Annotated in this window: 62 protein-coding genes, 2 tRNA genes and 1 riboswitch (1 of these 65 only partly in view); of the genes, 44 read left to right on the top strand and 20 right to left on the bottom strand. The window is 67.5% G+C overall.

The genetic code is table 11. The features are described 5' to 3' along the window. The 3 genes in view from FHS00_RS09375 to FHS00_RS09365 are tightly spaced (each overlapping or abutting the next) and all read left to right on the top strand, a layout consistent with a single transcriptional unit that may run on beyond the window. Positions 1-411: the 3' end of an NAD-dependent epimerase/dehydratase family protein gene (locus FHS00_RS09375; RefSeq protein ID WP_183472173.1), read on the top strand. Its footprint begins 810 nt before the window's first position; only the last 411 of its 1,221 coding nucleotides appear in the window; its start codon lies beyond the left edge, outside the window; the stop codon is at positions 409-411. Next, a complete protein-coding gene (locus tag FHS00_RS09370) occupies positions 408-1,241 on the top strand; it encodes a glycosyltransferase (protein ID WP_183472172.1) in 834 nt (277 codons plus the stop codon). Before FHS00_RS09375 ends, FHS00_RS09370 begins: the two co-directional genes overlap by 4 nt. Beyond that, positions 1,238-2,095, top strand: a complete 858-nt coding sequence (locus FHS00_RS09365; RefSeq protein ID WP_183472171.1) for an NAD-dependent epimerase/dehydratase family protein — start codon at positions 1,238-1,240, stop codon at positions 2,093-2,095. Before FHS00_RS09370 ends, FHS00_RS09365 begins: the two co-directional genes overlap by 4 nt. Here FHS00_RS09365 and FHS00_RS09360 read toward each other — a convergent pair. The 3 genes from FHS00_RS09360 to FHS00_RS09350 all read right to left on the bottom strand — a co-directional run bounded on the left by FHS00_RS09360 (position 2,092) and on the right by FHS00_RS09350 (position 3,925). Further along, entirely contained in the window at positions 2,092-3,165 is a 1,074-nt protein-coding gene (locus tag FHS00_RS09360; protein ID WP_183472169.1) for a 5-(carboxyamino)imidazole ribonucleotide synthase, read from the bottom strand. The two genes, FHS00_RS09365 and FHS00_RS09360, sit on opposite strands and share 4 nt — an antisense overlap. Beyond that, positions 3,158-3,643, bottom strand: coding sequence for a 5-(carboxyamino)imidazole ribonucleotide mutase (gene purE / locus FHS00_RS09355; protein WP_183472167.1), 486 nt, complete (start codon positions 3,641-3,643; stop codon positions 3,158-3,160). Before purE ends, FHS00_RS09360 begins: the two co-directional genes overlap by 8 nt. Positions 3,644-3,706: 63 nt before the next feature. Then, on the bottom strand, positions 3,707-3,925 hold the full coding sequence (locus tag FHS00_RS09350; RefSeq protein WP_183472165.1) for a YdcH family protein: 219 nt from the start codon (positions 3,923-3,925) through the stop codon (positions 3,707-3,709). Between the two features lie 162 nt (positions 3,926-4,087). Here FHS00_RS09350 and FHS00_RS09345 point away from each other — a divergent pair, with 162 nt between their 5' ends. Together FHS00_RS09345 and FHS00_RS09340 are read left to right on the top strand one after the other, a co-directional pair. Beyond that, positions 4,088-4,507, top strand: coding sequence for an Hsp20 family protein (locus FHS00_RS09345; RefSeq protein ID WP_183472163.1), 420 nt, complete (start codon positions 4,088-4,090; stop codon positions 4,505-4,507). Continuing rightward, positions 4,504-4,737, top strand: a complete 234-nt coding sequence (locus tag FHS00_RS09340; protein WP_183472161.1) for a DUF1150 family protein — start codon at positions 4,504-4,506, stop codon at positions 4,735-4,737. The genes FHS00_RS09345 and FHS00_RS09340 overlap by 4 nt, the downstream gene beginning before the upstream one ends. A 72-nt stretch (positions 4,738-4,809) precedes the next feature. Here the strand turns inward: FHS00_RS09340 and FHS00_RS09335 are convergent, their stop codons facing one another. The 3 genes from FHS00_RS09335 to trxB all read right to left on the bottom strand — a co-directional run bounded on the left by FHS00_RS09335 (position 4,810) and on the right by trxB (position 8,200). After that, entirely contained in the window at positions 4,810-6,513 is a 1,704-nt protein-coding gene (locus FHS00_RS09335) for a bifunctional sulfate adenylyltransferase/adenylylsulfate kinase (protein WP_183472159.1), read from the bottom strand. 164 nt (positions 6,514-6,677) lie between these two features. Next, positions 6,678-7,181, bottom strand: a complete 504-nt coding sequence (locus tag FHS00_RS09330) for an RES family NAD+ phosphorylase (RefSeq protein ID WP_183472157.1) — start codon at positions 7,179-7,181, stop codon at positions 6,678-6,680. Continuing rightward, the gene (trxB, locus tag FHS00_RS09325) at positions 7,178-8,200 is read right to left on the bottom strand and encodes a thioredoxin-disulfide reductase (protein ID WP_183472155.1); all 1,023 of its coding nucleotides are present in this window, start codon (positions 8,198-8,200) and stop codon (positions 7,178-7,180) included. The genes FHS00_RS09330 and trxB overlap by 4 nt, the downstream gene beginning before the upstream one ends. 196 nt (positions 8,201-8,396) lie before the next feature. On the opposite strand from trxB, the gene FHS00_RS09320 reads away from it, so the two are divergent. Then, positions 8,397-8,897: an Lrp/AsnC family transcriptional regulator gene (locus FHS00_RS09320; protein WP_183472153.1), complete on the top strand. Its 501-nt coding sequence runs from the start codon at positions 8,397-8,399 to the stop codon at positions 8,895-8,897. 11 nt (positions 8,898-8,908) lie between these two features. Here the strand turns inward: FHS00_RS09320 and FHS00_RS09315 are convergent, their stop codons facing one another. The 4 genes from FHS00_RS09315 to lgt form a co-directional block, all read right to left on the bottom strand. Further along, complete coding sequence (locus FHS00_RS09315) at positions 8,909-9,691, bottom strand: Hint domain-containing protein (protein ID WP_246391218.1); 783 nt, start codon at positions 9,689-9,691, stop codon at positions 8,909-8,911. A gap of 133 nt (positions 9,692-9,824) precedes the next feature. Further along, on the bottom strand, positions 9,825-10,592 hold the full coding sequence (gene pgeF, locus FHS00_RS09310) for a peptidoglycan editing factor PgeF (RefSeq protein ID WP_183472151.1): 768 nt from the start codon (positions 10,590-10,592) through the stop codon (positions 9,825-9,827). Continuing rightward, positions 10,589-11,650 (bottom strand): class I SAM-dependent methyltransferase, encoded by a 1,062-nt coding sequence (locus FHS00_RS09305; protein ID WP_183472128.1) that lies wholly within the window; start codon positions 11,648-11,650, stop codon positions 10,589-10,591. Before FHS00_RS09305 ends, pgeF begins: the two co-directional genes overlap by 4 nt. Beyond that, positions 11,647-12,540: a prolipoprotein diacylglyceryl transferase gene (gene lgt, locus FHS00_RS09300; RefSeq protein ID WP_183472126.1), complete on the bottom strand. Its 894-nt coding sequence runs from the start codon at positions 12,538-12,540 to the stop codon at positions 11,647-11,649. Before lgt ends, FHS00_RS09305 begins: the two co-directional genes overlap by 4 nt. Before the next feature lie 169 nt (positions 12,541-12,709). Between lgt and FHS00_RS09295 the strand changes: the two genes are divergently transcribed. Then, positions 12,710-12,958, top strand: a complete 249-nt coding sequence (locus FHS00_RS09295; RefSeq protein ID WP_085897110.1) for an accessory factor UbiK family protein — start codon at positions 12,710-12,712, stop codon at positions 12,956-12,958. A gap of 60 nt (positions 12,959-13,018) precedes the next feature. Here FHS00_RS09295 and FHS00_RS09290 read toward each other — a convergent pair whose 3' ends face one another. Both FHS00_RS09290 and FHS00_RS09285 read right to left on the bottom strand, forming a co-directional pair. Then, complete coding sequence (locus FHS00_RS09290; RefSeq protein ID WP_183472123.1) at positions 13,019-13,705, bottom strand: nucleotidyltransferase domain-containing protein; 687 nt, start codon at positions 13,703-13,705, stop codon at positions 13,019-13,021. An 84-nt stretch (positions 13,706-13,789) separates the two neighbouring features. After that, entirely contained in the window at positions 13,790-14,827 is a 1,038-nt protein-coding gene (locus FHS00_RS09285) for a M42 family metallopeptidase (RefSeq protein WP_183472121.1), read from the bottom strand. A gap of 281 nt (positions 14,828-15,108) precedes the next feature. On the opposite strand from FHS00_RS09285, the gene FHS00_RS09280 reads away from it, so the two are divergent. Beyond that, positions 15,109-15,609 carry a type III secretion system chaperone family protein gene (locus FHS00_RS09280; RefSeq protein WP_183472119.1) on the top strand — a complete coding sequence of 167 codons (501 nt, stop codon included), beginning with the start codon at positions 15,109-15,111 and terminating at the stop codon, positions 15,607-15,609. A 13-nt stretch (positions 15,610-15,622) separates the two neighbouring features. On the opposite strand, the gene FHS00_RS09275 is transcribed toward FHS00_RS09280, so the two are convergent. Continuing rightward, complete coding sequence (locus FHS00_RS09275; protein ID WP_183472117.1) at positions 15,623-16,486, bottom strand: hypothetical protein; 864 nt, start codon at positions 16,484-16,486, stop codon at positions 15,623-15,625. Between the two features lie 107 nt (positions 16,487-16,593). Between FHS00_RS09275 and miaB the strand changes: the two genes are divergently transcribed. The 11 genes from miaB (at position 16,594) to FHS00_RS09220 (ending at position 27,371) form a co-directional block, all read left to right on the top strand. After that, positions 16,594-17,922 carry a tRNA (N6-isopentenyl adenosine(37)-C2)-methylthiotransferase MiaB gene (gene miaB, locus FHS00_RS09270; RefSeq protein WP_183472115.1) on the top strand — a complete coding sequence of 443 codons (1,329 nt, stop codon included), beginning with the start codon at positions 16,594-16,596 and terminating at the stop codon, positions 17,920-17,922. Positions 17,923-18,200: 278 nt separating this feature from the next. After that, positions 18,201-18,764 (top strand): OmpA family protein, encoded by a 564-nt coding sequence (locus FHS00_RS09265; protein WP_183472113.1) that lies wholly within the window; start codon positions 18,201-18,203, stop codon positions 18,762-18,764. An 11-nt stretch (positions 18,765-18,775) separates the two neighbouring features. Then, positions 18,776-19,075 (top strand): hypothetical protein, encoded by a 300-nt coding sequence (locus FHS00_RS09260; RefSeq protein WP_183472111.1) that lies wholly within the window; start codon positions 18,776-18,778, stop codon positions 19,073-19,075. Between the two features lie 192 nt (positions 19,076-19,267). Then, on the top strand, positions 19,268-20,248 hold the full coding sequence (locus FHS00_RS09255) for a PhoH family protein (protein ID WP_183472576.1): 981 nt from the start codon (positions 19,268-19,270) through the stop codon (positions 20,246-20,248). Next, a complete protein-coding gene (ybeY, locus tag FHS00_RS09250; RefSeq protein WP_183472109.1) occupies positions 20,235-20,804 on the top strand; it encodes an rRNA maturation RNase YbeY in 570 nt (189 codons plus the stop codon). Before FHS00_RS09255 ends, ybeY begins: the two co-directional genes overlap by 14 nt. Then, positions 20,788-21,705, top strand: a complete 918-nt coding sequence (locus tag FHS00_RS09245; protein ID WP_183472107.1) for a CBS domain-containing protein — start codon at positions 20,788-20,790, stop codon at positions 21,703-21,705. The genes ybeY and FHS00_RS09245 overlap by 17 nt, the downstream gene beginning before the upstream one ends. Positions 21,706-21,709: 4 nt before the next feature. Continuing rightward, entirely contained in the window at positions 21,710-23,233 is a 1,524-nt protein-coding gene (gene lnt, locus FHS00_RS09240) for an apolipoprotein N-acyltransferase (protein WP_183472105.1), read from the top strand. Between the two features lie 10 nt (positions 23,234-23,243). Next, a riboswitch (SAM-SAH riboswitch) is annotated at positions 23,244-23,292 on the top strand. Positions 23,293-23,299: 7 nt separating this feature from the next. After that, a complete protein-coding gene (metK, locus tag FHS00_RS09235; RefSeq protein WP_183472103.1) occupies positions 23,300-24,481 on the top strand; it encodes a methionine adenosyltransferase in 1,182 nt (393 codons plus the stop codon). A 158-nt stretch (positions 24,482-24,639) separates the two neighbouring features. After that, the gene (gene trmB / locus FHS00_RS09230; RefSeq protein ID WP_183472101.1) at positions 24,640-25,344 is read left to right on the top strand and encodes a tRNA (guanine(46)-N(7))-methyltransferase TrmB; all 705 of its coding nucleotides are present in this window, start codon (positions 24,640-24,642) and stop codon (positions 25,342-25,344) included. A 72-nt stretch (positions 25,345-25,416) separates the two neighbouring features. Next, positions 25,417-26,763 carry a 3-phosphoshikimate 1-carboxyvinyltransferase gene (gene aroA, locus FHS00_RS09225; RefSeq protein ID WP_183472098.1) on the top strand — a complete coding sequence of 449 codons (1,347 nt, stop codon included), beginning with the start codon at positions 25,417-25,419 and terminating at the stop codon, positions 26,761-26,763. Next, positions 26,760-27,371 carry a (d)CMP kinase gene (locus FHS00_RS09220; RefSeq protein ID WP_183472097.1) on the top strand — a complete coding sequence of 204 codons (612 nt, stop codon included), beginning with the start codon at positions 26,760-26,762 and terminating at the stop codon, positions 27,369-27,371. Before aroA ends, FHS00_RS09220 begins: the two co-directional genes overlap by 4 nt. Here the strand turns inward: FHS00_RS09220 and FHS00_RS09215 are convergent. Continuing rightward, the gene (locus FHS00_RS09215) at positions 27,368-28,057 is read right to left on the bottom strand and encodes a phosphatase PAP2 family protein (RefSeq protein ID WP_183472095.1); all 690 of its coding nucleotides are present in this window, start codon (positions 28,055-28,057) and stop codon (positions 27,368-27,370) included. The two genes, FHS00_RS09220 and FHS00_RS09215, sit on opposite strands and share 4 nt — an antisense overlap. A 289-nt stretch (positions 28,058-28,346) precedes the next feature. On the opposite strand from FHS00_RS09215, the gene rpsA reads away from it, so the two are divergent. The 8 genes from rpsA to FHS00_RS09175 all read left to right on the top strand — a co-directional run bounded on the left by rpsA (position 28,347) and on the right by FHS00_RS09175 (position 34,512). Continuing rightward, the gene (gene rpsA, locus FHS00_RS09210; RefSeq protein WP_281372297.1) at positions 28,347-30,026 is read left to right on the top strand and encodes a 30S ribosomal protein S1; all 1,680 of its coding nucleotides are present in this window, start codon (positions 28,347-28,349) and stop codon (positions 30,024-30,026) included. Between the two features lie 208 nt (positions 30,027-30,234). Next, positions 30,235-30,516: an integration host factor subunit beta gene (gene ihfB / locus FHS00_RS09205; RefSeq protein ID WP_085897095.1), complete on the top strand. Its 282-nt coding sequence runs from the start codon at positions 30,235-30,237 to the stop codon at positions 30,514-30,516. 9 nt (positions 30,517-30,525) lie between these two features. Beyond that, entirely contained in the window at positions 30,526-30,891 is a 366-nt protein-coding gene (locus FHS00_RS09200; protein WP_183472091.1) for a lipopolysaccharide assembly protein LapA domain-containing protein, read from the top strand. Then, positions 30,892-31,530: a phosphoribosylanthranilate isomerase gene (locus tag FHS00_RS09195; protein WP_183472089.1), complete on the top strand. Its 639-nt coding sequence runs from the start codon at positions 30,892-30,894 to the stop codon at positions 31,528-31,530. 44 nt (positions 31,531-31,574) lie between these two features. Next, on the top strand, positions 31,575-31,901 hold the full coding sequence (locus FHS00_RS09190) for a YgaP family membrane protein (RefSeq protein WP_183472087.1): 327 nt from the start codon (positions 31,575-31,577) through the stop codon (positions 31,899-31,901). 68 nt (positions 31,902-31,969) lie between these two features. After that, the gene (trpB, locus tag FHS00_RS09185; RefSeq protein ID WP_183472085.1) at positions 31,970-33,196 is read left to right on the top strand and encodes a tryptophan synthase subunit beta; all 1,227 of its coding nucleotides are present in this window, start codon (positions 31,970-31,972) and stop codon (positions 33,194-33,196) included. A gap of 89 nt (positions 33,197-33,285) precedes the next feature. Further along, complete coding sequence (locus FHS00_RS09180; protein WP_183472083.1) at positions 33,286-33,693, top strand: EF-hand domain-containing protein; 408 nt, start codon at positions 33,286-33,288, stop codon at positions 33,691-33,693. A gap of 207 nt (positions 33,694-33,900) precedes the next feature. Then, positions 33,901-34,512 carry a DUF7282 domain-containing protein gene (locus FHS00_RS09175; RefSeq protein WP_183472081.1) on the top strand — a complete coding sequence of 204 codons (612 nt, stop codon included), beginning with the start codon at positions 33,901-33,903 and terminating at the stop codon, positions 34,510-34,512. A 57-nt stretch (positions 34,513-34,569) separates the two neighbouring features. Here FHS00_RS09175 and FHS00_RS09170 read toward each other — a convergent pair whose 3' ends face one another. The 3 genes from FHS00_RS09170 to FHS00_RS09160 form a co-directional block, all read right to left on the bottom strand. Next, entirely contained in the window at positions 34,570-34,941 is a 372-nt protein-coding gene (locus FHS00_RS09170) for a DUF2237 family protein (RefSeq protein WP_183472079.1), read from the bottom strand. Between the two features lie 49 nt (positions 34,942-34,990). Continuing rightward, positions 34,991-35,701, bottom strand: a complete 711-nt coding sequence (gene pth / locus FHS00_RS09165) for an aminoacyl-tRNA hydrolase (protein ID WP_183472077.1) — start codon at positions 35,699-35,701, stop codon at positions 34,991-34,993. 97 nt (positions 35,702-35,798) lie between these two features. Beyond that, positions 35,799-36,437, bottom strand: a complete 639-nt coding sequence (locus FHS00_RS09160; protein WP_183472075.1) for a 50S ribosomal protein L25/general stress protein Ctc — start codon at positions 36,435-36,437, stop codon at positions 35,799-35,801. A gap of 236 nt (positions 36,438-36,673) precedes the next feature. Here FHS00_RS09160 and FHS00_RS09155 point away from each other — a divergent pair, with 236 nt between their 5' ends. Beyond that, positions 36,674-38,470: an ABC transporter transmembrane domain-containing protein gene (locus tag FHS00_RS09155; RefSeq protein ID WP_183472073.1), complete on the top strand. Its 1,797-nt coding sequence runs from the start codon at positions 36,674-36,676 to the stop codon at positions 38,468-38,470. A gap of 141 nt (positions 38,471-38,611) precedes the next feature. Beyond that, positions 38,612-40,507, top strand: a complete 1,896-nt coding sequence (locus FHS00_RS09150) for an acyl-CoA synthetase (protein ID WP_183472071.1) — start codon at positions 38,612-38,614, stop codon at positions 40,505-40,507. A 27-nt stretch (positions 40,508-40,534) separates the two neighbouring features. Here FHS00_RS09150 and FHS00_RS09145 read toward each other — a convergent pair whose 3' ends face one another. Both FHS00_RS09145 and FHS00_RS09140 read right to left on the bottom strand, forming a co-directional pair. Continuing rightward, positions 40,535-40,705, bottom strand: a complete 171-nt coding sequence (locus FHS00_RS09145; RefSeq protein WP_183472069.1) for a hypothetical protein — start codon at positions 40,703-40,705, stop codon at positions 40,535-40,537. Positions 40,706-40,954: 249 nt separating this feature from the next. Continuing rightward, positions 40,955-41,029: transfer RNA gene (locus FHS00_RS09140), tRNA-Thr, on the bottom strand. 151 nt (positions 41,030-41,180) lie between these two features. On the opposite strand from FHS00_RS09140, the gene FHS00_RS09135 reads away from it, so the two are divergent. Genes FHS00_RS09135 through FHS00_RS09105 form a run of 7 tightly spaced genes read left to right on the top strand, consistent with a single transcriptional unit; the run spans position 41,181 to position 45,852 of the window. Next, positions 41,181-41,330: a hypothetical protein gene (locus FHS00_RS09135; protein WP_183472067.1), complete on the top strand. Its 150-nt coding sequence runs from the start codon at positions 41,181-41,183 to the stop codon at positions 41,328-41,330. Between the two features lie 5 nt (positions 41,331-41,335). Beyond that, entirely contained in the window at positions 41,336-42,601 is a 1,266-nt protein-coding gene (gene murA, locus FHS00_RS09130; protein WP_183472065.1) for a UDP-N-acetylglucosamine 1-carboxyvinyltransferase, read from the top strand. Then, the gene (locus FHS00_RS09125) at positions 42,598-43,074 is read left to right on the top strand and encodes a DUF2948 family protein (protein ID WP_183472063.1); all 477 of its coding nucleotides are present in this window, start codon (positions 42,598-42,600) and stop codon (positions 43,072-43,074) included. Before murA ends, FHS00_RS09125 begins: the two co-directional genes overlap by 4 nt. Next, a complete protein-coding gene (locus FHS00_RS09120) occupies positions 43,071-43,565 on the top strand; it encodes a GNAT family N-acetyltransferase (protein WP_183472061.1) in 495 nt (164 codons plus the stop codon). The genes FHS00_RS09125 and FHS00_RS09120 overlap by 4 nt, the downstream gene beginning before the upstream one ends. 46 nt (positions 43,566-43,611) lie before the next feature. Then, positions 43,612-44,922, top strand: coding sequence for a histidinol dehydrogenase (gene hisD / locus FHS00_RS09115; protein ID WP_183472059.1), 1,311 nt, complete (start codon positions 43,612-43,614; stop codon positions 44,920-44,922). Next, positions 44,919-45,380 carry a UPF0262 family protein gene (locus FHS00_RS09110; RefSeq protein WP_183472057.1) on the top strand — a complete coding sequence of 154 codons (462 nt, stop codon included), beginning with the start codon at positions 44,919-44,921 and terminating at the stop codon, positions 45,378-45,380. Before hisD ends, FHS00_RS09110 begins: the two co-directional genes overlap by 4 nt. 1 nt (position 45,381) lies before the next feature. Beyond that, positions 45,382-45,852 carry an arsenate-mycothiol transferase ArsC gene (locus FHS00_RS09105; RefSeq protein WP_183472055.1) on the top strand — a complete coding sequence of 157 codons (471 nt, stop codon included), beginning with the start codon at positions 45,382-45,384 and terminating at the stop codon, positions 45,850-45,852. Positions 45,853-46,062: 210 nt separating this feature from the next. Here FHS00_RS09105 and FHS00_RS09100 read toward each other — a convergent pair whose 3' ends face one another. Beyond that, entirely contained in the window at positions 46,063-47,667 is a 1,605-nt protein-coding gene (locus FHS00_RS09100; RefSeq protein WP_183472053.1) for a PRC-barrel domain-containing protein, read from the bottom strand. 234 nt (positions 47,668-47,901) lie between these two features. Between FHS00_RS09100 and infA the strand changes: the two genes are divergently transcribed. The 8 genes from infA (at position 47,902) to FHS00_RS09060 (ending at position 52,873) form a co-directional block, all read left to right on the top strand. Continuing rightward, positions 47,902-48,120, top strand: coding sequence for a translation initiation factor IF-1 (infA, locus tag FHS00_RS09095; RefSeq protein ID WP_013384801.1), 219 nt, complete (start codon positions 47,902-47,904; stop codon positions 48,118-48,120). A 7-nt stretch (positions 48,121-48,127) separates the two neighbouring features. Then, positions 48,128-48,733: a Maf family protein gene (locus tag FHS00_RS09090; protein WP_183472051.1), complete on the top strand. Its 606-nt coding sequence runs from the start codon at positions 48,128-48,130 to the stop codon at positions 48,731-48,733. Beyond that, positions 48,730-49,767 (top strand): ribonuclease E/G, encoded by a 1,038-nt coding sequence (locus FHS00_RS09085; RefSeq protein WP_183472049.1) that lies wholly within the window; start codon positions 48,730-48,732, stop codon positions 49,765-49,767. Before FHS00_RS09090 ends, FHS00_RS09085 begins: the two co-directional genes overlap by 4 nt. After that, a complete protein-coding gene (locus FHS00_RS09080; RefSeq protein ID WP_183472048.1) occupies positions 49,767-49,961 on the top strand; it encodes a DNA gyrase inhibitor YacG in 195 nt (64 codons plus the stop codon). Before FHS00_RS09085 ends, FHS00_RS09080 begins: the two co-directional genes overlap by 1 nt. A 96-nt stretch (positions 49,962-50,057) precedes the next feature. Continuing rightward, a tRNA-Phe gene (locus FHS00_RS09075) sits at positions 50,058-50,132 on the top strand. 365 nt (positions 50,133-50,497) lie between these two features. Further along, the gene (locus tag FHS00_RS09070; protein ID WP_183472046.1) at positions 50,498-50,830 is read left to right on the top strand and encodes a hypothetical protein; all 333 of its coding nucleotides are present in this window, start codon (positions 50,498-50,500) and stop codon (positions 50,828-50,830) included. A 296-nt stretch (positions 50,831-51,126) separates the two neighbouring features. Continuing rightward, entirely contained in the window at positions 51,127-51,531 is a 405-nt protein-coding gene (locus FHS00_RS09065; RefSeq protein ID WP_183472044.1) for a TadE/TadG family type IV pilus assembly protein, read from the top strand. Positions 51,532-51,535: 4 nt separating this feature from the next. Next, on the top strand, positions 51,536-52,873 hold the full coding sequence (locus FHS00_RS09060) for a Tad domain-containing protein (RefSeq protein ID WP_183472042.1): 1,338 nt from the start codon (positions 51,536-51,538) through the stop codon (positions 52,871-52,873). The last annotated feature ends 377 nt before the right edge of the window (positions 52,874-53,250 follow it).

Below are 53,250 nucleotides of genomic sequence, written 5' to 3'. Positions count from 1 at the left end.
GCCTTCATCCATATCCAGGATTCGGTGCGCTGCATCGAACTGGCGCTGGGCGACGCGCCGAAATCGGGCGAGCGGGTGCGCATCTTCAACCAGATGACCGAAACCCACCGGGTCCGCGATCTGGCCGAGATGGTGGCGAAGAAAACGGGTGCGCGGGTCTCTTATCTGCCCAACCCGCGCAAGGAGGCCGAGGAGAACGATCTCGTCGTGAAGAACGACAAGTTCCTCGCGCTGGGCCTCGATCCGATCACCCTGCAGGAGGGGCTTCTGGACGAGGTGGTCGAGGTGGCGCGGAAATACGCGCATCGCATCGACCGTAGCCGCGTGCCCGCCGTTTCCGCCTGGACCCGAGATCTGGGCGCGCGGGTCGAGCGCGACCCCGAGGGCCGGGCGCTGCGCACCGTCTCATGAGCGATGGATTGCGCCCCGAAGGCCCGGCGACCGATCGCCGGGCCTTCGTCACCCTGGTCACCAATGCAGATTTCGCACGGGGCGCGAAGGCGCTGCTGCGCTCCCTCCGGCTGACCGGGACGACGGCCGATCTTGTCGTGCTGCACACCGGCGGGGTGGGGGCGGACGATCTCGCGCCGCTCAGGGCGCGTGGTGCCCGGCTGGTGCAGACGGAGCTGCTGCCGACCTCACGGGACTTCAACGCCGCCCATGCGCGCGAGGCGCTGCACGGCGCGGCCCCATTCACCAAGGGCGAGAAGCCGGCCTTTCACACGCCGCTCGACAACTTCGCCAAGCTCAGGCTGTGGCAGCTCGACTACGAGCGCGTCGTGTTCCTCGACGCTGACACGCTGGCGCTGCGCAATATCGATGCGCTGTTCGACTACCCCGAATTCTGCGCGGCGCCGAACGTATATGAGAGCCTCGCAGACTTTCATCGGATGAATTCGGGCGTGTTCACCGCTCGGCCCGATCCGGCCACGTTTGATGCGATGCTGGCGCGGCTCGACTCGCCCGGCGCCTTCTGGCGGCGCACCGACCAGACCTTCCTGCAGGACTTTTTTCCCGACTGGCACGGCCTGCCGGTGACCTGCAACACGCTGCAATATGTCTGGTTCAACCTGCCCGAGCTGTGGAGCTGGGAGCAGATCAAGGTGCTGCATTTCCAGTACGAGAAGCCGTGGCAGGACCATGCCAAGGCCGAGCGGCTGCGGGTGCTGATCGATTTGTGGCGTGCCTATGAGGGCGACGGGCCAGTGCCCGATCTTGCGCATCTGCCGAACCCGTCATGAAGGTCGCGCTGACCGGGGCGACCGGGTTGGTCGGGCGGTTCCTGCTGCACGGTCTCGCGGCACGGGGGCACGAGGTGGTGACGCTCGGCCGGCAGACGGTCGCAGGCAATGAACACCGGCGCTGGGCGCTGGGCGAGGCGGCGCCGCTCGCGGGCTGCGACGCGCTGGTGCATGCGGCCTTTCTCCATGTGCCCGGGCGCTACCGCGGCGGCGAGGGGAGCGATCCCGAAGGCTTTGTCGCGGCGAACCGCGACGGTTCGCTGCGGCTCTTTCGCGAGGCGCGGGAGGCGGGGCTCACCCGTGCGCTCTTCCTGTCGAGCCGCGCGGTCTATGGCGACTACCTGCCCGGCACCGCGCTGACCGAGGATCTCGCGCCGCGCCCGGACACCCTCTATGGCGAGGTGAAATGGGCGGCGGAGCAGGGGCTCTCTGCGCTGGCCCGGCCCGGCTTTGCCACCGCAGCCATCCGCGCCACGGGGATCTATGGGCCCTCTGGCGTTTCCGGCCCGGATCACAAGTGGCGCGGGCTGTTCGAGGCCTTCCTTGCGGGCGACACCGTCGCGCCGCGCGTGGCGACCGAACTGCATGGCGAAGATCTGGCGGCAGCGGTGGCATTGCTGCTGGAAGCGCCCGAGGCAGCGCTGGCCCCCCGCAGCTTCAACGCGTCGGACATCACGCTCGACCGGCGCGACCTGCTGGAGCGTGTGGCGCGGATCACTGGGCGGGGCGGGCCGCTGCCCGATCGCGCCGACGCGTCGCGCGTCAGCGCCATGCGCTGTGACCGGCTTTGGCAGCTGGGCTGGCGGCCGCGCGGCATGGAAGGTCTCGATGCCGCGCTGCGCGAGATGCTCTAGCGCACCGGGCCGGTGATCCGGTTGACGTGGCCCATCTTGCGGCCGGGCCGGGCCTCGGCCTTGCCATAAAGGTGGATGGCCGACTGGGTGGCTGCGATCTGCGGGATGCGGTCGACATCGTCGCCGATCAGGTTCTCCATCACCACGTCCGAATGCCGCGCACCGTCGCCCAACGGCCAGCCCGCGACCGCGCGGATATGCTGCTCGAACTGGTCGATCAGGCAGCCATCTTGGGTCCAGTGGCCGGAATTGTGCACCCGCGGCGCGATCTCGTTGATCACGAGGCCCTGCGGCGTGACGAAGAGCTCCACACCCATGACGCCGACATAGTCGAGCTCGGTCAGGATCTTCGCTGCCAAGAGCACCGCGTCGGTGCGCTGCGAGGCCGTGAGCCGGGCGGGCACGGTGGTCTCGCGCAGGATGCCGTCCTCGTGACGGTTCTCACCGGGATCGAAGCAGGCGACCGCACCGTCGAGCCCGCGCGCGCCGATCACGCTGACCTCGTGCGAGAACTCAACGAAGCCTTCGAGGATCGAGGGCGCGCCGTTCATCTCCGCCAGCGCCGCGGCGGCGGCATCCGCCGACATGATCCGTGCCTGTCCCTTGCCGTCATAGCCGAAGCGGCGGGTCTTGAGGATCGCCGGCGCGCCGATCTCGGCCAGCGCCGCGTCGAGCGAGCCGGCGTCGTCCACGGCGGCATAGGGCGCGGTGGCGAGGCCGAGGGAGCGTAGGAAGTCCTTTTCGTCGATCCGGTCCTGGCTGACCGCGAGAGCGCGCCGATTGGGGCGGATCGGAACGATGGACTCGATCAGGTCGAGCGAGGCCGTGGGCACGTTCTCGAACTCGTAGGTCACCACGTCGACCGAGCCGGCAAAGGCCCTGAGCGCCGCCTCGTCATCCCAGGCGGCGGTGGTGGCATGGGCCGCGACTTCGGCCGCCGGGACGTCGGAGCCGGGATCGTAGACATGGCATTTCAGGCCCAGCCGGGACGCCGCGACCGCGAGCATCCGGCCTAGCTGACCGCCGCCCAAGATCCCGATGGTCGAGCCGGGGCGCAGCGCGTCACTCATCGCGGGGCTCCTCGGGGATCGAGGCCGACAGCGCCTCGCGCCAGTTGTCGAGCCGCTGCGCCAGCGCCGGATCGCCCAGCGCCAGGATACCCGCGGCCATCAGCCCGGCATTCGCCGCCCCCGCCGATCCGATTGCCATGGTAGCGACGGGAAAGCCGCGCGGCATCTGCAGGATGGAGTAGAGCGAGTCGACGCCCGACAGCGCGCGGGTCTGCACCGGCACGCCGATCACCGGCAGGCGGGTCTTCGACGCCATCATGCCGGGCAGATGCGCGGCACCGCCGGCCCCCGCGATGATCACCTCGAGGCCGCGGGCGACGGCGGTCTTGCCGTAATCCCACAGCCGGTCCGGGGTGCGGTGCGCCGAGACGATCCGGGTTTCGTATTCCACGCCCAGCTCGTCGAGCATCTGCGCCGCTTCGCGCATCGTCGCCCAGTCCGACTGGCTGCCCATGATGATGCCGACCTTCACGCCCATGCCGATCCCTTCCTTGCAGTTGAGGGCGGGACTACACCGGTGCGGGACGCGACGGCAAGCAGATCAGGCGATGATGTCCGGCAATATCCGGTCCTCGATCCGGGTGATCCGGTCCTTGAGCTGCAGTTTCTGCTTCTTGAGCCGCCGTAGCCGCAGCATGTCGGCTCCGCCGCGCTCCTCGAGCGCGTGGATCGCCTCGTCGAGATCGCGATGCTCGCGCTTGAGCACCTCAAGCTCCACCCGGAGCACCTCGATCTCTTCCATCTTCGCCGACTTGTTCATGCTCGTCTGCCCTGCGTCTTTGGCCCTCATCATAGAAGCTGCGCCGCCAGCCGCCTAGCCCCGCACCTTGCAAGGCGGAATTTCGCCACCCATATTGGGGTTAAGGCGGCTGCCGATGCCGGGGCCGCTGACGGACGGTCGCTTGGGCAGAGGACGTGTCGCATGACGAAGCTGACATTGGGGACGCACCCCTTCCTTCTGGGGTTCGAACAGCTTGAAAGGCTGGTCGAACGAACCGCGAAGGCGTCGGGAGACGGATATCCGCCCTATAACATCGAGCAGACCTCGGAGCGGTCCTACCGGATCACGCTCGCCGTGGCCGGGTTCGCCGAATCCGACCTCTCGATCACGGTCGAGGACAACCAGCTCGTGGTGCGCGGACGCCAGTCCGACGCCGGCTCCGAGCGGGTGTTCCTGCATCGTGGCATCGCCGCACGCCAGTTCCAGCGCAGCTTCGTGCTGGCCGATGGCGTCGAGGTGGGCGAGGCGGTGATGGAGAACGGCCTGCTGCATATCGACCTCTCCCGTCAGCCCGCCGACAGCGTCGTGCAGACGATCCGCATTAAGAGGAGTGGAACATGAACACGCAATTCCGCCATCCCAAGCTGACCGAAGACGAAAGCAAGCTGGTCTACGTCAAGCCCGTGGCCGTCGCCGACCTTCCAGAAGAGGTGCAGGAACAGGCCGAGGGTCTGGAGGTGCTGTTCGCCGTGCATGACAGCGATGGCCAGCAACTCGCGCTCGTGGCCGACCGCCGGTTGGCCTTCACGTTGGCGCGGCAGCACGACATGCATCCGGTGACGCTGCACTGAGCCGCACGACATCGACGGAAACGAAAAAGGCGCGCCCCGAGGGGCGCGCCTTTCGCGTGTCTGGTGCGGCGATCACCCCGCGATCAGGCCCATCTGTTCGAGCTTCAGGATCACCTGATGCGCGCAGTTGTCGACATCGGTGCCCTCGGTCTCGACGCGGAGCTCCGGGCTCTCGGGGACGTCATAGGGATCCGAGATGCCGGTGAACTCCTTGATCTTGCCTTCGCGGGCGAGCTTGTAGAGCCCCTTGCGGTCGCGCCGCTCGCATTCCTCGATCGAGGTCGCGACATGCACCTCGATGAAGGCGCCGAAATTCTCGACATCCTCGCGCACGGCGCGGCGCGTCGCGGCATAGGGCGCGATCGGCGCGCAGATCGCGATGCCGCCATTCTTGGTGATCTCGCTCGCCACGTAGCCGATGCGGCGGATGTTGAGGTCGCGGTGCTCCTTTGAGAAGCCCAGCTCGGAGCTGAGATTCTTGCGCACGATGTCGCCGTCGAGCAGCGTCACCGGGCGACCGCCCATCTCCATCAGCTTGACCATCAGCGCGTTAGCGATGGTCGACTTGCCGGAGCCGGAGAAGCCGGTGAAGAACACCGTGAAGCCCTGCTTGGAGCGCTCGGGCGAGGTACGGCGCAGCTCGCGGACCACCTCGGGGAAGGAGAACCACTCGGGGATCTCAAGACCCTCGGCCAGGCGGCGGCGCAACTCGGTGCCCGAGATGTTGAGCACGGTCGAGCCTTCGGGCACCTCGTCGATCGGGTAGTACTGGGCCTTCTCCTGCACGTAGACCATGTGCTTGAAGTCGACCATCTCGATGCCGATTTCCTCCTGGTGCTGGCGCACCAGCTCCTGGGCGTCATAGGGGCCGTAGAAATCCTCGCCCTGGCTGTTCTTGCCCGGGCCGGCGTGGTCGCGGCCGACGATGAAATGTGTCAGGCCGTGGTTCTTGCGGATCAGCGCGTGCCACAGCGCCTCGCGCGGGCCGCCCATGCGCATCGCGAGGTTGAGCAGCGACAGATGCGTGGTGGAGGACGGGTACTTGTCGAGCACCGCCTCGTAGCAGCGCACGCGGGTGAAGTGGTCGACATCGCCCGGCTTGGTCATGCCCACCACCGGGTGGATCAGCAGGTTGGCCTGCGCCTCGCGGGCGGCGCGGAAGGTCAGTTCCTGGTGCGCGCGGTGCAGCGGGTTGCGGGTCTGGAAGGCGACGATGCGCTGCCAGCCCATCTTGCGGAAATAGGCGCGCAGCTCGTTGGGCGTGTCGCGCCGTGCCTTGAAGTCGTAATGCACCGGCTGCTGGATGCCGGTCACCGGGCCGCCGAGATAGACGTTGCCCGCGTGGTTGTGCAGGTAATTCACCGCCGGGTGCGCGCTGTCATCGGCGCCGAAGACCTTCTCGGCCTCGCGCGACTTGTTGGGCACCCATTTGTCGGTGACGGTCATGGTGGCGAGGATCACGCCTTCTTGGTCGCGCAGGGCGATGTCCTGGCCCAGCTCGACCGTCTCGGCGAACTTCTCGGAGACGTCGAGCGTGATCGGCATCGGCCACAGCGCACCGTCCTGGGTGCGCATGGTCTCGACGACGCTGTCGTAATCCGCCTCGGAGAGGAAACCCTTGAGCGGGTTGAAGCCGCCGTTCATTAGCAGCTCGAGGTCGCAGATCTGGCGCGGCGTCAGGTCGTGCGAGACGAGGGTCCCGGCCTCGACCTTCAGCTTCTGGGCAGACTCGTAGGAAACGTAGAGTTCGGGAATCGGGGCGAGGTTCGAGGCCATCAAAGCAGTTCTCCAGGGGCCGAAAATGGGGGGCTCTTGCCGCTCCTAGACCGCGTCTTTGCCGTGTCGCAAGGGGCGGGGCGTACAAAACGGACCGTTTTCCACGAGAGGCGGGCGCTGCGGAACGGAGAGGCAAAGAGGCAGGCGAAAGGCGAACACGCCGCCTAGCGATCGGGCAGCGGTTCGGGCCAGCGCCGCGAGGGGCCTGCCTGGTGCATCCCGGATGCGGAGAACAGCACCAGATGCGCGTGCTCGGGCGCCTTGCGCGAGCGATAGAGGAAACCCGTCGCACCGAGTGCGCGCAACCGGTCGGAGGCGCGCCAGCTGCGGGCGGGACGACCCGCGGCCCGGTCCTCTGCCCATCGCACCGTCAGGTCGTCGGGACATACGCCAAAGGCAACGCAGTTTTCGTCTTCACGCAGATCGGCGATGCGGGGCGCGGCCAGTTCCAGCGTCCAGAGCCGGCGGGGCGGGTCGTCCGGGCGCAGATAGGTGGCCAGTGCCACTGCCGCCCCTTCGGGGCTCAGCGAAGCGTAGATCGCGGGTTGGCCGTCATGGTGAAACCGGCCCTCGGGGTTGGCAACCAAGGCCAGCGGGTCGGCTCCGGCGGCGCAGATCCGCCATATCCGACCCGAAAAGGGGCGGAGAATCTCCGCCCCATCCATCATTTCACGGTCGCGGCTTCGGGCGCGCCGTAGCCCAGCGGCAGCGTCTCGTCCTTTTCATGGCCCGCCACTTCCGCGGCCTGACCGTGCTCGGCCAGGAAACGTTCGGCATCCAGCGCGGCCATGCAGCCCATGCCGGCCGAGGTCACGGCCTGACGATAGACATGGTCGGTCAAGTCGCCGGCGGCGAAGACGCCGGGGATCGAGGTGCGGGTCGTACCCGGCTCGACCTTCACATAGCCGCCGTGATGCGTCTCGAGCTGATCCTTGACCAGTTCGGAGGCAGGAGCGTGGCCGATCGCGATGAAGACGCCCTTGGCAGGAATCTCGGTGATCTCGCCGGTCCGCACGTCCTTGGCCCGGACCGCCGTCACGCCCTTCGGATTGTCCTCGCCCACCACCTCATCGAGCTGGTGATGCCACAGCGTCTCGACCTTCGGGTGCTCGAACAGGCGCTTTTGCAGCACCATCTCCGCGCGCAACTCGTCGCGACGGTGGATCAGCGTGACCTTGGAGGCGAAGTTGGTGAGGAACAGCGCCTCTTCTACGGCGGTGTTGCCGCCACCGACCACCACGATCTCCTGACCGCGATAGAAGAAGCCGTCGCAGGTCGCGCAGGCGGAGACGCCGAAACCCTTGAAGGCCTCTTCGGAGGGCAGACCGAGCCACTTGGCGCGGGCGCCGGTGGCGAGGATCACCGCTTCGGCCACATATTCGGTGCCGCTGTCGCCACGAGCCACGAAGGGCCGCTTCGACAGATCGAGATCGGTGATGATGTCGGTGATGATCTCGGCGCCCATTTCGCGGGCATGGGCCTCCATCCGCACCATCAGGTCAGGGCCCTGCACGGTGGTGTCACCGGGCCAGTTCTCGACATCGGTGGTGGTGGTGAGCTGGCCGCCCGGCTCTAGGCCCTGCACCAGGATCGGCTGCAGCATCGCCCGGCTGGCATAGACCGCGGCGGTGTAGCCCGCCGGGCCGGAACCGATGATGAGAACCCGAGTGTCGCGCCGCGTGGTCATGGGACGTCCCCTTGCAAGCCTGAAGTCGGCTGCATATAGCCACTGTCCCCGGCGCTGCAAACCCCGCCGCGCGGGAAGCGGTTCGACCTGCGGCCGCCGCGTCATCCTCAGGGTCACGATGTTGCGCACGCGTGCAATATTCTTGCGTCCGCACGCGGTCTGTCCTAGGTGATGCGCAAGATTCATGGAGAAGATGATGCCCGGGGCGAAACTCGACGAGATCGACAGGATGATCCTGGCCGAGCTGCAGGCCGATGGCCGGATGACGAATGTGGAGCTGGCCCGCCGCGTCGGCATTTCGGCGCCGCCCTGCCTGCGCCGGGTGCGCACGCTCGAGGAGCAGGGCTACATCCGCGGCTACCATGCCGATGTCGACGCCCGTGAACTGGGCTTCGACGTGTCGGTTTTCGCCATGGTCCGGCTGGTGAGCCAGTCCGAGGCGGAGCTGTCGGCCTTCGAGGCGCGGTGCAACGGCTGGCCGCTCGTGCGCGAGTGTCACATGCTCAACGGCGAGGTGGACTTCATCCTCAAATGCGTGGCGCCCGACCTGCGCAGCTTCCAGTCCTTTCTCACCGGTGAGCTGACCGCGGCGCCGAACGTCGCCAGCGTCAAGACCTCGCTGGTGATCCGCAACGCCAAGGCCGAGCCCGGCGTGCCCTTCGACGTGCTCGAGGAGCGGTTGTCGCGCAAGGCCTGAGGCGCGGGGCCTCAGGCGACCTGATCGAGTTCGGCCAGCCGCAGCCTCGGCAGGGCGGGCGGGCCGAAATCCTCGATCCGCTCGAGATGCGGAAAGCAGGACAGGAACAGCGCACGGTCCTCGGGCGAGAGGCGCGCCAGCCGGGCAGGGCCGGGGTGGTAGCTTTCGACCTCGACGCCGTTGGCGAGGATGCGTTCGTGCCGCTCGAAGCCCAGATGGAACACCTGCACCGCCGAGGGCGGGCGTAGCTCCACCACCCCCATCCCGTCGATCAGGTCGCGCGCCGGCAGGGCTGCGGCCCGGTGTCCGGTCAGCCGCTCGATCGCGGCGCCGTGGCGAACAAGATTGGCCATCGGCCCGAGCACGAGGTCGTGCATCGGCCGCGCGATCCCCAGAGCGTCGGCTGCGACCCGGGTGAGGCGGCCCATCTCGGGCGACTGGCCGGGCACGTCCGCGACCAGCGTCGTGCCGCCACGCCAAAGCAGGGTGCGAAAGCCGCGTCCCACCGTCTTGACCTTGTCGCCGGGCAGCAGGTCCTCGACCGCGACGAGGCCGCGTTCGGTCGGGATCTGGGCACCATGCGCAAAGGCCGCGACCGCTTCCTCGAAGATCGGGGCGGCGGGGACGGTGCGGCTGCACTCGACGATGTCGCCGGGGTGATCGCGACAGAGCGTCATGATCTCGATCCGCCGCATCAGCGTCGGCTGTGCGGGTAGCGAGGTGTCGTGACGGGACGCGGGGAGCGACGCCCCGGCGCGGGCCGGGACGCGAGAAACGGGCAGGGGTAGTGCCATGCGATCACCTTTCGGTCGTCACATCGGCTGTCGGCCCCCACCGACAACACCCGAAGCTGTTGGGTTCCCGGCGACAATGGGTCGGCGGAGCACGATTGTCAAAGATGTCGGGCGAAACGGATTGTTTCGGGCCTCAGAGCCGGATCGCAGCGATCAGCCGTCCGTAATCGGCCTCGCGCGCATGGGTGGCGCGGCGATAGCTGAAGAACCGCGCCGGATCGGAATAGGTGCAGTGCCGGGTCCATTCGGCCGAGGCGATGCCGGCGGCGCGCAGTCGGCGCAGGCCGAAGCCCGGCAGGTCGAAGAGCAGCCGGTCGCCCTGGCCTTGAGCGAAATGCCGCGCGGCCTCCGGGTCCTCGGCGAGAAAGGCGTCGAGCATTTCCGGGCCGACCTCGTAGCAGCGCTGGCTGATGGTCGGGCCGATCACCGCGCGGATCCGGTCGCGCCGCGCGCCGAGATCCACCATCGCGTCGATCGTGGCGTCGAGCACGCCCGCCAGCGCCCCCTTCCAGCCCGCATGGGCAGCCCCGATCACCTGCGCCTCGGCATCGGCGAAGAGCACAGGCTGGCAATCGGCGGTGAGAATAGTGAGCGCGAGGCCGGGGCGGTTGGTGACCAGTGCGTCGGCGCGGGCCGGCTCGCCCCCCGGCGCGGTGACCTTCACCACGTCGGCGGAGTGGATCTGGTAGAGGCCGATCAGCGCCTCGGGCGCCACCCCCATCTCCCGCGCCACGCGGGCGCGGTTGATGCGGACCGCCTCGTGCTGGTCGGAGCTGCCCGGACCACAGTTGAGACCGGCAAAGACGCCGGACGAGGCGCCGCCGGCACGGCCGAAGAAGCCATGGCGCAGCGGCGCGAGGCTGTCGGCGGTGATGATGTCGAGCGGCGTTGCGGCGTTCACGTCTCAAATCCGGGTGGCGGCGGGGCATCGCACGGATGAAGTGCGGCTACCTTGAACAGGTCGCCCATTTCTTCGGGGTGGGTCAAGCGGCGATGCGCGGCAACATGGCGGTCGAGCGCCGCACCTTCGAGCCGCGCGGCCAACGCCTGGGCACGCGCCGTGATTCCGAGACGTTCGAGAAAGACGCCTTGCGGCACCGGCCCGGCGCAGGCGGCCGGGGCGGCGGCGCGGGCCAGCGAGTCGAAATCGACATGCGCGGTCAGGTCGGCGGCACCAGGTGCATCGAGCGGATCGACCTTGTGGTGGTCCTGCACCGCCTGGAAGCTGTCGCCGGTCGTGCCGCGGCCGCCGTAATCGACGATCAGCGCCGCGCCGCCATTCTCGGCGATGCGGGCGCCGATTTCGCCGACCAGCGCGGGCAGGGCCGGGGAGATCTCGACCATGTCGCCATCGAGCGTGTTGGCCAGGCGGTGTTCGAGCTGCGTCAGCGGTGCCGGCGCGGTCAGGCCGAAGACCAGCCGGTCGCCGTCGCGCCCGATCACCCGCTCGCGCCAGCCGGACCCGTCGCGAATGAACTGGCGGATCGGCAGCGCGTCGAAGAACTCGTTGGCGACGAGGAAGAGCGGCAGGTCGTCGGGGATCTGGTCGAGCCGGTCGTGCCATGTCGCGTCGGGCAGCCGCTCGGCCTGCGCCGCGCGCAGCGTGGGCGAGGCCTCGACCAGATGCAGGCGGAGCGCGGCGTGAAAGCCCGGGACCCGGGCTGTGGCGCGCAGCATGTCGGCCATCAGCGTGCCGCGCCCCGGCCCCGGCTCGACCAGCGCGAACGGCGCGGGTGCGCCCTGTTCGAGCCAGGCTTGCGCCAGGGCGAGGCCGATCAGCTCGCCGAACATCTGGCTGATCTCGGGCGCGGTGGTGAAATCGCCGCTTGTGCCCAGCGGGTCGCGGGTCGTGTAATAGCCATGCACCGGGTGCAGCAGGCATTCGGTCATGTAATCGGCGATGCCGATCGGCCCGGTGGCGGCGATGCGCCGCAGCAGGATCTCGCGTAGCGCCGTCATGCCGTGGCGGGCGCGCGGCGCCGGGCATGGGCGATCACCGCGATCCCGGCGAGGATCATCGGCAAGGACAGGATCTGGCCCATCGTCAGGCCCCAGCCATCGACATGCAGCGCCAGACCGAGCGGGTTGCCGGGCGAGACGAACTGCGCGTCGGGCTGGCGCACGAATTCCACCAGAAAGCGCCCGATGCCGTAGACCAGGAAGAAGGTGCCCGACAGCATCCAGGGCCGCTTCAGCGCGCCCCAGCGAAACGCCATGAGAATGAACAGCACCAGCAGGAACAGCCCCTCGATGCCGGCCTCGTAGAGCTGCGATGGATGGCGCGCGCACAGGCCTTCGATGCCGGGGCAGTCCTGCGCCGCCGCGCCCGGGAAGATCACGCCCCAGGGAAGGTCGGTGGGCCGGCCCCAGAGCTCGGCGTTGACGAAGTTGGCAAGGCGGCCCAGCAGGATCGCGGGCGGGGTGGCCAGCGCGATGGTGTCGGCGACGCCGCCGAGCGGCAGGCGGTGGCGGCGCGCGAAGATCAGGATCGCGAGGATCACGCCGATGAAGCCGCCATGGAAGGACATGCCGCCCTGCCACAGGAAGGGGATCTCCCAGGGGTGGGTCAGGTAGTAGCCCGGCTGGTAGATCAGCACGTAGCCCAGCCGCCCGCCGCCGATGATCCCGAGGATGATCCAGCTCAGCAGGTTCTCGAGCTCGGGCGGGGTCATGGCCGGGCGGTCGCCGGGCCACAGGCCGGGGCGCTTGAGCGCCGCGACCGAAAGCCGCCAGCCCGCGAGGATGCCGACGATATAGGCCAGCGCATACCAGCGCAGCGCGAATTCGAACTCGCCAAGCGAGATCGTGAAGATCTCGGGCGAGATCTCGGGGAAGGGGATGCCATTCATGGCGCGATACCTGCGGCGGGGTGCCGGGGCTTGTCAATCCGGGCAACCGCGCCGGAAGGCGGGGCCTCCCCATGTCGTGAGCGGCCCACGTCGGCGCGCAGGTCGTCGCCTTGTCGCCGGGCTCCGCGCCGCCCATATAGAAGCCAGCCCGAAACAGCGGAGACCCGCCATGCAATCGAGAAACAAGATCTTCGACGATCTGTCGCAGCTGATGACCAACGCGATGGGCGTGGCGCAGGGCGCGAAGGACGAGGCCAACAACGCCATGAAGTCGATGCTCGACCGCTGGCTGGCCGACCGCGACCTCGTGACCCGCGAGGAGTTCGACGCGGTGCGCGCGATGGCGCAGAAGGCGCGCGAGGAGAACGAGGCGCTCAAGGCCCGGATCGCCGCGCTGGAGACCAAGACGTCGAACTGATGGCCCGGCCGGTCATCGAGATGTGAAAGGGGCGGCCCGTCGGGGCCGCCCTCTTGCATGTCAGGAGGCGCGGTGCGGCGGCGCGTCATTACGCCATTCCACCAAGGCGCCGCCGCAGGGCGCGTAGATGCGGTCGACCGTCTCGACAACCGCCCCCGGCTCGGCTCGCGCGAACAATGCCTCGAAAGCGGCGATCAGCGCTGGGCCGATTTCGCTCTCCTCCTTGCGCAACAGGCGCAAGGCGTGCTTGCCGCGCCCGCTCCAAAGCCCGCGCGACCGGCGCAGGTGATCCAGCGCGTGCGGATAGAGCAGCGCACCGGTGATGCGGATCTCGTCGGGATCGGTCGCGCCGCGCAGGTCTTCGAGTAGGTCGCCCGCGATGAAGCGAGAGCGCTCGAGCTCCGCGGCGCTCCAGGAGCGCGGACCTTCGGCAAGGCGGCGCTCGGCCAGACTTCGCGCCGCGTCCGCCACCGGGCCGGCGCGCAAGACGACGCTGCGGGTCACCATGTCCATGAGCACTGGGAGGCCGCGCGCGGCATCCTTCTCGAAGAACAGGTCGAGCGAGTCGAGATCATGCACGAAGACCTCGAAGAGCCGCCCCTCTTCGAGAAAGCTCTCTCGCCATGCATGGTCGAGCCGGTCGAAGACGACGACGAGGTCGATGTCGGAACTTCGCGTGCCAGTGCCGCGCGCCAGCGAGCTGGTCCAGAACAGGGCTGCCGCGCCGGGGTAGCGGGCTTCGGCCACGCGCCGGGCCAAGGCCTCGTGAAGGGTCAGGATGTCACCGGTTCGAACGGTGACGGGCGGCCATGGCGACCGCCCGCCGCTGGATCAGGCCTCGAAGCCTTCGAGATAGGCGCTCAGAATGTCGCGCGCCGCCTCGAGGTCGGTGCGGTCGACCATCTCGGTGACGGTGTGGATGTAGCGGGTGCCCACCACCACGCCGATGGCGCGTGCGCCCGCCGCCGCCTGCTGCGCCGCCGCGCCGTCCTGGCCGCCGGCAGCCAGCATGGTGCGCTGGAACGGGATCTCTTTCTCGCGCGCGAGCTTCTCGAAGTCGGCGACAAGGCTGCGATCCGAGATGAAGCTGCCGTCGCGCACATGCAGGCCGAAGCCGTCACCCTGCCGGGTGGTGCGGTCCTTGTCGGGCACGCCGGGCGTGTCGCAGGCCAGCGTCGTGTCGACGCCGATGCCGATGTCGGGTCGCACCTTGTAGGCGGCGGTCTTGGCGCCGCGCAGCCCGACCTCCTCCTGGCAGGTGAAGGCGACGTGGATCTCGGCGCCGCGGCCCTTGTCGCCGAGCTGACGGATCGCCTCGATGCCGAGCCAGCAGGCGACGCGGTTGTCGAGCGCCTTGGAGACGAACTTTTCGCCCATCTCGAGGAACGGCTCGTCCATCACCACCATGTCGCCGACCTTGATCCTGTCGGCCGCTTTCGTCCCGAGGCCGGTGTCGACGAAGAACTCGGTCGGGGTCGGGATCTTCTTGCGCTCTTCGGGGGTGGAGATGTGCACCGGCTTGCCGCCCGGGTTCATCACGCCCTTGATGTCGCCGTCATCGGTGCAGACCAGCACCCGGCGCGAGAACAGGTTGCGCGGGTCGAAGCCACCCACAGGGTGCAGCCAGACGAAGCCCTTCTCGTCGATATGGCTGACCAGAAAGCCGATCTCGTCCATGTGGCACAGCAGCATGATCCGCGGCGCGTCCTCGCGCCGCGCGTCGCGACGGCATAGCAGGCTGCCCATCGGGTCGGTCTCGACATGGTCGAACAGGCCCTCGATCTCGGCGGTGATCAGGTCGCGCACGCGGTGTTCGTGCCCCGGCACGCCGGGGGTTTCGCACAGGCGCTTGAGAAGGTCGGTGTTCATGCAGGTCTCCCGTTTTGCCGCGCAAGCTGCCGCAAGCCGGGGAACGGCGCAACGGGCGCGCGACGGCAGCCGCGGGCAGGCACCGATTCGGTTATCCACAAGAAATGTCGGGGGTGATTCTCGAATCGGTCGAATCGGGAGGATTATCCCCAAGAAACGGCTTTACAGCGACTCGGTCCAGACTCACCATATACACCCGAAGCCGGGCGGGTGAAAGCACCCTCCGACCGAACCCAGGACGGGCGTTCCGTTGCCCGTCGCCGCAAAGAAAAGAGGCCGTCATGGCGCTGTCAGAGTCGTTTCTCGACGACGAGATTCACCCGATTGACCTGGTCGAACAGGTCGCCGACCTGAACGCCTGGTCGGTGGAGCGCGTGGCCGAGGACCAGATCGCGATGACGCTGTCGGGTCAGTGGCGGGACTACGCGGTGACGCTGGCCTGGCAGCCTGCCGACGAGACGCTGCGTTTGGCGTGCATGTTCGAGATGCAGCCGCCCGAGCCGCGCCTGCCGCAGATCCTCGACCTCATCAACCGCATCAACGACCGCTGCTGGATGGGTGGCTTCGGCTGGTGGGGCGAGCAGGAGATGATGGTCTATCGCTACGGGCTGGTGCTGGCTGGCGGGCAGATCGCCGGCGCCGAGCAGGTCGACCGGATGATCCAGACGGCCTTCGCGGCCTGCGAGCGGTTCTACCCGGCTTTCCAGCTGGTGTCCTGGGCGCATCGCGATCCGGCGGCGGCGATGCAGATCGCCATCGCCGAGGCCTACGGCCGGGCCTGATCGGGCTGCGGGATCAGAACCACTGACCGGGCTCGATCAGCCCGAGATCGAGAAGCTGGCGCGAACGCCAATCGAACCGCGAGGCGCCCGGCCAGTCGAAGCCGCCGATCGCCTCGCGCGAGGCGGGGTTGCGGCGCAGCGCCTTGGCCGCGCGGAACGAGGCGACGGCGACGGTGGGCGAGCGGTGCCAGGGGCACTGCAAGCTGTTGTATTCCGCTTGGTCAAACAGCCGGTCCGGACCGAGCCGCAGCCCCGGCGCCGCGCGAAACAGGCCGGGGCGCTGGATCTGTCGGCGGTCCTCGGGGACGTGCTCTTCGAAGCGCAACCGCAACCCGCCGAAGATGTCCCATTGCCGGTCGAGCTCGTGCCCATGGGCGTCGCGGCGGCCATGGGCGAAATAGCCGATCCGGTCGAGATGCGCCGCCTCGGTCGAGACGCCGTCCGGATGCGCGTCGAGATCGGCGGCGAAGAGATCGACCGTCACGCCCCCCAGCGCGTCGCGCCGCTCCTCCATCGCAAAGGCGCAAAGCTCGGCCACGCCCCGGTCCTCGCAGAACGGGAAGAACAGGTATTCGGCGTTGAAGCCGTAGAACATCCAGCGCCCCGGCGCCGCTGCCGCGATTGCCGCATTGACGATATTCGCGACCGAGGACCCGGCACGGGTCTCGGCGCGCAGCAGCCTGATCCGGGGGTCCGCGAGGGCGGGGCGGGGCAGGTCGTCCGGCACCACCGCTAGAACGCAGGCGAAGCCGAGGTCGAAGTGATGGCGAAGCGTTCCGTCGAGTTCGACGTCGTCTTCGGCCAGCGCCAGCGCCAGCGGCCCGTCGCCGGATCCTGCCAGCGCCGCGCCCAGCGCCTCGATGCCATGATGCTCCATCGCCGCCCCTCTTGCCGTTCCGACAGGGATGGCCGGGCCGGGCCGACATTGCAAGATGCCGGGCTTTGGCCTACACCGCGCCCCTGATCTCGCAGAGGATGGCCGCGATGGACCAGGCGCCCAAGAAGCTCTTCATCAAGACCTATGGCTGTCAGATGAACGTCTATGACAGCGAGCGCATGGCCGAGGCGCTGGGCGCGTCCGGCTACGTCACCACCGAGGTGGCCGACGAGGCCGACATGGTGCTGCTCAACACCTGCCACATCCGCGAGAAGGCCGCCGAGAAGGTCTATTCCGATCTCGGCCGGCTGCGGCCGCTCAAGGAGGCGAAGCCCGGGCTGAAGATCGGTGTCGCGGGCTGCGTGGCGCAGGCCGAGGGCGAGGAGATCCTCAACCGCATGCCGCTGGTCGACCTCGTTGTGGGGCCGCAGAGCTACCATCGGCTGCCCGAGATGGAAGCCCGGGTCGGGCAGGGCGGTCGCGCCGTCGACACCGAGTTTCCCGAGGACGACAAGTTCGAGACGCTGAAGACCCGTCCCAAGGCCAAGCGCGGCCCGACGGCCTTCCTGACCGTGCAGGAGGGCTGCGACAAGTTCTGCGCCTTCTGCGTGGTGCCCTATACCCGCGGCGCCGAGGTCAGCCGTCCGGCGGCGCGGATCGTCGCCGAAGCGCGCGGGCTGGTCGAGGCGGGGGTGCGCGAGATCACCCTGCTGGGCCAGAACGTCAACGCATGGCACGGCGATCTCGACGGCGCGGAAGGCGGACTCGCGGCGCTGGTCGGTCAACTCGCGCAGATCGATGGGCTTGAGCGGATCCGCTACACCACCTCCCATCCCAACGACATGGACGAGGCGCTGATCGCGGCGCATGGGAACGAGGCGAAGCTGATGCCCTATCTGCACCTGCCGGTGCAGTCGGGCTCGGACCGCATCCTCAAGGCGATGAACCGCAAGCACACCGCGGAGCAGTATCTGCGCCTGATCGAGCGGATCCGTGCGGCGCGCCCCGACATCCTGCTGACCTCAGATTTCATCGTGGGCTTTCCCGGCGAGACCGATGCCGATTTCGACGCGACGATGGATCTGGTGCGGGAGGTCCGCTACGGCTCGGCCTTCTCATTCAAGTATTCGCCGCGCCCCGGCACGCCTGCCGCCGAGCGCAAGACGCAGGTGGCGCCGGAGGTGATGGACACGCGGCTGCAGCGGCTGCAGGGCCTTCTGGGCGAGCAGCAGCGCGCGGCGCAGGAGGCGATGGTCGGCCAGGAAACCACCGTGCTGTTCGAGAAGACGGGACGGCTGCCCGGCCAGATGGTCGGCAAGTCCGAGCATCTCTTCGCGGTGCATGTAGAGGCGCCCGAAAGCCTGCGCGGCGAGATCGCGCGTGTGCGGATCACCGCATCGGGGCCGAACTCGCTGGCTGGAACGCTGATCGACTGAGCCCGCAGGGAATCGGTTTCGCCACAGCAGGATTGCGGCAGAATCGAGGCGTGGCAGACGCCCGGATCGGGCGTTTCGAGCCTTCGCGTCGCAGCTTGAAGGACAATTCCCTTTAATCAGCCTCCACTGTTGCATCTAGTATCGGCAATTTCATGCCGAGGCCTTCCCAAAGCCCTGATCCGCATTAACACTTGGATCCAGCCGATCTCCGCCCGGCTGCCAAGGTGGAGATCATCGCGTCAGAAGTTCGGGAAGGATCGGAACAAGTGGCCTCATTCATGACGGAAAAGTTGCGCGCCGCGGCCGGGGGGATCGTGGTGGCCGCGCTGGCATTCGGGTCGCTGAGCGCGCCGGCGCTGGCGCAGGATCCGCGGATCATCCCCGCCGAACGCTACACGCCCAACATCTGGATCGATCCCGACGGGTGCGAGCACTGGGCAATGGATGACGGCGCCGAGGGGTTCATGGGGCCGCGCCGCCTGCGCGACGGCTCGCCGGTCTGCCATCGCTCGGAGATCTGCGGCGTGGTGCCGACCGACACGCTATTCGCCACCGACAAATGGCACATTTCGGCCGCCGGCCGCGCCCGGCTGCGCCAGTTCTTCACCCGGGCCAACGCCTTCGGCTTCCTGATCTACGGTCATACCGACAGCCGCGCGAGCGACGAGTACAACATCACCCTGTCCGACAACCGCGCCCGCGCGGTGGCGCAGGTGGCGCAGGAGGTGGGTGCCCGCGTGGTCGATGTGCGCGGCTTTGGCGAGCGCAAGCCCAAGGCGTCGAACGCCACCGCCGCCGGGATGCAGGCCAACCGCCGCGTCGAAGTCTATTGCCTGCGTTGAGGAGCACGAACATGACGATTTCCAAGAGCTTCGCGATCCTCGGCCTGCTCGGCGCCACCGCTGCCTGCGCCCCGATCGGTCCGGACAAGACCGTCGACCGGGGCATCAACTCGCATGACCTGTCGACCATGGTGGCGGGTATCTGGGTCGACCCGGATGGCTGCGATCACTGGATCATCGATGACGGTGTCGAGGGCTACATGTCCGAGCGCCTGACGCCGGACGGGCTTCCGGTCTGCTCGGGCGTGGCGCAGCCCAACGTCGTGGTCGGGCCGTTCAAATCCGGCTCCCCGATCCCCGATCCGCTCTGAGCCCGCATAACGGGCGAAATCCAAGGGGCCGCGCCGCAAGGCGCGGCCTTTTTCGCATGGCATCGGGGAAACCGCGCATCGCGCCGCGCGTTGATTGCCATAGCTCGCCTGATCCGCTTGCGCGGCCCGCCGCGAATTGCGACCATCGGGGGGTCCATCGGCGCCACCCGGCATGAGGAGTTCTGCTTGTCCATCGCCACCCCGACCGAGACCGTTCTCGAGTTTCCGAACAATTTCCTTCTGATAGATCTGTGCGGTGAGCATGACCGGCACATCGCGGCGATCGAGGAGCGGCTGGGGGTGCAGATCCTGCGGCGCGGCAATCGGCTCTCCGTGATCGGCGAGGACGACTCGGGCACGGAGGCGGCTCGAGTGCTCAACGCGCTTTATGCCCGGCTCGAAGCCGGCCGGCCGGTCGAGCCCGGTGACGTGGACCGTGAATTGCGGATGGCGGCGCCCGAACCCGTCGATGCCGACCAGATCGACCTGTTCAAGGCCGACCCGGCAGCCGAGCGTATCGAGATCAAGACCCGTCGCAAGCTCGTCGAGCCTCGGACCGAGGCCCAGAAGGCCTATGTGCGCGCGCTGTTCGACAACGAGCTGTGCTTCGGCATCGGCCCGGCCGGTACCGGCAAGACCTATCTCGCCGTGGCGGTGGGCGTGTCGATGTTCCTGCAGGGGCATGTCGACAAGATCATCCTGAGCCGCCCGGCGGTCGAGGCCGGCGAGAAGCTCGGCTACCTGCCCGGCGACATGAAGGAGAAGGTCGATCCCTACATGCAGCCGCTCTACGATGCGCTGAACGACTTCCTGCCCGGCAAGCAGGCCTCCAAGATGATGGAGGAGAAGGTGATCGAGATCGCGCCGCTGGCCTTCATGCGCGGCCGAACCCTGAGCCGCGCCTTCGTCGTGCTCGACGAGGCGCAGAACGCCACGACGATGCAGATGAAGATGTTCCTTACCCGTCTGGGCGAGGGCTCGCGCATGGTCGTCACCGGCGACCGCAGCCAGGTCGACCTGCCGCGCGGCGTCACCTCGGGGCTGCATGACGCCGAGCGTCTGCTCAAGAACATCCCCAAGATCAGCTTCAACTACTTCACCTCCAAGGACGTGGTGCGTCACCCGCTGGTCGCGGCGATCATCGACGCCTACGAAGCCGATGGCGCGGCCTGAGCGCCCGCGGCCGCCGCTGGTCGACTGCCTGCTGGAGGATCACCGCTGGGAGGCGGTGGGGCTGGAAGCGCTGGCGGAGACCGCCTGCGCCGCCGCGCTGCGCGGCGCCGGTCTCGACCCCTCCGGCTTCGAGATTAGCCTGCTGGGCTGTTCAGACGCGCGGATCGCCGATCTCAACGCCGACTTCCGTGGCAAACCCAAGCCTACCAACGTGTTGAGCTGGCCCTCCGACGAGCGGGGGGCGGCTGCGCCTGGAAGCAGGCCGTCTCCGCCCCGGCGCGACCCCATGGGTCCGACCGAGCTGGGTGACATCGCCATCGCCTACGAGACCTGCCGCGCCGAGGCCGAGGCCGCCGGGCGGAGTCTCGCCGATCACGCCAGCCATCTTCTCGTGCACGGCACCCTGCATTTGCTGGGCTTCGATCACGAAACCGACGCGGATGCGGCGCTGATGGAAGGTCTGGAGACGGAAACACTTGGCAAAATGGGGATCGCAGACCCATATGCCGCTCATGCCATTGCAGCACCGGAAGGAGACGATGGGCGACGCGTTTGATACGGCCGATGCGGGACATGCCCGCGACGGCGACGGAGATGGTCCCGAGGGGCCAAGTAGCGTCACCGCCGAGAATGGCGGCGGACGCGGTTTCTTCAGCCGCATCATCGGGGTGCTGAACCCTGCCGAGGCCGAGCTGCCACCGGTGGAGGCGCCGCGCGGCTTCGCTCAGGTGCTGCCGGTTCCGGGCATGCTCAACCTGCGTCGGATGCGGGTCGAGGACGTGATGGTGCCCAAGGCGGACATCACCGCAGTGCCGGTCACCATTCCTCTCGAGGAGTTGGTCGAGGTTTTCCGCGAGAGCGGCCTGACCCGGATCCCGGTCTTCGACGGCACGCTCGACACGCCGATCGGGCTGGTCAACCTCAAGGATTTCGCGCTCAAGTTCTGCTTCGTGCCGGAGCGGCCGGATTTCAGCCTGCGCGACATGCTGCGCCGGCTGCTCTTCGTGCCGCCCTCGATGCCGCTCGGCGTGCTGCTTCAGAAGATGCAGACCGAGCGGATCCACATGGCGTTGGTGATCGACGAATACGGCGGCACCGACGGGCTCGTGACCATCGAGGACCTGATCGAGACCGTGGTGGGCGAGATCGAGGACGAGCACGACGTCGACGAGGCGCAGAGCTTCCTGCGCGAGAAGCCCGGCGTCTGGCTCGCGCTCGCGCGCACGCCGCTCGAGACTTTCGAGCGGGCGATCGGCATGGATCTCACCGATCACGAGGAGATCGACGAGGAGGAGATCGACAGCCTTGGCGGTCTGGTCTCTATGCTGGCCGGCCACGTGCCCGCCCGCGGCGAGGTGATCGAGCACCCGGCCGGGATCGAGTTCGAGGTGATCGACGCCGATCCGCGCCGGATCAAGCGGCTGCGCATTCGTTTGCCGGAAAGCGCGGAAGGCTGAGTTGATGCACGACGCGTTGCGGCCGGCCCGACGGGCCGTCCGGCACCATGCGACGCGCCCCTTGCCGCGCGCCGGGCTGGCCGGTTTCGCCGGTGTGCTCGCGGCGCTGGGGCTGGCGCCATGGGGGCTTTGGTGGCTGACGCTGCCAGCCCTGGCGCTGGTGCTCGTGCTGCGCCGCCATGCGGCGACCCGGCGCGGCGCCTTTCTCACTGGCTGGGGCTTCGGCGCGGGCTGGTTCGGCCTGGCGCTCTCCTGGGTGGTTGAGCCCTTCTTCGTCGATGCCGCACGCGACGGCTGGATGGCGCCCTTTGCCGTGGTGCTGCTCTGCGGCGGGTTGGCGGTGTTCTGGGGCGTGGCCTTTGCCGCAGCGCATCGGCGCGGCGACGCGCTGCTCGTGGCCTTGTGGGTTGCGCTCGAAATGGCGCGCGGCGTGGTGTTCACCGGCTTTCCATGGGCGATGCCGGGGCATGTGTTCATCGATACGCCGGTGGCGCAGCTCGCCGCGCTGGGAGGCGCTCCGCTGCTGTCATTGATCGCGCTGGGCTTGCCTGCGGCGGCGCTGGCGATCGGCGCGCGCGCCGCGCTGCCGATCCCGGCGCTGGCCTGCCTCGCGGCTTGGATCGTGCTCGACCCCGGTCCGGCCCCGGCGCCGAGGCCAGGCGCGCCGGTGGTGCGGCTGGTGCAGCCCAACGCGGTGCAGGCATTGAAATGGGACCCGGACTGGCTGCCAGTCTTTCATCAGCGGTTGATGTCGCTGACCGGGCAGGGCGACGTTCCCGATCTCGTGATTTGGCCCGAGACGGCGTTGCCCTGGCTTCTCGACCAGTCGGGCGATGCGCTGGCCGAGGGCGCGGCAGCTGCGCGCGGCGCGCCGGTCATGCTCGGCATCCAGCGTCGCGAGGCGGCGCGCTACTACAACTCGGCCATCGTCATGGACGGGGCGGGGGAGATCGCGGCGCTCTACGATAAGGCGCATCTCGTGCCGTTCGGCGAATACGTCCCCTTCGGCGAATGGGCCGCGCGCTTCGGCATCCACGGATTGGCGGCCAGCGAGGGCGGCGGCTACACGCCGGGGCCCGGCCTGCACCCGGTCGCGGTGCCGGGGATCGGGCTGGCGCTGCCCTTGATCTGCTACGAGGGGATCTTTGCGCGCGAGGTCAACGCGGCCACGGCTACCGAGGCGCTGCGGCCGAGACTGATGGTCCTGATGACCAACGACGCTTGGTTCGGCACCGTCTCCGGCCCCTACCAGCACCTCGCGCTGGCACGGCTCAGGGCGATCGAGCAGCGAATGCCGATGGCGCGCGTTGCCAATACCGGTGTCTCGGCGATGATCGACGCGCGGGGCCGGGTGACCGCCCGGCTGGGTCTGGGCGAGACCGGGGCGATCGACGCACCGCTGCCGCCGCGCGGGGCCGCGCCCGCCTATGCGCGGCTGGGCGACGCGCCTATGCTGGCCGTGCTGGCGCTTCTGGGACTGGCAGCCATGCGCCGAAATCGGCTTGACCGGGGGCGGGCCGGGGCGTAGCGGGGGCGGATTCCCGGCACAACGGCTTCCTGGCGTGTCGGGCGAATTTCAATGGAGCACCTCTTCATGTCCCGCCAGAACTACATTTTCACCTCCGAATCGGTGTCCGAAGGCCATCCCGACAAGGTCTGCGACCGGATCTCCGATGCCGTGCTCGACGCGCTGCTCGCCGAGGAGCCGGAGGCGCGGGTGGCTTGCGAAACCTTCGCCACCACCAACCGCGTCGTGGTCGGCGGCGAGATCGGTCTCAAGGATCAGGCTAAGCTCGAGCAGGTGCTGGGCGGGGTCGAGGGGATCGTGCGCGATTGCATCCGCGACATCGGCTACGAGCAGGACGCCTTCCACCACCGCGACGTCGAGGTGACCAACCTTCTGCATCCGCAATCGGCCCATATCGCCCAAGGGGTGGACGCCGCCGAGGGCAAGGAAGAAGGCGCTGGCGATCAGGGCATCATGTTCGGCTATGCCTGCAGCGAAACGCCCGAGCTGATGCCGGCGCCGATCCATTATGCGCACCGGATCCTCAAGCGGCTCGCCGATGTCCGCAAATCCGGCGCCGAGCCGACGCTGCGCCCCGATGCCAAGAGCCAGCTCTCGCTGCGCTACGAGAACGGCATGCCGGTCGAGGCAACCTCGATCGTGCTGTCGACCCAGCATTCCGACGAGGGTCAAACCAGCGCCGACATCCGCGCCATCGTCGAGCCTTACATCCGCGACGTGCTGCCGCAGGGCTGGATCACCGACAAGACCGAATGGTGGGTGAACCCCACGGGCAAGTTCGTCATCGGTGGGCCGGATGGCGATGCGGGTCTGACGGGCCGCAAGATCATCGTCGACACCTATGGCGGCGCGGCGCCGCATGGCGGCGGTGCCTTCTCGGGGAAGGATCCGACCAAGGTCGACCGCTCAGCCGCCTATGCCGCGCGCTACCTCGCCAAGAACGTCGTCGCCGCCGGTCTGGCCGAGCGCTGCACGATCCAGCTGTCCTATGCCATCGGCGTAGCCCGGCCACTGTCGATCTATGCCGACACCCATGGCACCGGCGAGGTCTCGAACGCCGAGATCGAGCGGGCGGTGGCGCAGGCGATGGACCTGACGCCGCGCGGCATCCGGACCCATCTCGGGCTCAACCGCCCGATCTATGCCCGCACGGCGGCCTATGGCCATTTCGGCCGCGCGCCCGAGGCGGATGGCGGCTTCTCTTGGGAGCGGACCGATCTGGCCGAGGCGCTCAAGCGCGGGCTCTAGCTCCCGCGCCCGGCGGTTGGCCCGTCGCGGTTCTTGAAATGACAAAGGGGCAGGGCCGGCGCTCTGCCCCTTTCGCGTTCCGGATCGGGCATGACGTCCCGGCCTCAGAGGTGTTCGGCATGTTGCGTGGCGGCGCCGCCCGCGCTAACCCGCCAGCCATGAAAAAAGGTTCGCACCCCTCCGGCGCCCCCTGGCGCAATTTCTATGGCCGCATCCACGGCAAGACGCTGCGCCCAACGCAGAAAGAGCATCTCGAGCACGATCTCGACGCCTTGTCGCCGGGGCCGGTCGATTGGGACGTGAACCCCGATCGCGAGAAGCTCGATCTCGACTCGCGTTTCGGCGGCAAGCCGCTCTGGCTCGAGGTGGGCTTCGGCGGCGGCGAGCATCTGGTGCACATGGCCAAGAGCTACCCCGACATCGCGATCATCGGGGCCGAACCCTTCATCAACGGCGTGGCAATGCTGCTGGGCAAGATCCGCGATGCCGAGGTGGACAACATCGCCGTGCATCCGGGCGACGTACGCGACTTGTTCGACGTGCTGCCCGATGCGAGCGTCGAAAAGGCCTTTCTCAACTACCCTGACCCCTGGCCCAAGGCGCGCCATCACCGCCGCCGCTTCGTCACGCAGGAACATCTGGAGCCGCTGTTCCGGGTGCTGAAGCCCGGAGCCGAATTCCGGGTCGCGACCGACATTCCCGATTACGTCCGCCAGACCCTCGAAGAGGTGCCGCAGGCGGGATTCGTGCGTGTCGATCACCCCGACGACGCCGCTTGGGCCGACTGGCCCTCGACCCGCTACGAGCAGAAGGCGCTGCGCGAGGGTCGGCGGCCGCATTACCTCACCTTCCGGCGACCCTGAAGCGGCGCCGGGCGTGGACGCTGCCGCCGCGTCGGTCTAGGAACGAGCCCGAGCAAACCACGAGGTGCCCCAATGTCCGGCCATGGCGATCCGATCCCGATGATGTCCCAGCGCGGCCCCGCCCTGTCGGGCGAGGCGCATGTGCCGGGCGACAAGTCGATTAGCCATCGCAGCCTGATCCTTGGCGCGCTCTCGGTCGGCGAGACGGTGATCGAGGGGCTGCTCGAAGGGCAGGACGTGCTCGACACCGCCAAGGCGATGCGTGCCTTCGGAGCCGAGGTCACCGATCACGGGGGTGGCCGCTGGTCGGTGCATGGCGTCGGCGTCGGCGGCTTTGCCGAGCCTGAGGGCGTGATCGACTGCGGCAATTCTGGCACCGGGGTGCGGCTGATCATGGGGGCGATGGCCACCACGCCGATCACCGTGACCTTTACCGGCGACGCCTCGCTGTGCTCGCGGCCCATGGGCCGCGTCACCGATCCGCTGGCGCTGTTCGGTGCCAAGGCCGAAGGGCGCGAGGGCGGGCGGCTGCCGATGACGATCACCGGCGCGCGCGATCCGATGCCGGTGCGCTACACCGTGCCAGTGCCCTCGGCGCAGGTGAAGTCGGCGGTGCTGCTGGCGGGTCTCAACGCCCCCGGCAAGACCGTGGTGATCGAGAAGGAAGCCACCCGCGACCATACCGAGCGGATGCTGACGGGCTTCGGCGCGGATCTGGTTGTCGAGGAAACCGATGAGGGCCGGGTGATCACGCTCACCGGCCAGCCCGAGCTGAAGCCGCAGCACATCGTGGTGCCGCGCGATCCCAGCTCTGCCGCCTTTCCGGTCTGCGCTGCGCTGATCGCCGAGGGCTCGGACGTGCTGGTGCCGAATATCGGCCTCAACCCGACCCGCGCCGGGCTGTTCGAAACGCTGCGCGAGATGGGCGCCGACCTGACCTACGAGAACCCGCGCGAGGAGGGGGGCGAGCCGGTGGCCGACCTGCGCGCGCGTTTCTCGCCGAACATGAAGGGTATTGAGGTGCCGCCCGCCCGTGCCGCCTCGATGATCGACGAATACCCGGTGCTCTCGGTGGTCGCAGCCTTCGCCGAAGGGCCGACCGTGATGCGCGGCGTGAAGGAGCTGCGCGTGAAGGAAAGCGACCGGATCGACGCCATGGCGCAGGGTCTGCGCGCCGCCGGTGTGGAGGTCGAGGAGGGCGAGGATTGGTGGATCGTGCATGGTCGCGGCCACGGCCAGGTGCCGGGCGGTGCCACGGTGGAAAGCCGTCTCGACCACCGCATCGCCATGTCCTTCTTGGTGATGGGCTTGGCGACGAACGCGCCGATGCGCGTGGATGACGGCGGTCCGATAGCCACCTCCTTCCCGGTGTTCGAACCGCTGATGACGGGGCTCGGCGCCGCGGTGGCGCGGGCATGATCTTCACGGTCGCCATCGACGGCCCGGCCGCCGCGGGCAAGGGCACTGTGGGGCGCGCTGTCGCCACCCATTTCGGCTTCGCCCATCTCGACACCGGGCTGCTCTACCGCGCCGTCGGCGCGCAGGTTCTGGCCGGTGCCGATCCGGTCGAGGCGGCACGCGGCCTGACCCCGGAGGCGCTGGCCGCGCCCGGGCTGCGCAGCCCCGAGGTGGCGCGCGCAGCGAGCGAGGTGGCGGTGATCGGCGAGGTGCGCGCGGCCCTTCTCGAATTCCAGCGCAGCTTCGCCCGGCGCGAAGGTGGCGCGGTGCTCGACGGGCGCGACATCGGCACGGTGATCTGCCCCGAAGCCGAGGTGAAGCTCTTCGTCACCGCGAGCGCCGAGGCCCGCGCGGCGCGGCGGCTGGCAGAGCTGGTCGCGGCCGGGGTCGAGACCGATTTCGGCGCCGTGCTGGAGGATGTCCGCGCCCGCGACCTGCGCGATTCCGGCCGCGCCGAAGCGCCGCTGCGGCCGGCCGACGACGCGCATCTGCTCGATACGTCGGAGCTCGATGTCGAGCAGGCGGTCGCCGCCGCCGTGGCGCAGGTCGCGGAGCGGCTCGGCCGCTAGCCGGCGAGCACGTCGCGCAGCACGCCCAGCAGGGTGCGGCTCGAAGCGAACATCGTGCCGAGCTGGTGCGCGACGAGAAACATCAGCGGGTAGCTGAACCCCGGTCGCGACTCGAGCCAGGCCAGCAGGCCGGTGTCCAGCAGAACCCGCCGCAGCAGCGGCACCGCGATCAGCGCCATCGCGACGCCGAGCGCGCCGCCGACCAGGATGTCGCTCGGCCAGTGGAAGCCGAGCGCGACCCGCGGCAGCGCGATCACCAGCACCGCATGGGCCAGCGCCACGAGACCCCAGCGACGGTCGGCCAGCGCGATGCCGGTGGCCAGCGCGAAGAACAGCACCGCGTGGTCGCTGGGCATGGCGGACCAGTCGTTCAGCGTGTCCACCCCGACAGAGTCCGCCAGCCGCAGCGGCAGATCGGCATCGTGGATCGGCCGCGCCCGGTAGGGCAGCGTCATCGACAGCACCCGGCCCGTCGCCAGCGCCAGCACCGCCATCACCAGTGTGCCGGCAAGGGCGGCGCGGCGTCTCGCCTGCGCGGCATGCGGCTGCATCCATAGCCCCCAGACCAGCATCATCACTGGAATGCCCTTGAACAGCGGACTCGAAGCAACCTGAAGGATCAACGTGTCGAGCAGCGCGTCGCGCCCTGCGATGCGGTTGACCGCGAGTAGAATGTCCAGGTCCATCAAGCTCTCCTGTCCGGGCCGCCATTAGTGCGCTGGCGTAGGGATCGCGCAATGGGCGAGGCCCAGTGGCGTGGCGAGTGTGGCCGTGCTGCTTGATCCGGGACCGGCTTTGCTCTATGGACACGGGCGTCGAGAGGGCGGCGCGCGTCTCGCGCGCGAGCAGGATGAGGCAGGGTCGGAATTTCCGGCCCCGGTCGCGTTGGACGCCCTGTCGGCAAGCCGAAATCCAAAGACCGGCGGAGACAACCGCCTGGCCCGTATAGCGACTTACAAAGGAAAAACTGACCGCATGTGCGCTAAAGCATCCATGGAGGAATTCGAAGCCCTCCTGAACGAAAGCTTCGAAATCGACACGCCGTCCGAAGGCAGCGTCGTCAAGGGCCGCGTGCTCGCCATCGAGGCGGGTCAGGCCATCATCGATGTCGGCTACAAGATGGAAGGCCGCATCGATCTCAAGGAATTCGCCAACCCCGGCGAGCAGGCCGACCTCAAGCCCGGCGACGAGGTCGAAGTCTTCCTCCGCCAGGTTGAGAACGCCCGTGGCGAAGCCGTCATCTCGCGTGAGATGGCCCGCCGCGAAGAGGCGTGGGACCGTCTCGAGAAGGCCTATGCCGACGAAGAGCGCGTCGAAGGCGCCATCTTCGGCCGCGTCAAGGGTGGCTTCACCGTCGATCTCGGCGGCGCCGTGGCCTTCCTGCCCGGCTCGCAGGTCGATGTGCGCCCCGTGCGCGACGCCGGCCCGCTCATGGGTCTCAAGCAGCCGTTCCAGATCCTCAAGATGGACCGCCGCCGTGGCAACATCGTGGTGTCGCGTCGCGCGATCCTCGAAGAGAGCCGTGCCGAGCAGCGCGCCGAGGTCATCGCCAACCTGCACGAAGGCCAGACGGTCGACGGCGTGGTCAAGAACATCACCGAATACGGTGCGTTCGTTGATCTCGGCGGCGTCGACGGCCTGCTGCACGTCACCGACATGGCGTGGCGCCGCGTGAACCACCCCTCGGAGATCCTGTCGATCGGCGAGACCGTCAAGGTCCAGGTCATCAAGATCAACAAGGAAACCCACCGTATCAGCCTCGGCATGAAGCAGCTGCAGGACGATCCGTGGGATTCGGTGGAAGCCAAGTTCCCGATCGAGAGCGTCCACACCGGCCGCGTGACCAACATCACCGACTACGGCGCCTTCGTGGAGCTGGAGCCGGGCGTCGAGGGTCTGGTCCACGTCTCCGAGATGAGCTGGACCAAGAAGAACGTGCACCCCGGCAAGATCGTCTCCACTTCGCAGGAAGTGGAAGTGATGGTGCTCGAGATCGACAGCGCCAAGCGTCGCGTCTCGCTCGGCCTGAAGCAGACCCAGCGCAACCCGTGGGAAGTCTTCGCCGAGACCCACCCCGAGGGCACCGAGGTCGAGGGCGAGGTGAAGAACATCACCGAGTTCGGCCTGTTCGTCGGCCTCCCGGGCGACATCGACGGCATGGTTCACCTGTCGGACCTGACCTGGGAAGGTCGTGGCGAGGACGTGATCGGCGACTTCCGCAAGGGCGACGTCGTGAAGGCCAAGGTCACCGAGGTCGACATCGAGAAGGAGCGCATCTCGCTCTCGATCAAGGCCATGGACGGCGACCCGTTCGCCGAAGCCATCGGTGGTGTGAAGCGCGGCTCGATCATCACCGTCGAGGTGACCAAGATCGAGGATGGCGGCATCGAAGTGACCTATGAGGGCATGAAGTCCTTCATCCGTCGCTCGGACCTGTCGCGTGACCGTGCCGAGCAGCGCCCCGAGCGCTTCGGCGTCGGCGACAAGGTCGACGTCCGTGTCACCAACGTCGACAGCAAGACCCGCAAGCTGGGCCTGTCGATCAAGGCGCGCGAGATCGCCGAAGAGAAGGAAGCGGTCGAGCAGTACGGCTCCTCCGATTCGGGCGCCTCGCTGGGCGACATCCTCGGCGCCGCCCTCAAGGGCGACCGCTGAGCCCATCCGGGGCCCTTTTCGGCCCCGGAACGCTTTCGACCCCGTCGCCCCTCACCGGGCGGCGGGGTCTTTTCGTGAACGTGGGTCAAAACCGCACCGTTGTTTTGACTGCACTATTTATCGGAACCGGTGATGCCCCTATAGTCTTGATGACACAGATCCGTGACATGTCGCCGCATCGGCGCGGCACGGACAGGGAGGGCTGCTAATGATTCGCTCCGAACTGATCCAGAAAATCGCGGATGAGAACCCGCATCTCTATCAGCGCGACGTCGAAAAGATCGTGAACACGATCTTCGACCGGATCACCCAGGCGATGGCCGAAGGAAACCGGGTCGAACTGCGCGGCTTCGGCGCCTTTTCGGTTAAGAAGCGCGACCAGCGGCTCGGCCGCAACCCGCGCACCGGCGAGGCGGTCGAGGTCGAAGAAAAGCACGTCCCCTTCTTCAAGACCGGCAAGCTCTTGCGCGACCGGCTAAACGGGAAATAGAACCACCACATGAGAGCTCTCCGCACCGCCTTCTGGGGCATCGTCGCCATCTGTCTGGTCATTCTCGGCCTCGCCAACCGCGGCATGGTCACGCTGCGCGTGCTGCCCGAGGGGCTGAGCGGGCTGTTCGGCATCTCGCCCGACATCGACCTGCCGCTCTATGCCGTGATCCTGATCGGCGTGGCGCTCGGCCTGATGATCGGCTTCCTCTGGGAGTGGCTGCGCGAGCACAAGCACCGCGCCGAGGCGCGCCGGCGGGCCCGTGACGTCAACCGCCTCGAGCGCGAGGTCGACCGTCTGCGGCACGAGAAGCACGAGGGCGAGGACGACGTACTGGCGCTTGTCGATCGCCCGGCCGAACCCGCCCGCGTCTGAATGCCCGTCTCCGTCAAGATCTGCGGCCTGTCCGACCGGGCAGGCCTCGATGCCGCCGTGGCGGCAGGCGCCCGCTATGTGGGCTTCGTCTTCTTCGCCAGATCGCCGCGCTGCGTCAGCGTCGAGACCGCCGCTGCGCTGGGGTTGGAGGTGCCGCCGGGCGTCGCCAAGGTGGCGCTGGTGGTGGATGCCGACGACGCGACGCTCGACGACATTGTCGCTCGCGTGCCGCTCGACATGCTGCAGCTTCATGGCCGCGAGACGCCCGAGCGCGTGGCCGAAATCCGTGCCCGTCATGGCCTGCCGGTGATGAAGGCGGTGGGGGTGGCCACGGAGGCCGACCTGCCCACGCTCGACCTCTATGCGGCCGTGGCCGACCAGATCCTCGTCGATGCCAAGGCGCCGGCGGGTGCTGTGCTGCCCGGTGGCAACGGGCTCGCCTTCGACTGGCGGCTGATCGCCGGGCGGCGCTGGCCCGTGCCATGGATGCTGGCGGGCGGGCTGACGCCCGAGAATCTCGCCGAGGCCGTGGCCCGGACCGGTGCGCGTCAGGTCGACGTCTCATCCGGGGTCGAGAGTGCCCCGGGGCGCAAGGATGCCGACCGCATCCGCGCCTTCCTGTCGGCGGCAAGTGGCTGACGAAGGCGATTGCCGCGGCCCCGTGGTCGTCCTACATGGCAGCCATGAGCAAGACCGTCGATCACGAGCGTGAGAAGGCCCGCCTGCAACGGCAGATGCGGGCGATGACCGGCGGTTCGCCGCGGATGCGGCGGATGTCGGATCTGCTGATGGCGGACCATGCCCGTTGGATCCGCATTCCCGTGGGGCTGCTGCTCATCCTCGGGGGCTTCGCGGCGATCCTTCCGATCTTCGGGTTGTGGATGCTCCCGATCGGCCTCGCGCTGCTGGCGGTCGACCTGCCGATCCTGCGGCCGGGCGTCAACGCGGCGCTGATCCGCGGTCGGCGCTGGATCGACGGCACTTCGCGGCGCTGGCGCGACCGCGATTGAGGCGAGAACCCTTTACCGCCCCGCGCGGCAAGGGTAGTCCGGAGGCCGAACGCGAGGAGGCCCAGCGCATGGCGGACGATCTCATCAACAGCTTCATGGCCGGGCCCGACGAGGGCGGCCGCTTCGGCCAGTTCGGCGGGCGTTTCGTCTCCGAGACGCTGATGCCGCTGATCCTGTCGCTCGAGGCCGAGTACGAGAAGGCCAAGACCGACCCGTCCTTCTGGGCGGAGATGGACGATCTGTGGACCCACTACGTCGGCCGGCCCAGCCCGCTCTACTTTGCCGAGCGTCTGACCGAGCATCTCGGCGGGGCCAAGATCTACCTCAAGCGCGACGAGCTGAACCACACCGGCGCGCACAAGATCAACAACGTGCTTGGCCAGATCATCCTCGCGCGCCGCATGGGCAAGACCCGGATCATCGCCGAGACCGGTGCCGGTCAGCACGGCGTGGCGACCGCGACGGTTTGCGCCAAGTTCGGCCTGAAATGCGTGGTCTACATGGGCGCGCATGACGTCGAGCGTCAGGCGCCCAACGTGTTCCGGATGCGGCTTCTGGGTGCCGAGGTCGTGCCCGTCACCTCGGGCCGCGGCACGCTCAAAGACGCCATGAACGACGCGCTGCGCGACTGGGTCACCAATGTGCGCGATACCTTCTACTGCATCGGCACCGTCGCGGGCCCGCATCCCTATCCGGCGATGGTCCGCGACTTCCAGTCGATCATCGGCAAGGAGGTGCGCGAGCAGATGCAGGCCGCCGAGGGGCGTCTGCCCAACACGCTGATCGCGGCGATCGGCGGCGGCTCGAATGCGATGGGGCTGTTCTTCCCGTTCCTCGACGACCGGGAGGTGAACATCATCGGCGTCGAGGCGGGCGGCAAGGGCGTCGACCTGAAGATGCAGCACTGCGCCTCGCTTACCGGCGGGCGCCCTGGCGTGCTGCATGGCAACAAGACCTACCTGCTGCAGGACGATGACGGACAGATCCTCGAAGGCCATTCGATCTCTGCCGGCCTCGACTACCCTGGCATCGGTCCCGAGCACGCCTGGCTGCACGAGATCGGCCGGGCGCAATACGTGGCGATCACCGATGCCGAGGCACTCGAGGCGTTCAAGCTGTCCTGCGCGCTCGAAGGGATCATCCCGGCGCTGGAGCCGTCCCACGCGCTGGCGCATGTGATGAAGATCGCGCCGGAACTGCCCAAGGACCACCTGCTGGTAATGAACATGTGCGGTCGCGGCGACAAGGACATCTTCACCGTGGCCAAGCATCTGGGCGTCGACATTCAGACCTGACGGCTCTCACGGCTTTGTGAACGCGCCTCTCCGAACGCCTCGCCGGGCGACACGTTGGGGCGCGAACTCACAATTCGAGAGGACACGACATGCTGAACAAACTGAGCGCCAGCCTCGCGACCACCGCCTTCGTTCTGGGTGCCTCGACCGCCGTGGCCCAGAGCATTCCGTTTGCCGAGGTGGACACCGATGGCAATATGGAGCTGAGCATGGCCGAACTCGAGGCTGCCTTCGGTGCCGAAGGGGCCGCGATCCTGATCGAGGATGACGCCGACGGCGACGGTATGCTGAGCGTGCAGGAAATCCGCATCGCGACCGGCATGACCGCGACCGGCACAGCCGATCCCGAAGCGCGCGCCGCGTCGGATGACAGCGACGACCCGGACTACCGCGACGACAACGAGTCGGCTCTCCAGACCAACGACACCGAGACCGAAGGCTTCATCGAAGAAGGCGAGGACATGGCTGACCCGTCCGATGAGGACAACAGCCAGTAATCCATTCTCAGGATTTCAGTTGATCGGCCGGTCGGGGCAACCCCGACCGGCCTTTTTCTTGTTCTGGGGGAGCGGCACATGGGGGAAACACGCCGATGTGTAGAGCGACAGTGAACCCGAAGTCTTTCAGATGGTTATCAATGCAAACCAGATTTGGAGAATACAATGTTCAAGATCTTCGCAACCGCTTCGGCTACCGCCGCACTGATGGCCGGCGCCGCGATCGCGCAAGACGACACGATGATGATCGAGGCCGATCAGGAAGCCATGATGATGTCGATGGCCGACGGCCAGACCATGGTGACCTTCCCGCGCATCACGACCCGCGAGGATGGCTACATCGTCCTGCACGCCGTCGCTGATGGCGCGCCCGTCGTGCCCGACTCGATGGGCCATGCGATGGTGATGGCCGGCGAGAATACCGACGTCATGGTGATGATCCCCCAGGCACTGCCGGCCGGGACCGAGCTTGTGGCAATGCTGCATGCCGAGACCAACGGCAACGGTGTCTATGACTTCGGCGAAGGCATGACCGATGTCGACGGCCCCATCATGGTCAATGGCGCGCCGGTGACCGCTACCTTCGTGGTGCCGGAAGGCGTGAAGATGGACCCCGACATGGACGCGATGGAGTCGCCTGAGGTAGAGGATCCGGAGACTCGCTCGGCTTCGGATGATTCCGATGATCCGGATTATCGTGACGAGGGCGAAGACGAAATCGAGCTCAATGACACCGAAGTCGATGGCTTCCTCGAAGAGGGTGAGGAAAATGGTGACAACGAGTCCGATGACGACGACGCCGCCACTGCCAATCAGTAAGTCCTGAGACGCGAAATCATTCAGCCCTGGCCGGAGCGATCCGGCCGGGGCTTTCTCTTAAGAGGCCGCGTATCTTTCGAGAAGCGAGAGCGGTATCACGTCGAGCGCCGACCGATGGGTCGCAGCAAGATTTACCCGCGGGGCACAGCCTTCGTCGTGGGCCTGCAGGAAGCGCATGGCGCACAAGCACCAGCGATCACCCGGCCGCAGCCCCGGGAAATCTAGCTCCGGGCGCGGCGTGCTCAGGTCGTTTCCGACATAGGCCGACCATGCAAGGAACTCGGCGGTCATCACGGCGCAGACCGTGTGGCTCCCGACGTCCTCGGCGCAGGTGTTGCAATGACCGTCACGGAAGAATCCAGTGACCGGGCCGGTCGAACAGGAGGCGAGCGGTTCGTCGAACACGTTCAGCGATGGTTCTACCTTCATTTGTCCTCCCTCCGACGGGCCAGTATGTCATCAGGGCGATCCCGTTCCGTCACCTGAACCGATCGGCAAGCTTCTGAAGGGCCGAGCGATCATCGGTGGGCGCGGGGGCAGGGGCCTGCGATTTGGGAGAGGCTGGGGCCGGGGCGGCGTCAGCCTTCTGGGCAGGCGGCTTCGCGCCGCCACCGGAGCGCGGCGGGTTCAGCCTGAGCGCCACGGCGTTCATGAAGCGCGGCCCGTCCCCTGTGGCCAGTGCCGCGGCTCCGTCCGATACGCCGCGCAGCATGTCGTCGAGCCAGTCCTCGTCGGCCTTGGCAAAATCCTTGAGCACGTAGCCCGGCACCGCGTCCTTGTGGCCCGGATGGCCGACGCCCATCCGCACCCGGTCGTAATGCGGCCCCAGATGCTGGTGGATCGAGCGCAGCCCGTTATGACCGGCGTGACCGCCGCCCGACTTGATCTTGAGCCGTCCCGGCGCGAGGTCGATCTCATCGTGGAACACCGTGATGTCGATGCTGTCGATCTTGTGGAAGCGTGCGGCTTCGCCAACCGATTGACCGGACAGGTTCATGAAGGTCGCGGGCTTCAGCAGGAGCACCTTCTCGGTCCCCAGCCTGCCCTCGGCGACCTCGCCCTGGAACTTGGCGCGCCAAGGCGCAAAGCCATGATCCTCGGCGATCCGGTCAACGGCCATGAAGCCGATATTGTGACGGTTCCGGGCGTATTTGGCCCCCGGATTGCCTAGTCCGACAAAGAGTTTCATGGCGCGGAGACTAGCGCGCCCATGCCGGCGAAACCAGTGCCGGAGACGCGAACGGGGCCCCGAAGAGCCCCGCTGCATGGATCGATCCGGGAAGGGATCAGGCGTCCGACTGCTCGGTCGCCTCGACCTCGTCGGCGGCCTCTTCCTCGGCCGCGGCAGCGGCGAGCTTCGACGGCGCCGAGATGTTGGCGATCACGAAGTTGCGGTCGATGGTCGCCTTGGCGCCGGAGGGCAGGGTGACGTCGTTGATGTGGATCACGTCACCGATCTCCTTGCCGGTCAGATCGACAACGATCTGCTCGGGGATCTCGCCGGCCAGCACATTCAACTCGACCTCGGGACGCACCACGGTGAGCACGCCGCCCTTCTTGATGCCGGGCGCGGCCTTGTGGTTCTCGAACTCGACGTGGATGAACAGGTTGATCCGCGTGGTGCGGCGCAGGCGCAGCAGGTCCACGTGGGTCGGAAGGTCCTTGACCACGTCGCGCTGAACGCCGCGGCAGATCACGCGCACGTCGTCCTGGCCTTCAACCTTGAGGTTGAACAGGGTCGACAGGAAGCGTCCCGCCTTCAGCTTCTTGATCAGCGCGTTGTAGGGCAGGTTGATCGGCAGCGGGTCGGCGCCGCCACCATACACGATGCCCGGAACGAGGTTTTCGCGACGTGCCTGACGAGCGGCCCCCTTGCCTGTCCCCGTGCGTGCCGTGGCGACGAGATCCGGAATCTCTTTGGCCATTGTAAGTCCTTTCAGGTGATGGGCCATCCTCCAAGGGTGTATGGCCCGATTCAGAACCTGTGCCCTTAGCGCCGAATCGCGAGTTTGGAAAGATGCCCGTGGGGGGAAAGCGGCGCTAATGCGCCTTGTCTTTCCGCAACCCCCCGCAGGGCCTTTCGCGGCAGGCGCCGGGCTTCGCTTGTCGTGCGCCATTCCGGGGTCTAGACATCTTCGGCAATCCAAAGACGAGGCGCGACATGGCCCGATCCCCGAAACGCGGCGAGGAAGACCGCGCGGCGTCGAAGAATATCGGTGCGCTGCGGGCGCTCTGGCCGTTCCTCGCGCCCTATCGTGGCACCATGGCGCTGGCGGTCGCGGCGCTGGTGCTGACGGCCTGCGTGAGCCTCGTGCTGCCGCTGGCGGTGCGACGCGTGGTCGACAATTTCGAGGTAGATGCGGGCGCGCTGCTTGATCGCTATTTCGCCGGCGCGCTCCTCATCGCCGCGCTGCTCGCGCTGGGCACGGCGGCGCGATACTACCTCGTCACGCGGCTCGGCGAGCGGGTGGTGACGGATATCCGCAAGGCGGTCTTCGCACGGATGGTCGGGATGAGTCCCTCCTTCTACGAGCGGGTCATGACCGGGGAAGTCCTCAGCCGGATCACCACCGACACCACGCTGATCCTGAGCGTGATCGGCTCCTCGGCCTCGGTGGCGCTCAGGAACCTGCTGATTCTCGTCGGCGGTCTGGTGCTCCTGCTGATGACCTCCGCCAAGCTTACCGGGCTGGTGCTGCTGATCGTGCCGGCGATCATCGTGCCGATCGTGGTGCTTGGGCGCAGGCTGCGCGCGCTGAGCCGTCAGAACCAGGACTGGATCGCCGCCTCGTCGGGCAACGCCTCCGAGACGCTGCTTTCGGTGCAGACCGTGCAGGCATACAGCCACGAGGCGCCGAGCCGGGCCCGGTTCGACGATGTCACCGAAAAGAGCTTCGCGGCCGCGCATGCCCGGATCGGCACACGGGCGGTGATGACCGCGATCGTCATCTTCCTGATCTTCGCGGGCATCGTCGGCGTGCTGTGGATCGGCGCGCGCGACGTGAATGCCGGCGCGATGAGCATCGGCGCCCTGGTGCAGTTCGTGATCTATGCGGTGATGGTGGCCGGCGCGGTCGGTGCGCTGACCGAGATCTGGGGCGAGCTGCAGCGCGCCGCCGGCGCCACCGAGCGGCTGGTCGAACTGCTTCATGCCGAGGACAGCCTGCGCGAGCCGAAGGACCCGCTTCCGGTGCCCGCCGCGCGCGGCGAGATCATGTTCGAGGATGTCTCCTTCTCCTACCCGTCGCGTCCCGACACCTCGGCGCTCGACCATGTCAGTGTCGCGATCCGGCCCGGTGAAACGGTGGCGCTGGTCGGCCCCTCCGGCGCGGGCAAGACGACGATGATCCAACTTCTGCTGCGGTTCTGGGACCCGGCCTCGGGGCGGATCACGCTTGACGGGGTCGATCTGCGCGACATGGCGCGGCCCGACTTCCGCCGCCGCATGGCGCTGGTGCCGCAGGACCCGGTGATCTTCGCCGACACGGCGCGCGAGAACATCCGTTTCGGTCGTCCCGACGCCACGGATGAGGAGGTCGAGGCGGCCGCACGCGCGGCCGCGGCGCATGAATTCCTCGTCGCGCTGCCGCAGGGCTACGACAGCCAGGTCGGCGAGCGCGGCGTGATGCTGTCGGGCGGGCAGAAGCAGCGCATCGCCATCGCCCGCGCGATCCTGCGCGACGCGCCGGTGCTGCTGCTGGACGAGGCGACCAGCGCGCTCGACGCCGAGAGCGAGCGGCTGGTCCAGCACGCCGTCGACCGGCTCGCGCAGGGGCGCACGACGCTGATCGTGGCGCATCGGCTGGCCACGGTGAAGAAGGCCGACCGGATCCTCGTCTTCGAAGACGGGCGGATCGTGGCGCAGGGCAGCCATGACGACCTCGTGGCGGAGGGGGGGCTCTACGCCCGGCTGGCGCGGTTGCAGTTCACCGACGGCATGGCGCAAGCCGCAGAATAGCCAACTGGCAGGAAAATCCTTGCGCCGCGGAAGGCTTTCGCGGCGTCATGCTTGCGTGACGTGAAGGTCAGGCCCGATGCTTTGCCTCAGGGATGGAGGCCGCAGGCGGCACAACAAGAGAATAAAAAGGGAGGAACGGGAATGGGCTTTGCGGGCATGATCGATCGGGAGGCGATCGAGGCCGAGGGGAGCTGGCAGGCACAGGGCCAGCCGACGACGACCCACGGGCTGCTGAAACGCACGGCTGAGGCCTTTCCCGACCGCGCCGCGCTGAGCTTTCAGCTGTTCTCCGATCCCAAGGCGCCGGCGGAGACGCTGAACTGGCGCGAGCTGCACGCCAAATCGGCGCAGACGGCGAACCTGCTGCGCGAGCTGGGCGTCGGCGAGACCGACGTGGTCGCCTATCTGCTGCCGAACTGCTCCGAGGTGGTGTTGAGCTATCTCGGCGGCCAGATCGCCGGGGTCGTCAACCCGATCAACCCGCTTCTGGATGCGGGCCAGATCGGCGCGATCCTGCGCCAGACGAATGCCAAGGTGCTGGTCACGCTCAAATCCTTCCCCAAGACCGACGTGGCCCAGAAGGCGGCCGAGGCGGTGGCGCTGGCGCCCAATGTCGAGACGGTGCTCGAGGTCGACCTGCATCGCTATCTCACCGGGGTGAAGAAGCTGATCGTGCCGCTCATCCGGCCCAAGGTCGAGGTGCGCCACAAGGCCCGTGTGCTCGACTTCAACCGTGAGATCGCGCGTCAGCCGCGCGAGCTGGCCTTCGCCGACAGCCCGGGCGACCGGGTCGCCGCGCTGTTCCATACCGGCGGCACCACCGGCATGCCCAAGGTGGCCCAGCACTACTACTCCGGCATCGTCTACAATGGCTGGCTGGGCGCGCGGCTGATGTTCTCGGATCGCGACAACATCATCTGCCCGCTGCCGATGTTCCATGTCTTCGCCGCCATCGTCATCATGGGGGCCTCGCTCGCCTCGGGGGCGCATGTGATCCTGCCGACGCCCGCGGGCTACCGCGGCGACGGGGTGTTCGACAATTTCTGGAAGCTGGTGGAGCGCTGGAAGGTCACCTTCGTGATCACCGTTCCCACCGCCATCTCGGCCCTGATGCAGCGCCCGGTGAACGCCGACATCTCGACGCTGAACCTCGCCTTCTCGGGCTCGGCACCGCTGCCGGTGGAGCTCTACAAGCGCTTCGAGGAGGCCGCTGGCGTAACCATCTGCGAGGGCTACGGCCTGACCGAGGCGACCTGCCTCGTGTCGATCAACCCGCCCGAGGGCGAGAAGAAGGTGGGCTCGGTCGGGGTGCCTTTCCCCTATACGCAGGTGCGGATCATCGACCCCGCCACCGGCGCGGACTGCCCCATCGACAAGGTCGGCGAGATCTGCGTTTCGAGCCCCGGGGTGTCGCGCGGCGGCACCTATACGGACCCGACCAAGAACGAGGGCCTCTATCGCCCGGGCCCCGAGGATGAGCAGCAGTTCCTGCGGACCGGCGATCTCGGCCGGATCGATCCGGACGGGTATTTGTGGATCACCGGCCGGGCCAAGGACCTGATCATCCGTGGCGGCCACAACATCGACCCGGCCGAGATCGAGGAGGCGCTGGCCGCGCATCCCGCCATCGCCTTCGCCGGCGCCATCGGCCAGCCCGACGCCCATGCCGGCGAGGTGCCATGCGCCTATGTGGAGTTGGTCGACGGCGCGACGGTGAGCCACGAGGAGCTGCTCGAATACGCCCGCGAGCACGTCTCCGAGCGCGCGGCGCGGCCGCGCCATCTGGAGATCCTGCCGGAACTGCCGAAAACCGCCGTGGGCAAGATCTTCAAGCCGGCGCTGCGCAAGATGGCGATCGCCCGCGTCTATGACGAGACGCTGGCCGCCGCCGGTGTTGGCGCCGAGGTGGCTGAGGTGGTCGAAGACAACCGCCGTGGACTGGTCGCGAAGATTCGCCGTACCGGCACCGCGAACGAGCCCGAAGTCGCCAAGGCGCTGGGCGCCTTCACCACCCCCTGGGACTGGATCGGCGACTGACGCGTACTCTGAACCCGGAGCGGTGCCTCAGTCGGCGATGCCGGCCAGCCGCCGCTCCGGGACGCTCGCCTCCTGCAGCGGCGGCGGGACGGCCGTCACGCCGGCCAGCATGCCGTCGAACATTGGTCGGGACGGGGGGAGCGCCAACAGCAGGAGGGCCGCCAGAGCCAGCGGGATCAGGGGATCGATGGAAAACATCGCAACTCGCAAAACACTTGCTATACCTGCGAGCATGAGAAGGGATCCGCGATCCCGCCGCAACTGTCCAAGCAGACAGGCGCTCTAGAGCCGAACGTGTAATTGACGCAGGCATCCGTGTCGGCGAGCGCGGCATACCCTCTTAATCACCCCAAGATTCGCCATCGAGACCGCCTTTTGGCGGGCGAAGAAGCGCATTGCGTTTGGCTGGCCGAGGCGCGGCATCAAGTCTTGCGATGTGGGGGAGGATGGTGCTGCAGGAGAGGATTGAACTCTCGACCTCACCCTTACCAAGGGTGTGCTCTACCACTGAGCTACTGCAGCGTCTCGTCTGGGCGGGCTTTTACCTGCCATGACGGCGAGCGCAAGGGGTTTTTGTCGCGCTTGACGCCGGGGCGGGCAAAGGTGGGGTCGATGGGTGGCGTGGAGGCAATGAACTGGACGGATCGGGGGGCGGACGCTATCTGCGACAACCATGAAGACACCCCGTCAGGAGCCGCCCCGCGCGGCTGATCGCAAGGACCGGCTCAAGGCCGCCCTCAAGGCCAACATCGCCCGCCGCAAGGCGCAGGCGCAGGCGCGGGCGTCAGAAACCCGGTCTGACGAAGAACAAGAGGAAGAGTAGCAGGCATGGATTCGATCATCGTGCGCGGCGGCGCCGAGCTGCGCGGCCAGATTCCGATCGCGGGCGCCAAGAACGCCTGTCTCGCGCTGATGCCCGCGACGCTGTTGTCGGAGGAGCCGCTGACGCTCACCAACGCGCCGCGGCTGTCGGACATCCGCACCATGACCCAGCTGCTGGAATCGCTCGGCGCCGAGATCTCCTCGATGCAGGGCGGGAAGGTCATCGCGATGTCGACCCACGACCTCGCCTCGACCCGCGCCGATTACGAGATCGTCCGCAAGATGCGCGCCTCGAATCTGGTGCTGGGCCCGCTGCTGGCGCGCGCCCATGAGGCGGTGGTCTCGTTGCCGGGTGGTTGCGCCATCGGCGCGCGGCCGATGGACATCCACATCGAGGCGCTCACTGCGCTCGGTGCGGAGATTGAGCTGAAGGATGGCTACCTGCATGCGCTGGCGCGCGGCGGCCTGCGTGGCAACCGGGTTAAGCTGCGCTTCGCCTCGGTCGGTGCGACCGAGAACGTGCTGATGGCCGCGACGCTCGCCAAGGGCACCACGCTGATCGAGAACGCTGCGCGCGAACCCGAGATCGTCGATCTGGCGCGTTGCCTGCGGGCGATGGGTGCGCAGATCTCGGGCGAGGGCAGCGCCACGATCGAGGTGCAGGGCGTCGACCGGCTCGGGGCCGCGACGCATCGCGTCGTCACCGACCGGATCGAGCTGGGCACCTACATGCTGGCCCCGGCCTTCACCGGCGGCGAGGTGGAGTGCCTGGGCGGCGAGATCGGCCTGATCGGCGCGTTCTGCGAGAAGCTGGACGCGGCCGGAATCGACGTGACCGAGACCGAGGCCGGGCTGAAGGTGAAGCTGCGTGGCGATCGGCCGCGCGCGGTCGACGTCACCACGGAACCCTTCCCGGGCTTCCCGACGGACCTGCAGGCCCAGATGATGGCGATGCTGTGCACCGCCACCGGCACCTCGCGGCTCGAGGAGAAGATCTTCGAGAACCGCTTCATGCATGCGCCCGAGCTGATGCGCATGGGCGCGCGGATCGAGGTGCAGGGCGGCCATGCCACCGTCACCGGTGTCGACCGCCTCAAGGGCGCGCAGGTGATGGCCACCGACCTGCGGGCCTCGGTCTCGCTGATCCTCGCCGGTCTCGCCGCCGAGGGAGAAACCGTGGTGAACCGGGTCTATCATCTCGACCGTGGCTACGAGCATGTCGAGGACAAGCTGAGCGCCGTCGGCGCCAGGATCGAGAGGGTGAGTGCATGAGCGAGATGCGCGACGCGACATTCGCCGAAGGGGTGCAGCGGCCGCTGCGCCTCAAGGCGCTTGATGGCGACGACGTTCAGGTGATCTCGGCGCTGGTGCAGGATTCGGTCCTGCCCGCTTCCGAGATGGCCTGGAAGAAGAGCGACCGTCGCTTCGCCATGCTGCTCAACCGGTTCCGCTGGGAGGATCCGGCCACCACCCGCGAGGCCGAGCGGGTGCAGGCGGTGCTGTGCATCGAGAACGTGATGGCGGTGCGGTCGCAGGGACTCGACCCCGCCGACCGCGACACGGTGCTGTCGCTGCTCGCGGTGGTGTTCGAGGCCGCCGAAGCGGAGCCTGCCGGCACGATCCGGCTGATCCTCGCGGGGGATGGGGAGATTGCCATCGACGTCGAAGCGCCGGAACTGCTGCTGCGCGACGTGACCCGCCCCTATGCCGCCCCCTCGGGCAAGGCACCCCGGCACCCCGAGTGATCCGCGACCTCGGACCCGATGATCTGGGCGCTTGGCGCCGGATCCGCGCCGAGGGGCTGCGCCTGTTTCCCGACGCCTTTCTGACGACGCTGCAGGAGGAGTTGGCCCGGTCCGACGAGGAGGTGGCGGAGAGCCTCGCGGGGCGTCTGGTGCTGGGCGCCTTTGACGGCGACCGGCTGATCGGGACGGCCGCGCTCGATCCGGTGGTCGAGGCGGTGGCGGCCGCGCATCGCGTCGCGCTCAACGCCTTTTACGTGAGTCCCGAAAGCCATGGCACCGGTATCGGCAAGCGGCTGCTGCGCGCCGCGCTCGATCGGGCGGCCGCCGATGGCAAGCTGCAGGTCGAGTTGTTCGTGGCCGCGCATAACGCCCCTGCGATCCGGCTCTACGAGAAGCACGGTTTCGTCCGGCACGGTCTCCTGCCACGCGCTGCGCGCCTCGAGGACGGCTTTGTCGACGACCTCTACTACGTGCGGCAACTGGACGGTTGAGCAGGGGGGCGGGCGGGGCTATGCCCCAGAGCCGAAGGAGACCGCCATGCCGCACCGCCTGTCCAGCACCGATCCCGATTTCGAGACCCGCTTTGCCGCGTTGCTGACCATGAAGCGCGAGGACAGCCCCGACGTGGACGACGCGGTCGCGGCGATCATCGCGGAGGTCCGGGCGCGCGGCGATGCGGCGCTCGTCGATTACACCGCCCGTTTCGACCGGATGGAGCTGGCGCCCGGGCAGCTGCGCTTCTCGGCCGAGGAGATCGAGGCGGAATGCGCCAAGGTGTCCGACGAGGACCGCGCCGCGCTCGAACTCGCGGCCGAACGCATCCGCGCCTATCACGCCCGCCAGATGCCCGAGGATCAGAGCTGGACCGACGAAGCGGGCGCGATGCTCGGTTGGCGCTGGACACCCGTCTCGGCCGCAGGACTCTACGTGCCGGGCGGCTTGGCCTCCTATCCCTCATCGGTGCTGATGAACGCGGTACCGGCGAAGGTGGCAGGGGTCGAGCGGCTCGCCGTCACCGTGCCGACGCCCGACGGCGTGGCCAACCCTCTGGTACTGATGGCCTGCCGGATCGCCGGGGTGGACGAGATCTACCGCGTCGGCGGCGCGCAGGCGATCGCGGCGCTGGCCTACGGGACCGAGAGCGTCGCCCCGGTGGACAAGATCACCGGGCCGGGCAACGCCTTCGTCGCTGCCGCCAAGCGCCGGGTCTTCGGTCGCGTCGGCATCGACATGATCGCGGGCCCGTCCGAGATCCTCGTCATCGCCGATGCCGACAACGATCCCGACTGGATCGCGCTCGATCTGCTCAGCCAGGCCGAGCATGACGAGAGCGCGCAGTCGATCCTCATCACCGACGACGCAACCTTTGGCGACCGTGTGACCGCCGCCGTGGAGGCGCGGCTCGAAACACTCGAGCGGCGCGCCATCGCGGGGGCGAGCTGGCGCGATTTCGGCGCCGTCATCACGGTGCGCGACCTTGACGAGGCAGCGCGCCTCGCGGACCGGATCGCGGCGGAGCATCTGGAGCTTTGCGTGGCCGATCCCGAAGGTCTCGCCGCGAAAATCACCCATGCCGGCGCGATTTTCCTCGGGCACTGGACGCCGGAGGCGATCGGTGACTACATTTCAGGGCCGAACCATGTCCTGCCCACGGCACGGTCGGCGCGGTTCTCCTCTGGGCTGTCGGTGATGGATTTCCTGAAGCGTACCACATTGTCGAAGATGACCCCCGATGCGCTCGCCGCGATCGGTCCCTCGGGCGCGCGGCTGGCGCGGGCCGAGAGCCTCGAGGCGCACGGGCTGTCGATCACGGCGCGACTCGACCGGCTGAACCGGGGCGCCGAATGACCCGGATCGCCGAGATCCGGCTCGACGATGCGGGGCAGGCGCCGACGCCGGAGATCGAGCAGGAGCGCCGGGTCGCGGTGTTCGACCTGCTCGAGGAGAACAGCTTCGCCCTGCCGGGCCGCGACACGGGGCCCTATCACCTCGGTCTGGGCATCCGCGAGAAGCGGCTGGTCTTCGACGTGGCGACGGTCGGCGGCGACAAGGCGGCCGAGTTCCACCTCTCGCTCGGACCGTTCCGGCAGGTGGTGAAGGATTACTTCCAGATCTGCGAAAGCTATTACGACGCGGTGAAGACGCTGCCGCCGAGCCAGATCGAGACCATCGACATGGCGCGTCGCGGCATCCACAACGAGGGTGCCCGCGTGCTTCAGGAGCGGCTGGAGGGCAAGGCAGAGGTCGATACCGACACGGCGCGCCGGCTGTTCACCCTCATCTGCGTGCTGCATTTCGGGGCCTGATATGGAGTTGGCCGCCCCTTTGCAGCCTCTCCCCCAATCGGTTCTGTTCTGCTGCGATCACAACGCCGTCCGGTCCCCCATGGCCGAGGGCATCATGAAGAAGTTCTACGGCACCGACTGCTACATCCAGTCGGTGGGCGTGAAGAACGATCTCGAGATAGACGGCTTCGCCATTACCGTCTGCGCGGAGATCGGGGTCGAGCTGCATCGCCACCGCTCGCGCAGCTTCGACGAGATGCACAACTGGGGCGACGACCTGTCCTCTTTCGACCTGATCTTGGCGTTGTCGCCGGCGAGCCAGCGGCGGGCGCTCGACCTGACCGCCTGCTATCATCTCGAGGTCGAATACTGGCCGGTGCTCGACCCGACCGGGCTGGGCGAAGGGCGCGAGGATCGGCTGCGCAGCTATCGCCAGACCCGCGACATGATCGTCGAACGGCTGATCGATCGCTGGGGGCCGCCGCGAAGCTGATCGCGCCGGACATCCTCGCAACGCGCGCGCCGAACCACCAGAAACGACATTGCCGTACGCCAAAGGCTGGAAAGACGCCTGATAGGAGGGTGCCTCGGCACGCCGAACCACGACAGGCGCCCAGCGGCCCGAACGTCCCTTACTAGGCAGTAATACAGAAAAGGCCGCCCCGAGGGGCGGCCTTCGTGATCAAGGTCCGGAAAGCGAAGCTTACTGCTCGACTTCCTGCATCGACTCGAGCTGCTCCTCGGTCGCTTCGATGAAGACGCGGACTTCACCGGCTTCCGAACGCAGGACGCTCATCTGGTCGAAGGGGATGGCGACCGGCTTTTCGCCGATGCCGAGGAAGCCGCCGACTTCGACGATCACTTCCTGGATCTGGCCCTGATCGCTGACCATGATGTCGCCGATGTCGCCGATCCGCTCGTCATTGATGCCGTAGACGGTCGAACCTTCGAGGTCGGTCACGGCGATCTCGTTGGCGGGGATCATCGCGAAGCCTTCACGCTCCACAACCGGACCAGTGGCGACGATGTCGGCTTCTTCGGTCATCTCGGCGGTTTCCGCCTCGACGGTCTCGACCTCGGCCATTTCGCCTTCCACCTCAGCTTCGGCCTCGGCAGCGACGCCCTCGACGGCAGCCTCGGTCTCGGCAGCGGCCTCTTCAACCTCGGTCTCGAGCGCTTCGGCCGCGCCCTCTACCTCGGTCTCCATTTCCTCGGCCTCGGTCTCGAGCTCGGTCTCCATCTCCTCGGTCTCGGTCTCGAGCTCGGTTTCCATCTCGGCCTCGGGGGCCTCGGTCTCCATCTCGGCTTCGGCTTCCGGCGCGTCCATCGCAGCGGCAGCTTCGCCCTCGACGGCGGCTTCGTTGATGGTCACCACGGGCTCGCCAGTCTGCACCATCTCGATCACCGGCTCGCCGGCCTGAGTGAAGTTGATCACCGGCTCGGCGCTCTCGAAGCGGATCGTCGGCTCGGCGCGCTGAACGGAGACATTGGCCTGCTGGTCCGCGTTCTCCTGGAGGGTCACGATCGGCTCGACCGTGGTCAGCTGAACGTCGGCCTCTTCGATCGCACGAACCTCGCCCTCGGTGCCGGGCGCAAAGGTCTCGCCGGTGGCGCGGTCGGTCACCTGGATGCCGCCCTCGGAGCCCTCGGGGGCACGCTGCAGCTCGAGATCGACCTTCGGACGCGCCTGGTTGACGGTTACGATCGGCTCGGCCTGGCGCACTTCGACCTGCGGCTGGGCGTTGGCCACGTCGACCGACGGGTCGGGCATGGTGATGATAATCTCGGGCGCCGGCTGCTCGATACGGATGGTCGGCTGCGGCATGTCCATGGTGATCGTGGCGGGGGCCTGACGCACCAGGATCTCGGCGCCGGCTTCGTTGACCGTCACGTCGGGCTGCGCCTGGTCGACCATGATCTCGGTCTGGCCGGTTTCCACGTTGACGCTGGGTTGGCTCTGCTCGAGGTACACCATGCCCTCGATCACCACCTCGTCCTCGAGCCGCACCACGGTGCGCTCGGTCTCCGCCAGTTCGGCCTCGGCCTCGGCGCCTTCACCCTCGACCAGCACCACGCGCTCGAGCTCGACATAGGCGACGGCGCACTGCGCGTCGTCCTCGGCTTCGATCAGGGCCAGAACCTCTTCTTCGGTCATGCCAACATCGGCAGGCACACCGTCCGTCATCTGTTCCGTCAGCAGCAGCTCGAGATCGGAGCAGGTGGCGTCGGTGGTCTGGGCCTGAGCGGCGGCCGCCATCGGCAGTGTCAGCGCCGTCGACAGCAGCAGCTTCGTCATCCGCGTGTTCATGGGTCTCTCCCGTCTTATGCTTCGCTTCGGCGACACAACGGCGCATGTCGCCGGGCGTTCCCGGGTTCTTTACGAAATTTTGATTGTGCCCGTCGGCGGCCTGCGCGAATAATGCCGCGAAAGACTGCGAGACCCGGATCGGGACGCGGTCCTGTTTGCACTTGAAATCCGCGCGCCGAGGGCGCATCTACGCGCCATGGCCCGCAAATGCGGGTTTCACTGGACGGAGAGACCATGGCCAAGGAAGAACTGCTCGAATTTCCCGGTGTCGTGAAGGAACTCCTGCCGAATGCGACGTTCAGGGTCGAGCTGGAAAACGGCCATGAGATCATCGCGCATACGGCGGGTAAACTTCGCAAGAACCGGATCCGCGTCCTCGCGGGTGACAAGGTGCAAGTCGAGATGACCCCCTACGATCTGACCAAGGGTCGGATCAACTACCGCTTCCGCTGACGCGCTCATGAGCGCGCTGCCGCCCGAGAGCGGGCTGAGGCTGATCCTCGGCTCGGCCTCGCCGCGCCGCCGCGAATTGCTGGCGCAGATCGGCCTCGCGCCGAACGACGTCCGCCCCCCCGACATCGACGAGACCCCGCATCGTGGCGAGTTGCCGCGCGCCTATGCGCGACGCATCGCGGACGAAAAGGCCCGCGCCGTCGCGCTCGACGAGGGTGAGGTGCTGCTTTGCGCCGACACTACCGTGGCGCTGGGCCGTCGCATCATGGGCAAGCCTGTAGACGCGACCGAAGCCGCCCGTTTCCTGCATATGCTTTCAGGTCGGCGCCACACCGTCATCACCGCTGTCGCAGTGCGTCGCGGCGACCGCGTCTGGGCGCGTGAGGTCGAGACGGCGGTCAAGATGAAGCGGCTGTCGAACCCCGAGGTCAACGCCTACCTTGCCACCGGCGATTGGCAGGGCAAGGCCGGGGGCTATGCCATTCAGGGCCCCGCCGGGGCCTTCATTCCCTGGATCAACGGATCCTTCACCGGCGTGGTCGGTCTGCCCCTGGCGGAAACTGCCGGGCTGCTGACGGCGGCCGGATATCCCGTTCACGGAGAACACGCATGAAGGGACGCCGCATCGTCCTCGACCATCTCGGCGACCGCGAAGCCGCGGCCCTTCTGGTCGATGGTCAGCTCGACGACCTGCTGATCGAGGAGGGCGACGCGCCGCGCCCCGGCGCGATCTACCGCGCCATCTGCGACCGGCCATTGAAGGGGCAGGGCGGCATGATGGTGCGCCTGCCCGAGGGCCTCACCGGCTTCCTGCGGCAGGGCAAGGGGCTGCGCCCTGGCCAGGCTTTGCTGGTGCAGGTCACCGGCGTCGCCGAGGACGGCAAGGCCGTGCCGCTCACCGATCGGGTGCTGTTCAAGAGCCGCTACGCCATCGTCACCCCCGGCGCGCCCGGCCTCAACATCTCGCGTGCCATCACCGAGGATGAGGAGCGGGCCCGGCTGCGCATTCTCGCCGAGGAGGGCATGGAGGGTGCGTCCGAGGATCTCGGCCTGATTCTCCGCTCGGCCTGCGCCGGCGCGGCCGAGGACGATATCGTCGAAGACATTGCCGCGATGCGGGACCTGTCCATTGCGGTGACGGCCGATGCGGCCGGCGACCAGCCCGAGGCGCTGACCGAGGGCGATGGGCCGCATCTGCTGGCCTGGCGCGACTGGAACGCGACCGACGTGGTGACCGAGCCGGGCGGTTTCGAGCGCGAAGGCGTGCTCGATCAGATCGAGGCCCTCAAGCAGCCGCGTGTCGCCACCGGCGAAGGCACGATCTATGTCGAGCCGACCCGGGCACTGGTGGCGGTCGATGTCAACACCGGCGGCGACACCTCGCCCGCCGCGGCGCTCAAGACCAACCTCGCCGCCGCCCGCGCATTGCCGCGTGCGCTGAGGCTGCGCGGCCTGGGCGGCCAGATCGTCGTGGACTTCGCGCCGATGTCCAAGGCGCATCGCAAGCAGCTCGAGCAGTCGCTGCGCGCCTCGTTCCGCAACGATCCCGTGGAGACCTCGCTGGTCGGCTGGAGCCCGATGGGGCTGTTCGAACTGCAGCGCAAGCGCGAGCGCCCCTCGCTGGTTCGGCTGCTCGGGAGGCTGTGATGTCCTGTCCGATCTGCGGCAAGGACACGGTGAAAGCGTATCGGCCGTTCTGCTCGAAGCGCTGCGCCGACGTGGATCTCGCCCGCTGGCTGGGCGGGGGTTACGCTGTGCCTTCGACCGATCCCGAAGACATCGAACGGGCCGCCGACGAGGCGGCCGAGGCCGCCCGTGACACGCCGCCGCGACGGCATTGAGCGCGGTGCGATTTTTCCTACGAATGCCTCTGGACACCCCCCTGCGGCTCGCCTAGAAGGCCCCCACCCGATGACGGCAGACGCCTTCATCCCCGTGCCCGGGTAGCTCAGGGGTAGAGCAGTGGATTGAAAATCCTCGTGTCGGTGGTTCGATTCCGCCCCCGGGCACCATTATCTCCGGTCTCTCAAGATGCTGGGTTTCGCTGCGGGTTCGGGCTTTGCCCTTCCCGATTTGGTCGACGCGTCCCATTGCGGGATGAGCGCCCCGCGAAGCCCGCTGCCTCGTGACGCCCTCGCCGCGACATCTCGCGCTGCCCGTCGTGGTGCCGGATGCCACCCCATTCCCGCGGGCCTCAGGCGCATTGCCGGCTCTGCGTGACGCTACTGGTCTCCTCGAAGGGCGGCCGGGAGGCGCAACCTATTTGCAACCCGTCTCCTGCACCGCCGGCCCGACGCCGCGGCGGAAGGCGGGTCATTCACCAGATCTTAGGAGCGCGGCCCCAAGCAGGCCCCTCCGGACCGAAAGCGAACGATACATGACCCATTCGACCACTTCCCACTACGACAGCATCACCATCTCGCGCAGCATCGCCGACGTGGACGCCGTGCTGTCGCTGCTGCGCCGCCAGGCCGACACGCTGCGCGTGCGCCATGCGCTCGATGCCGCCGCGCGCACCATCGACACCTGCCGCCAGAAGGTGGCGGGCTCGCTGGCGCGATCGCAGACGGCGCTGGCGCATGCCGATCTCGCGGCGCTGCTCGACCGGAACGATTTCGACATGCTGGAGCTGTCGCGTGTCCTTCAGCGTCTTCGGGACACCGTGCTGCGCCTGCGCGGTGAAAGCCGCACGGTCTTGGAACTCGCCTGAAAGCTCAGGGCAAGGAAGCGGCCAATCCCGCAGTGATCCGGCCTAGCCATTCGCGGCGGTCCTGACCTCTCCCGAAGTGTAGTGGAGCGGGATGGATGGCGGCCAGAGATCGGTCAGCGCCTGACCGGCCTCGAGAAAATCCTTCAACTCGGCACATCGATCTTCTAGGTCGATTTGTGCGTGTAAGGATGTTGGCCCAGATCACACCACAAGGTTGCACCGGCATCGCCCAATTTCAGGCGTGTTCGAAAGCATATATAGTCACGATGACTATAAGAATTGGGCTCTGATATCCTTTGCGTCTCCTGAACAGCCTTAGAACCGCTCAAAGAGATGAAAGCGGCAACGTCACGATCGAGTTCGTGCTATGGGTGCCGTTGGTCGCGTTTCTGCTGTTGGTGACCGTGGATGTCGGCCAGATCTTCCTGAAACAGGCTCAGGCTACGCGGTTGGTGCAGGACGCAAACCGGGCACTGTCAGTGGGCAAGATCCGGACCACCGTCGCCACCGAGACCTTCATCAAGGATCGCCTTGCAGGCTTCAGCACGGCCGTGACCGCGCAAACCACATACGACCCCGGGACTGGCATCATCTCGACCACAGCAAAGATCCCGTTGCGCGATCTCACGGTTACCCAGGCGCTGCCTATCGGCCAAGGCGCCACGGTCACCATTCAGTCCAGCCATATGATGGAGTTCTGAGCGGATGCAGGCCGGTCGCGGATTCTGGCTGGGGCTGATCGCCAAGACACGGCGCTTCAGCACTGATGAAACAGGTTCGGGCACAGTGTTCGGACTTTTCGTCTTCCTCGCCATGGCTGCAATCGGCGGCCTCGCCATCGATGTAACCCACGCGTATTCGGAGCGCACCCGGCTTCAGGTCGCAGCAGACGTGGCCGGCCATGCGGCCCTCTTCCACCGACGTTCCATGTCTTCGGACGATGCCAAGGTCGCCGCGATAAACCTCGTGCAATCGACCATGCCGCAGTCGCGTTTCGGCGACTTCATTCGCCCTTCCGATTTCGAGTTTGGAACCTACGATTACGTGCAACGCTCGTTTGTTGCCGATCCCGCCTCGCGCAAGGCCATACGCGTGAACACAGGCCGCCTTCAAGAGCGGGGCAACCCGATCGAGAGCTTCGTCAGTCAGCTTATCGGCCGAGATAGCTGGGACGTGCGAACGTCGTCCGTCTTCGTAGGTTTCCTGCCGCCATGCTTCCGGGAGGGGTTCACCGCCGAAGGCCCAGTGCTGGTAAGTTCGAACAACCTCTATCTCAACGGCTTCTGTATCCATTCGAACACCCGCGTGTCGGTGAACAGCAACAACCTGTTCGAGCCCGGCACGGCCGTGTCCATGCCGAACCTCGACCTGCTCAAGATCCCAGCTTCCGGTTTCACAAAAAACGCGGGGCTGGGTGCCGCACTCAAGACCGAGAAGCAGGACATTCGCGAGATCCGGCACCTGCCGGACATCATCGCCAACCTGTCGAAGCCCGGCTCGCCCCACTACCCGAGCTACCTGACCAGTTCGGCCGTCATCAACCTGTCGCAGAACAAGTATACACCACTCGATTTCACGCCGGGCCGTATCCATCGCATTGCCTGCTCCGGGGCGACCGCCACCATCGATCCGCACGCCACGCAGGCGGTGATCAGGAACGCGGTCATCCTGACGTCGTGCGATGTGAAGGTCGGCAACGGCCTGGCGCTCGAGAATGCGGTTATCGCCACCACGAACACTGCACAAAAAGCGATTTCGGGTTCGAACTCCTTTCGTCTGGGCCGTATCGACAACTGCCAGCCCGGCGGGGGCGCCCAGCTGCTCGCCATTGGCGGAGTGAGCTTCTCGAGCAACATGCAGATGCACGGGGGGCAAATCATCACGCAGGGGGATGTTACTTTCTCGTCCCTTGCAACCGGGAGGGGCGCCTCAATCATCGCAGGCGGGAAGATCGACGGCACCTCCAACATGGAAATGATGGCCTGTGACGAGCTCGGCATGGAGGGCAATCTCCACATCGATCATTATCGGCTGGCAGAGTGATCTGGCTTTAGGGCGGGGGAGGCTTTCGAGGCAGACTGCGCTTCGTGAAAGAGGTCGGCTGAACCACTTTTTCGGCCCTTATCAGTCAGAGGTCCCTGAACACCCTGTGGAGCAGGCCAAATTCCATTTCTATATGCGCTATGGATGACCATGTGCCGCGGGAGCTGCGCTAGCATGGGCCATCTGGCGGATGTTAGCGGTTTTATTGGCTATTCCTTCAACCCAGAGCTGCCGATTTGAGGCTGACTCCCAGAATAGGCATAGGGCGAGTTCAATTTTCTGCCTCGCCACCCTGGCGGCCCAAAGCCGCCTTAGTCTTGCCTGCTGCTCGACGGAACGCTTGGCTTCTACGCCCTCCATTTCCTGAGAAGAGCCAT

The organism is Limimaricola variabilis (genome assembly GCF_014195545.1).
In the GTDB taxonomy this organism is placed as follows: Bacteria; Pseudomonadota; Alphaproteobacteria; order Rhodobacterales; family Rhodobacteraceae; genus Limimaricola; species Limimaricola variabilis.
The sequence above is the reverse complement of the archived record's forward strand: the minus strand, read 5'-3'. Positions and strand labels throughout refer to the sequence as shown.

Excerpts from the sequence above, each read along its gene's own strand:
- FHS00_RS09190 (WP_183472087.1), top strand. The coding sequence starts at position 31,575 with ATGAGCAAGACCGTCGATCACGAGCGTGAGAAGGCCCGCCTGCAACGG.
- FHS00_RS09100 (WP_183472053.1), bottom strand. The coding sequence starts at position 47,667 with ATGAACACGCGGATGACGAAGCTGCTGCTGTCGACGGCGCTGACACTG.
- FHS00_RS09265 (WP_183472113.1), top strand. The coding sequence starts at position 18,201 with ATGACGGAAAAGTTGCGCGCCGCGGCCGGGGGGATCGTGGTGGCCGCG.
- FHS00_RS09320 (WP_183472153.1), top strand. The coding sequence starts at position 8,397 with ATGCCCGGGGCGAAACTCGACGAGATCGACAGGATGATCCTGGCCGAG.
- FHS00_RS09200 (WP_183472091.1), top strand. The coding sequence starts at position 30,526 with ATGAGAGCTCTCCGCACCGCCTTCTGGGGCATCGTCGCCATCTGTCTG.
- FHS00_RS09105 (WP_183472055.1), top strand. The coding sequence starts at position 45,382 with ATGGAGTTGGCCGCCCCTTTGCAGCCTCTCCCCCAATCGGTTCTGTTC.
- FHS00_RS09340 (WP_183472161.1), top strand. The coding sequence starts at position 4,504 with ATGAACACGCAATTCCGCCATCCCAAGCTGACCGAAGACGAAAGCAAG.
- hisD (WP_183472059.1), top strand. The coding sequence starts at position 43,612 with ATGCCGCACCGCCTGTCCAGCACCGATCCCGATTTCGAGACCCGCTTT.
- FHS00_RS09060 (WP_183472042.1), top strand. The coding sequence starts at position 51,536 with ATGCAGGCCGGTCGCGGATTCTGGCTGGGGCTGATCGCCAAGACACGG.
- FHS00_RS09275 (WP_183472117.1), bottom strand. The coding sequence starts at position 16,486 with ATGGAGCATCATGGCATCGAGGCGCTGGGCGCGGCGCTGGCAGGATCC.
- FHS00_RS09305 (WP_183472128.1), bottom strand. The coding sequence starts at position 11,650 with ATGACGGCGCTACGCGAGATCCTGCTGCGGCGCATCGCCGCCACCGGG.
- FHS00_RS09145 (WP_183472069.1), bottom strand. The coding sequence starts at position 40,705 with ATGTTTTCCATCGATCCCCTGATCCCGCTGGCTCTGGCGGCCCTCCTG.
- FHS00_RS09175 (WP_183472081.1), top strand. The coding sequence starts at position 33,901 with ATGGCCGGCGCCGCGATCGCGCAAGACGACACGATGATGATCGAGGCC.
- FHS00_RS09155 (WP_183472073.1), top strand. The coding sequence starts at position 36,674 with ATGGCCCGATCCCCGAAACGCGGCGAGGAAGACCGCGCGGCGTCGAAG.
- FHS00_RS09350 (WP_183472165.1), bottom strand. The coding sequence starts at position 3,925 with ATGAACAAGTCGGCGAAGATGGAAGAGATCGAGGTGCTCCGGGTGGAG.
- FHS00_RS09370 (WP_183472172.1), top strand. The coding sequence starts at position 408 with ATGAGCGATGGATTGCGCCCCGAAGGCCCGGCGACCGATCGCCGGGCC.
- FHS00_RS09260 (WP_183472111.1), top strand. The coding sequence starts at position 18,776 with ATGACGATTTCCAAGAGCTTCGCGATCCTCGGCCTGCTCGGCGCCACC.
- FHS00_RS09220 (WP_183472097.1), top strand. The coding sequence starts at position 26,760 with ATGATCTTCACGGTCGCCATCGACGGCCCGGCCGCCGCGGGCAAGGGC.
- FHS00_RS09150 (WP_183472071.1), top strand. The coding sequence starts at position 38,612 with ATGGGCTTTGCGGGCATGATCGATCGGGAGGCGATCGAGGCCGAGGGG.
- FHS00_RS09085 (WP_183472049.1), top strand. The coding sequence starts at position 48,730 with ATGAAGGGACGCCGCATCGTCCTCGACCATCTCGGCGACCGCGAAGCC.
- metK (WP_183472103.1), top strand. The coding sequence starts at position 23,300 with ATGTCCCGCCAGAACTACATTTTCACCTCCGAATCGGTGTCCGAAGGC.
- FHS00_RS09245 (WP_183472107.1), top strand. The coding sequence starts at position 20,788 with ATGGGCGACGCGTTTGATACGGCCGATGCGGGACATGCCCGCGACGGC.
- FHS00_RS09160 (WP_183472075.1), bottom strand. The coding sequence starts at position 36,437 with ATGGCCAAAGAGATTCCGGATCTCGTCGCCACGGCACGCACGGGGACA.
- miaB (WP_183472115.1), top strand. The coding sequence starts at position 16,594 with ATGGACCAGGCGCCCAAGAAGCTCTTCATCAAGACCTATGGCTGTCAG.
- FHS00_RS09090 (WP_183472051.1), top strand. The coding sequence starts at position 48,128 with ATGAGCGCGCTGCCGCCCGAGAGCGGGCTGAGGCTGATCCTCGGCTCG.
- FHS00_RS09280 (WP_183472119.1), top strand. The coding sequence starts at position 15,109 with ATGGCGCTGTCAGAGTCGTTTCTCGACGACGAGATTCACCCGATTGAC.
- lgt (WP_183472126.1), bottom strand. The coding sequence starts at position 12,540 with ATGAATGGCATCCCCTTCCCCGAGATCTCGCCCGAGATCTTCACGATC.
- FHS00_RS09215 (WP_183472095.1), bottom strand. The coding sequence starts at position 28,057 with ATGGACCTGGACATTCTACTCGCGGTCAACCGCATCGCAGGGCGCGAC.
- FHS00_RS09195 (WP_183472089.1), top strand. The coding sequence starts at position 30,892 with ATGCCCGTCTCCGTCAAGATCTGCGGCCTGTCCGACCGGGCAGGCCTC.
- rpsA (WP_281372297.1), top strand. The coding sequence starts at position 28,347 with ATGTGCGCTAAAGCATCCATGGAGGAATTCGAAGCCCTCCTGAACGAA.
- trmB (WP_183472101.1), top strand. The coding sequence starts at position 24,640 with ATGAAAAAAGGTTCGCACCCCTCCGGCGCCCCCTGGCGCAATTTCTAT.
- FHS00_RS09080 (WP_183472048.1), top strand. The coding sequence starts at position 49,767 with ATGTCCTGTCCGATCTGCGGCAAGGACACGGTGAAAGCGTATCGGCCG.
- trxB (WP_183472155.1), bottom strand. The coding sequence starts at position 8,200 with ATGACCACGCGGCGCGACACTCGGGTTCTCATCATCGGTTCCGGCCCG.
- infA (WP_013384801.1), top strand. The coding sequence starts at position 47,902 with ATGGCCAAGGAAGAACTGCTCGAATTTCCCGGTGTCGTGAAGGAACTC.
- lnt (WP_183472105.1), top strand. The coding sequence starts at position 21,710 with ATGCACGACGCGTTGCGGCCGGCCCGACGGGCCGTCCGGCACCATGCG.
- purE (WP_183472167.1), bottom strand. The coding sequence starts at position 3,643 with ATGGGCGTGAAGGTCGGCATCATCATGGGCAGCCAGTCGGACTGGGCG.
- ihfB (WP_085897095.1), top strand. The coding sequence starts at position 30,235 with ATGATTCGCTCCGAACTGATCCAGAAAATCGCGGATGAGAACCCGCAT.
- FHS00_RS09285 (WP_183472121.1), bottom strand. The coding sequence starts at position 14,827 with ATGAACACCGACCTTCTCAAGCGCCTGTGCGAAACCCCCGGCGTGCCG.
- FHS00_RS09180 (WP_183472083.1), top strand. The coding sequence starts at position 33,286 with ATGCTGAACAAACTGAGCGCCAGCCTCGCGACCACCGCCTTCGTTCTG.
- FHS00_RS09335 (WP_183472159.1), bottom strand. The coding sequence starts at position 6,513 with ATGGCCTCGAACCTCGCCCCGATTCCCGAACTCTACGTTTCCTACGAG.
- aroA (WP_183472098.1), top strand. The coding sequence starts at position 25,417 with ATGTCCGGCCATGGCGATCCGATCCCGATGATGTCCCAGCGCGGCCCC.
- trpB (WP_183472085.1), top strand. The coding sequence starts at position 31,970 with ATGGCGGACGATCTCATCAACAGCTTCATGGCCGGGCCCGACGAGGGC.
- FHS00_RS09110 (WP_183472057.1), top strand. The coding sequence starts at position 44,919 with ATGACCCGGATCGCCGAGATCCGGCTCGACGATGCGGGGCAGGCGCCG.
- FHS00_RS09295 (WP_085897110.1), top strand. The coding sequence starts at position 12,710 with ATGCAATCGAGAAACAAGATCTTCGACGATCTGTCGCAGCTGATGACC.
- FHS00_RS09315 (WP_246391218.1), bottom strand. The coding sequence starts at position 9,691 with ATGGCACTACCCCTGCCCGTTTCTCGCGTCCCGGCCCGCGCCGGGGCG.
- ybeY (WP_183472109.1), top strand. The coding sequence starts at position 20,235 with ATGGCGCGGCCTGAGCGCCCGCGGCCGCCGCTGGTCGACTGCCTGCTG.
- FHS00_RS09365 (WP_183472171.1), top strand. The coding sequence starts at position 1,238 with ATGAAGGTCGCGCTGACCGGGGCGACCGGGTTGGTCGGGCGGTTCCTG.
- FHS00_RS09135 (WP_183472067.1), top strand. The coding sequence starts at position 41,181 with ATGAAGACACCCCGTCAGGAGCCGCCCCGCGCGGCTGATCGCAAGGAC.
- murA (WP_183472065.1), top strand. The coding sequence starts at position 41,336 with ATGGATTCGATCATCGTGCGCGGCGGCGCCGAGCTGCGCGGCCAGATT.
- pth (WP_183472077.1), bottom strand. The coding sequence starts at position 35,701 with ATGAAACTCTTTGTCGGACTAGGCAATCCGGGGGCCAAATACGCCCGG.
- FHS00_RS09330 (WP_183472157.1), bottom strand. The coding sequence starts at position 7,181 with ATGATGGATGGGGCGGAGATTCTCCGCCCCTTTTCGGGTCGGATATGG.
- FHS00_RS09360 (WP_183472169.1), bottom strand. The coding sequence starts at position 3,165 with ATGAGTGACGCGCTGCGCCCCGGCTCGACCATCGGGATCTTGGGCGGC.
- FHS00_RS09125 (WP_183472063.1), top strand. The coding sequence starts at position 42,598 with ATGAGCGAGATGCGCGACGCGACATTCGCCGAAGGGGTGCAGCGGCCG.
- FHS00_RS09170 (WP_183472079.1), bottom strand. The coding sequence starts at position 34,941 with ATGAAGGTAGAACCATCGCTGAACGTGTTCGACGAACCGCTCGCCTCC.
- FHS00_RS09345 (WP_183472163.1), top strand. The coding sequence starts at position 4,088 with ATGACGAAGCTGACATTGGGGACGCACCCCTTCCTTCTGGGGTTCGAA.
- FHS00_RS09070 (WP_183472046.1), top strand. The coding sequence starts at position 50,498 with ATGACCCATTCGACCACTTCCCACTACGACAGCATCACCATCTCGCGC.